This window comes from Litorilituus lipolyticus (assembly GCF_006439335.1).
Lineage (GTDB): Bacteria > Pseudomonadota > Gammaproteobacteria > Enterobacterales > Alteromonadaceae > Colwellia > Colwellia lipolytica.
In genome coordinates, this window is sequence record NZ_SAWY01000011.1 from 1 (window position 1) to 57,671 (window position 57,671).

The following is a 57,671-nucleotide window of genomic DNA, read 5'->3' on the forward strand; positions in this document are numbered from 1 at the left end:
TCTTTGAGTTCGTTTAGTGATTGATTTCATAACACTCTCCAATTTAATCGTGGAAAAGTGTCAACCTTATTTAGGACGGGTCAAAGAAAACAAAAAAGGCGAACAATTTATTGTTCGCCTTTTTTGTGTCCATCATTTCGCTTCAGCTTTGTAATTATCTTAACTAAATTGATTATAAATTAAGATAATGATTAACTTGGTCGATAATTCCCTGAGCATTTAGCTGATGTTCGTGATGCATTTCTTGTTGTGTGCCATGCTTAATAAACTGGTCTGGAATACCTATATTTAAAATTTTAACTGCTTTGCCTTTGGCAAGTAGATATTCATTCACTCCTGAGCCTGCACCACCGGCAATAGCGTTATCTTCAATAGTGACTAAGACATCATAATGCTGATATAAGTCATCAATTGTGCTGGTATCTAATGGCTTAACAAAGCGCATATCAACAAGAGTAGCGTTTAAGTTGGTTGCGGCTAACTTAGCTTCTTCTAACATAGTACCAAAACTTAACAAAGCTATTCGCTCACCTTGTTGAATAGTTTTAGCTTTACCTATGTCAATAACTTCATCAACAGCAGGTAACTCCTCTCCTATGCCATTGCCTCTAGGGTATCTAACGGCAGCAGGTTTATCTGCTTTAAAGCCCGTATTTAGCATTAATTGGCATTCGCGTTCGTTAGCTGGTGCCATAATGATCATATTAGGAATACAGCGTAAATAACTTAAATCAAATGAGCCCTGATGCGTTGCTCCATCTGCCCCAACAATACCTGCACGGTCAATAGCAAATAATACCGGGAGGTTTTGAATGGCGACATCATGAATAAGCTGATCATAACCACGCTGCAAAAAGCTTGAATAAATCGCGACAACAGGTTTTTGTCCGCCAATGGCAAGACCCGCAGCATATGTTACAGCGTGCTGTTCGGCAATCGCAACATCATAATACTGATTTGGAAAACGTTGGCTAAACTCTACCATGCCAGAGCCTTCACGCATGGCAGGAGTTATTGCCACAAGTTTTTTGTCAGCTTCAGCTGTTTTACATAGCCAATCACCAAATATTTGTGAGTAAGTTGGTAAAGTTGGTGCACTTTTAGGCAAATTTTTATCGCTTGGGTTGAATTTAGGAACAGCGTGATACTTTATTGGATCTTGCTCAGCTGCTTGATAGCCTTTACCTTTTTTAGTCGCTATATGTAGCAGTTGAGGGCCCTTTAAACCACGCATATTCTTAATGGTTTCAACAAGACTATTAACATCATGTCCATCAATAGGGCCAATATAATTAAAACCTAGCTCCTCAAAGAAAGTACTAGGGACAACCATACCTTTTAGGTGTTCTTCAGCACGACTAGCTAGTTCTTTAATGGGTGGAATATTTTTTAATATACGCTTACTGCCTTCACGTAATCCCGTATATAAACTGCCTGATAGCATTTTTGCTAAGTGGTTATTTAACGCGCCAACATTTTCAGAAATAGACATCTCGTTATCATTTAAAATAACAAGCATGTCTTTGTTAATATCGCCAGCATGATTCAGTGCTTCAAATGCCATACCTGCGGTCATAGCACCATCACCTATTACGGCAACCGTTTTACGGTTCTTGCCTTCTTTTTCAGCAGCAACAGCTAAGCCTAAAGCGGCAGAGATTGACGTGCTAGAGTGGCCAACACTTAATGTGTCGTATTCGCTTTCTTCACGCCATGGGAAAGGATGTAGACCTTCTTTTTGGCGAATTGTGTGAAGTTTATCTCGTCTACCCGTTAATATTTTATGTGGATAGGCTTGATGGCCAACATCCCAAATCAAATGATCAAAAGGGGTGTCAAATACATAGTGTAAAGCAACAGTTAGTTCGATAGTGCCGAGCCCTGAGGCAAAATGGCCACTACTTTTACTGACTGAGTTTAACAAGTAGCTACGTAACTCATTGCTGATACGAGTTAATTGCTCTTGCGGAAAGTTTCTTAAATCTTTCGGTGAATCAATTTGAGCGAGTAGAGGATAATCAGCAAGATTTGTTGTCATATTTGTGTACAGTGTATTAATTAAGATAAATTTGTTGAATTGTTGTGATAAACATTATCGCATAATTTAATGGCTGCGTTTGATAATAAACGTGGCAAATTCAACTAATGATTCACTATTGTAAGGTAAAGTGCGCAAAGCTTGAAGTGCTTGTTGATATAACTGCTGCGCTTTTTCTTGTGCGCCTTGTAAACCAAGGAGTGCAGGGTAGGTACTTTTATTAGCAGCCAAGTCAGAACCGGCAGGTTTACCTAGCTCTTCTTCACTTGAAGTAATATCAATTATATCGTCTTGTACTTGATAGGCTAAGCCGACAAGTTGTGCAAATTCTTTTAAAGCTTGTTTATCTTTATCGTTCACATTACTTGAGCATTGAGCCGCCATGAGTACCGAGGCTTGTAATAAAGCCCCAGTTTTAAGTGAATGTAAATGCTCTAATTGTTCTAGGGAAATTTGCTGGTTTGTTGCAGCAAGATCTAGTGCTTGACCGCCACACATGCCTTGATACCCTGATGCGTCAACTAATTGTTTAAATAAGCTAACTTGCTTGGGAATAACTGTTTCTGAAAAGGGATGATTAGCTAAAATATCAAAAGCTAAAGTTTGCAAACTATCTCCTGCTAGGATTGCTGTAGCTTCATCAAAAGCTTTATGACAAGTGGGTTGACCACGTCTTAAATCATCATCATCCATAGCAGGAAGATCGTCATGTAACAGTGAGTAGGCATGAATACATTCTAACGCGCCTGCAACAGCATCAATGTCATTAAGGTCTGCGCCGACTGCCTCACCAGTAATGTAGGCAAGATAAGGTCGCATACGCTTTCCGCCTATTAACAAGCCATATCGCATTGCTGCTAATAACTTGTCATCGCTGACAGAAAGCTCGTTTAGTTTGTCAGCTAAAAAATCGTTTATCCGCTGTTGAAAAACATCAAGCTTTTTTAGTTGAGCCATTATTCTTGTCCTGACTCTTTATCAAAATCAAGTAATTGAGATTGACCGTCTTTTTCTAATAGAATTTGAACTTTTTGTTCGGCCGCGTGTAATTTTTCTTGGCTTATTTTGCTTAAACTTAACCCACGCTCAAATAGCGCCATGGATTCTTCAAGACCAAGGTCACCTTGTTCAAGATTATTCACTATAGTGTCTAATTCATTTAAAGATTCTTCAAATGTGAGGTTTTCTAGTTTCTTTTTAGCCATGATTTTTACTTGTAAGGGTAGGATTTTTTTATCTTGGCGCAAACTTACCTTAGCTAGCTGCAATGGTCAAATATCACTGCAATTATTGTTCAATAAAAGCTTTTTTGTTGTTTTGTGTTAAGTTATTGACTACATGGGCGATAATAACTTTATATAGCGATTTAAGTATTAGCGAATAGCCTTCGCATAATGTACTATTATTTTAATGGTCGTCGATATTTTTGTGGTTTAGGAGAGTTTTGTGGATTTAGCAACCCTTATAGGTATTCTCGGAGCAATTGCCTTATTGGCCATGGCAATGGTGTTATCTGGCGACATTATGATGTTTGCCGACACACAATCAGTCTTGATTGTATTTTGTGGCTCTATTTTTATCGTGTTATCTAATTATTCGCTTGGGCAATTTTTTGGTATTGGTAAAGTTATTGTCAAAGCCTTTATGTTTAAGATTGAAAAGCCTGAAGAACTCATTGAAAAAGCAGTTGATATGGCTGATGCAGCAAGAAAGGGCGGCTTTCTTGCATTGGAAGAGGCTGAGATAACGAATCCCTTTATGCAAAAGGGTGTTGATATGCTTGTTGATGGTCACGATGCCGATGTAGTGCGCGCAACCTTGCAAAAGGATATTAACTTAACCACAGAACGACATGAGCGTGGCGCCGGCATGTTAATGGCGCTGGCTGATGTTGCCCCAGCAATGGGCATGATAGGTACGCTTATTGGTCTTGTTGCTATGCTTTCTAACATGGATGATCCTAAGTCCATCGGCCCTGCAATGGCGGTGGCCTTATTAACGACTTTATATGGTGCTTTCTTAGCTAACGTTATTGCTATTCCACTAGCCTCAAAATTAAAGTTACGCCTTGAAGAAGAAAAAATGAATCAGGAATTAGTGCTTGATGCTGTGTTAGGCATTCAAGACGGTCAAAACCCTCGTGTTATTGAAGGCTTATTGAGAAACTACTTAGCTGAAGGTAAACGTCAAATTGATACCACAGAAGAGTAGAAGCGGTGATACTAGGAGTTAGTTATGGCTGAAGAAAAGTGTAAATGTCCACCTCCCGGGTTACCTGCTTGGATGGGTACTTTTGCTGATTTAATGTCGTTATTGATGTGCTTCTTCGTATTACTTTTATCGTTTTCTGAAATGGATGTGTTGAAGTTTAAGCAAATAGCAGGCTCTATGAAGTTTGCTTTTGGTGTTCAGAATAAGATTGAAGTAAAGGATATTCCTAAAGGGACGAGTATCATTGCCCAAGAGTTTAGGCCGGGAAAACCTGAGCCAACTCCTATTGAGGTTATCCAGCAGCAAACCATGGAAATGACTCAGCAAATGCTTGAGTTTCAGGCCGGTGATGAAACCTCAGCAGGTGGGCGTCAAGAGCAGCGTGGAACAGAGCGTGGCGGTCAAGCACAAAATACTGAGGACGCTATGTCTGCTCAAGCACTTGAACAAGCTATGGAGCAAATGGAGAGCGCAGCTCAAGAACAAGTGAATGATTTAGTAAAGAAAATTGCTGAGCAACTTGAGCAGCAAATTCAAGATGGAGCCGTTGAGTTAGAGTCATTGGGACAACAAGTAATCATTAGGATCCGTGAGAATGGTTCATTTCCGTCAGGATCTGCATTTTTACAGCCCAAATTTAAGCCAATTATGAGAGAGATTGGTGAGTTACTAAATACTGTACCTGGCGAAATTATGGTGTCAGGTAATACGGATAACCAAGGGGTAGATTCTGAGTTATTTAGTTCTAATTGGGATTTATCAAGTAAACGGGCGGTGGCTATTGCACATGAATTGATCAAAGTACCTGGGTTTGATCCTACGCGCCTAATAGTTGCAGGCCATGCAGATACACGACCTTTAGTTCCTAATACCAATGCTTTAAACCGTCGGAGAAACCGTCGTGTTGAAATTGCCATTAATCAAGGTAAAGCAAAAGAAACTGAATTAATCGATGTGATTGAGTAAGTATGTACCACTATTGCTTTGACTATAGAGTTCTATAGTCAAAGTTCCTTCAATGATACCTAACCATATTTAATGCATTCTTTGTATTAGTTCTGCTATAATGCGCGCCATTATTTTTGCCTGCTAGGTCTGTTCACGATGAAATTTATCGTAAAATTACAAGCTGAGATCACCATAAAGTCTCGTCCTGTTCGTAAGCGTTTTACCAAAATATTAGAATCTAATATAAAAAATGTATTACGCCGTGTTGACGAACAAGTGACTACCCGTATGAACTGGGATAATGTGGAAGTTAACACTAAAGATAACAGCCCGGAAAATAGAGCTAAATTAGTTGAGGCATTAAAATGCATTCCAGGTGTACCCATGTTTTTAGAGGTTCAGCAAACCGAGTTTACTGATCTTCATGATATTTTTGAAAAAACACTCGCGGTACACAGTAAAACTATTGAAAACAAAACATTTTGTGTTCGAGTAAAGCGCACAGGTAGCCACGAATTTAATTCTTTAAAAATAGAGCAATACGTGGGTGGTGGTTTAAATCAACAAGTAGAAAATGCCAAGGTTCAATTACGCAAGCCAGATGTAACGATTCGATTAGAAGTAAAAAATAAAGACTTATTTATTGTTACTGAGCGTCACCAAGGCTTAGGTGGATTTCCAATAGCTACACAAGAAGATGTTTTATCATTAATGTCTGGTGGTTTTGATTCAGGTGTTGCCAGTTACCAAATGATCAAAAAAGGCTCAAGAACACACTATTGCTTCTTTAATTTGGGCGGATCTGCGCATGAAGTCGGTGTTAAACAAGTGAGCTATTATTTGTGGAACAAATTTGGTGCATCACACCGCGTTAAATTTTTTGCGGTAGACTTTGAACCTGTTGTGGCTGAGATTCTTGAAAAAATTGAAAATGGTCAAATGGGCGTAGTACTCAAACGTATGATGGTGCGTGCTGCGACGAAAGTGGCTGAGAAAGCAAATATTCAAGCACTAGTTACCGGCGAAAGTTTAGGGCAAGTCTCAAGTCAAACCTTAACCAATTTAAACGTGATTAATCGTGTCACTGATACCTTAATCCTCCGTCCTTTGGCAGCTTACGATAAACAAGATATTATTGATATTGCAAGAAACATTGGTACCGAAGATTTTGCTAAAACCATCCCAGAGTACTGTGGCGTTATTTCTAAAAAACCAACAGTTAAAGCTGTGCTTTCAAAAGTAGAAGCAGAAGAAGATAATTTTGATTTCTCAATTCTAGATAAGGTTGTTGATGAAACGCGTGTACTAGATATTCGCGATATTGGCAAAGAAACAGAAGCAGAAGTTAAAGCGGTAGAACTTGTTGAAGAAATTACCCATGATGCGGTTGTTGTAGACATCAGAAGTCCTGAAGAAGAAGATGAAAATCCTTTGGACATTGAGAATGTTGATGTTATTCATATTCCTTTTTATAAACTTGCAACGCGATTTGGTGATTTAGACATGAGTAAAGAATACTTACTTTATTGCGATCAAGGCGTAATGAGCAAGCTACAAGCATTATACTTACAAGATAATGGCTTTAGTAATGTTAAGGTTTACCGACCTTAATTCTCCTTAATGATAAAGATGAGTTATTCTGGGACAGTTTTCTTAGTGTCTCCTCTAAAAATATAAACCTAGTTAAGTGATTTAATTGCCTTAACTAGGTTTTTGTTTTCTGGTGTTGCAATATGATGTTTTTCACCTAGTGAGCAAATATAACCATTAATATAATCGATTTCCGTTGCTCTTTTGGCTTGGATATCACAGCGCATTGAAGAGCTATTCTTGGCAGTTGATTTAGCAACTAGTATCACTTTTTCTAGCAATTTACTTGCATCAAGTTGCACTGATTCTTTTTGTGCTACGGCTACAATTTCAGAAATGATTGCTTTGATTTTTGTTAAGTGTGCTTCGTCAGCTATGTCACCATTTCTGACATTGAGTATTGCTGTCAACGGGTTGATAACGCAGTTTATCGCTAGTTTATGCCATTGAGCGGTTCGAATATCTTCCTCCCAAGTAACACTTGGTAGTACTTTATCGAGTTGCTCAGTAAAGTCCATAAGCAGATTGATTTGATTATCATCAGTCGAGTTATTTGACATTAATCCCAATTGACTTAAACCTTGCCCAGTATGGGTGATGGCATACTTTTCTGTTTTAAGGCTACCATGTGTGGTTAACATGGCAGCAATCGTATGTTGATGAATAATATCTTTGGTTAGCTGCTCAACGGTACCCATACCATTATGAGCAAGAATAATAACTGCTTTAGTGTTTAATTTATTAGCAATTGTCTTAATAGCAGTGCTCACATGATATGACTTAACACAACACAGTACTATATCGGCTTGCTGTAAGTGTTTATCTTGCGTGAAGAGAACATCGCCCTGAATTTGTTGTTGGGTTATATCAGTAAATTGATAAGACCTTTGGCTTTTGTCATGTTGATCTGTTGCTAATAAGGTTGTACAGATAAAGTTTTTGTTGCCTCGCTCCTGCTGCAAGGGCTCAAATTGCTTTAAGTAATGGTAAAATAATAGGCCAATAGCACCTTGACCTATAATCACAACATTGAGTGACCTTGAATCATGCTTCATTTGCTTGTTTCTGTTTAGCATTTGCTTGTTTAAGTAGGTAAGCCTTAGACACTTTCTTCTTCAATAAGGTATAAAGTAATTTAACGAATGCGAAGAATAAAATACCACAAACATCAGCCAGATAGTCGATAAAGTCTGCTTGTCTATAGGCCAGAAAATGTTGGCCAAATTCAGTTAATCCACCATAAACCAGTAAAGTGAGTATTGTCCGACCCAATTCCACTTTAAGTAGTGAATGAACAAACCAAGTTAATAAGAAAAAGCTGGTGAAATGCCCTATGGTATCTATTTGGGGGAAACGAATTTTATGATTACTAAAGCCAAAAAGATTAGGCGAAAAGAATATGACTAAGCCTACTAAAGTGATAGCTATTAGGCTGATGATGGTGATAAAGGAAAGACGAAATTTCACTGTTATTAAATTGAAATAAGCATTTATAAATTGATAGGTTCAGTCATTGTATAGTGATAAGTGACTGAATGCTCGTTTAACTTTAAAAAACATCAATACAGTTAATTAAAGTCGATAGCGGTTGTTGCTTGGATAAACACCATGAGTATAATAGCTAACAACAATTATATTGAGTACTAGAGAGTTATTATGCCGTCAATGGATGTAGTTTCAGAAATTAATTTAGAAGAAGTTCGCAATGCAGTTGAAAATGCGAGCAAAGAATTAAGTAGACGCTATGACTTTAACAATGTTGAAGCAAGCTTCGAATGGAAAAAACCAAATGTAGTGATTAAAGCTGAAGGTGATTTTCATATAAAACAAATGTGTGACATGTTGCGTAGCCAATTAACTAAGCGAAAAGTTGATGCTAAAGCCATGACCATGGGGAGCACCGACCACAGCGGTAAAACGTTTACTCAGAACGTGACATTCCAAGAGGGTATTGAGCAAGATGTTGCTAAAAAAGTGGTGAAACTAATTAAAGCAGAGAAGCTTAAAGTACAAGCAGCGATTCAAGGTGATAAACTACGTGTAACTGGTAAAAAGCGTGATGAATTACAAGCAGTTATGAGATTGATACGTGAAGCTGACCTAGAGCAGTCATTTCAATTTAATAACTTTAAAGATTAATCGCTTTTCATTTTTAGTGAAATCTTACCGTTATGAGTATCAAAAAGGCGTTTATCTTAAGAAGATAAACGCCTTTTTTATTAACACGATTAATAGTGATTAGTGGTTATGACCACAACCACCCTCACCATGCACATGGCCATGAGCAAGCTCATCTTCAGTGGCTTCACGCACTTCGAGTATTTCTACATCAAAACTCAAGTCAATACCTGCTAAAGGGTGGTTACCATCAACAGTTACTTCATCTTCAGTAACATCAATTACGATAACCGTTTGCTCACCTTCATCTGTTGTTGCTCTAAGCTGCGTACCTACGGCAAGATCTTCAACACCTTGCATAACTGCTTTAGGTACTGTTTGTACATACTCGTCATGACGTGGTCCATATGCTTGCTCACTGGCAACATTGACTTCGAATTTGTCTCCAACTTCATGATCAATAAGAGCGTCTTCTAACCCTGGGATTAAATATCCTGTTCCTTGTATGATGGCCATTGGTTTATCGTCATAAGAACTATCAATAAGAGTACCTTCGCTGTCTGATACTGCGTAATGCATTACTACGACTGAATTTTTGCTAATTTTCATTTGTTGTTCCAATAAATTGAGTGTTAATAAGGTTTAATCCGATTCAGTGGTTAATGAGTAAGGAAGCTCTTTAAGCTCAAAAATAGAATTAGGTTGTAATTTTAATCGCAAAATAGAGGCTTCTTCATCGTTTGATAAAACCGCCTGTAAGTAACAGCTGCCATTATCTGCCTGATAATAAGCGATGATGTCTCCTGCTTTACGCCAATTTTCACCTAGCTGTTTTTCTAGCGTATCCTCAGGGCTAATCGGTGAACTGCTTTTACCCTCAAGGGTAAATAAAGCACGTTTATTTTTGCCCAAGTATTGCATTCTCGCCACGGTTTCCTGTCCTAAATAACAGCCTTTCGTGAAACTAATACCATTGAGCGCTTGTAGGTTCAACATTTGCGGTACATAGTGGTTTAATGCTTCTTTAGATAGTAGTGGAAAACCTTGGTTAATTTCTAATAAATTCCACACCGCATTGTGATAAATAGGCAATTGAAATTGTGCAGCTAGAGTGGCTATACTTTGTTTTTCATCAAGGATCAAATAGCAGCCTTGATTACTACTTAGATAAACTAAGGTTGTTGAATTGTGCTGCACAACTTGATTGAGGCTATCAGGTATTTGTGGAAAATGTTGACTTAATAGCTCGCTTGCATCACTTCCGACAAGTGCCATGAAAGCTAAATGGTCTGTCGCTTCAATGGTAACTTTGGAAAATACACCAAATTTTTTCAACTCTTTAAGTGAAACTTCAAGGCTATCTTTGGGCTGAAGTAATAAATGAGTAGATAAGCGATTAATTAACCTAAAGACACTAAATACTTTACCTTTGGCATCACAATGGGCACCAATTTGTAAGCTATTGTCAGTGGTTTGTGTGGCATCACAAGTAACTTGCCCTTGCAAATATTTAGTTTGCTCTTCGCCACTGAGGGAGATAGCAGAATAATTATCTAAACTAATTAAGTAGTTGTTAGGTAATTGATCCAATGAAGGCAGTTCTGAAATGGTGGCTAGTGGCATAATAATTTAGCTCTACGCTGTGAAGTGTTGATTATTAACTGATTAGTTGGGGCAAAGTTGAGAAATGCAAGAGATGTCATGTTAAAAAATACAATAAAGAAAACGCTTTTTTTGAAAATTAACTAAGCTTAACTATTCAAGGTGTTGTTGTTATTGCTAGAATACTGCTAATCAAAATTTATTTCGGTGCTTTATGTCAACAACTACTAACCAAACGAACAGCAAACAGCCTAGTGAAGGTGTTAATAAAGCTCGCTTAAAATGGGCGTGTCGTCGAGGTATGCTTGAACTTGATGTGTTATTCATCCCTTTTGTTGATGAAGCTTATGATGATTTAACAGATGAAAAGCAACGAGTTTTTGAGCGCTTATTAACTTGCCAAGATCCTGAGTTATTTGCTTGGTTTATGGGGCATGAAACTTGTGAAGACACGGAACTTAACGCCATGGTGCAACATATATTACAGCGCGTTAAAGTATAATATCTCAATAACACACTCTCGATATAAAACTGCGCTAATTGCTTTTGTCGCCTTAGTATTTATTTCATTGCTCGCAATCCAACTTACAACGCATTATTCGTTGGTGCTTGTGGTTAATGTACTATTTTGGTTGGTTTTGGGTACTCACCTAAGACCAGACAAAAAGCAACAGGGTGAATATTTGCAACATTTTCAATTGAGTCATCATGGGCTAATTGAATACAAAGGCGAGACTCAGGACGAGTGCAGTTACCAATTATTACCGCAAAGTCGCTGTAGTTTTTTAGGGGCTTGGTTAGTGATGCAAGGGGTTAACCAGTCATTAGACGATAATTCGACTTGTAGCAGTAACAATCGTTTAGCTTTAACGAAAAAGCAACAAGGTTTTGGTAAAAAGCACAACCTATTTCTTTTTAGAGATAGCTTTACTCAACAAGGCTTTTCTCACCTTGCTCGAGTAATAAAATCACTCTCTTGATTTTAAAATGGTGGCCTTAGCTTCAGGAAACTTATCTGGATAATCTAAAGTGTAATGTAAGCCTCGACTTTCTTTACGCTCCATAGCACAACGAATGATAAGTTCTGCTACTTGCACTAAGTTTCTTAGTTCAAGTAAATTGTTGCTCACTTTATAGTTTTGATAATATTCGGCAATTTCACTTTGTAGTAATTCAACCCGATGTAAAGCGCGCTCTAAGCGCTTAGTTGTTCTTACAATGCCAACATAATCCCACATAAATAGTCTTAACTCATGCCAGTTATGTTGAATAACGACGTCTTCATCAGAGTCGGTGACGCGACTTTCATCCCATTGGGGGAGTTGAATATATTCATTTTCTTGTTTTAAAGAGTCACTAATCTCTAATGCAGCAGCTCTAGCGAAGACCAAACACTCAAGCAAAGAGTTACTGGCTAATCGATTGGCACCATGAAGACCCGTATAAGACATTTCACCAATAGCATAGAGCTGTTCTATATCGGTTTTACCATGATGATTGACCATAACACCACCACAGGTATAGTGAGCTGCGGGGACAACAGGAATAGGTTGTTTGGTTATATCGATACCTAATGATAATGTTCTTTCGTAAATAGTTGGAAAGTGCTCTTTAATAAAGCCACTCGGTTTGTGGCTAATATCTAAATACATGCAATCAGCACCAAGTCGCTTCATTTCAAAATCAATTGCGCGGGCGACAATATCTCTAGGGGCTAATTCGGCTCTTTTATCAAAACTAGGCATAAAGCGACTACCATCTGGTCGCCTTAATATTGCCCCTTCACCGCGTAAAGCTTCCGTGAGTAAAAATGTTCCAGCGTCAGGATGAAATAAGCAAGTAGGATGAAATTGATTAAACTCCATATTTGCCACTCGACAACCAGCACGCCAAGCCATAGCTATACCGTCACCGCTAGCTACATCAGGATTTGAAGTATATTGATAAACTTTACTTGCACCACCTGTCGCTAAAATGGTTTTTTGTGCATAAATACTTTCAACTTTTTCTGTGTTTCGATTCCAAATATAGGCGCCGATACATTGTTTTGAATTGGCACTTTCTGATGATTGCTCTTGGCAAATAAGGTCTATGGCGTTGTATCTTTCAAAAATGCGAATGCGAGAGTGTTGTTTAACACGACTTGCTAATGTGGTTTGAATTTCTTGGCCTGTTGCATCAGCTGCGTGCAATATTCGTCTATGGCTATGACCGCCTTCACGAGTTAAGTGATACCTTGCTTCACCGTCGTTATCTTTTTCTTTATCAAAAGCTACGCCTTGCTCGATTAACCACTCTAAACAAGGCTTAGCATTTTCGGCCGTGAATTCTACGGTTTCTTTATCACATAGACCAGCACCTGCTATCAGTGTGTCTTCTACATGTGCAGCAACACTGTCATGTTCATCAAACACTGCCGCGATACCACCTTGGGCATAATATGTTGAGCCTTCATTTAAGGGGCCCTTACTTAAAATCACGACATCGGCATTTTTCGCTAAATGCAAGGCAAGTGTTAATCCTGCTGCTCCGCTGCCAATGATAAGTACATCACAATTATTTTGTTGAGTCATAGTTATTGCCGAATGCTAAAAAGATTACTTTGTTGATTTATAAGTAAAGTGCTTTTAGGTATTCTATAATTAAGCTTTGATAAGAGGGCAATATTACCTTTTGTTAAGACTTGGGAATAGTGTTTTTGCCACTTTAAGGTGAAAATACGCTTTAATTTGAAAAAAAATTAAAAAAAAGAGAACTTTTATGCAAACGTATAGTCTTATCTTGTGCGTTTGTTATGAGCCAATTGGAAAATATGAGTTTAAAAGAACTGCCAGTCATAGAAGGTACGGCTCGAATGAGCGAACAAAACGTCGACCAAAAATTGGTTGAACGGGTTCAGCGTGGTGATAAAAACGCGTTTAACCTGCTAGTAACTAAATACCAACATAAAGTTGCCAATTTAGTAGGACGCTATGTCAGTAATCAAAGTGATGTACCTGATATAGTGCAAGAAGCGTTTATTAAAGCATATCGTGCTTTACCTAATTTTAGAGGTGAGAGTGCGTTTTACACTTGGCTTTATCGCATTGCAGTTAATTGCGCTAAAAATCATAGTGTAGCGTTGGGGCGTAAACCGCCTAGCACAGATGTTGAAGTAGAAGATGCTGAGTTTTATGAAGGAGGAGAGGCGCTACGTGAAAATGCTTCTCCTGAAAAAGTACTACTGACTGAAGAAATTAAAAAAGTTATTTTTAGTACGATCGAATCTTTACCTGATGATTTACGTATAGCAATAAATTTTCGGGAGTTAGAAGGGTTAAGCTATGAAGAAATAGCTACCATTATGGACTGTCCAGTAGGGACGGTGAGGTCACGTATTTTTAGAGCACGTGACGCCATAGATAAGAAAATTCAACCATTGTTGAAACAGAAATAGTAATACGCTTAAAATAGCGTGCAGCTATTTTGAAAACCATTTTTTAGGTGTTTTAAGGTAATAGTATATGAGTGAAAGTAAATTTGAGACTATATCGTCATTAGTCGATAATTATCGTGCTACTTCAGATAAAAGCTCTGTTGATAAAGCGTTAGATGATATTCTCAAGGATGAACACCTTACGTCGGTCTGGCAAAACTATCACCTTATTGGTGATGTCATGCGAGAAGAAGTTGCAGACACATTAGAGTTCGATATTTCACAACAAATCAGTGATGCAATTGCCCAAGAAGCTACAATATTATCACCGAATAATTCAACCACACCAAATGAGCTTATTACTGAAACATATTCTAAAACTTCAGACGTAACTTCAGAACAACAAGCACTTCCTCAATCTAGCAATGTCATTTCAGCACAAGAGCGTTTCAAAGCGAAAGTTGTCAAACTACTTAGACCTATCGGGCAAGTTGCAATCGCAGCTTCGGCCGCGGGCTTAATGATTGTAGGTGTACAACAAAATAGTGCTGATAATAACTTAGTTGAGCCATTAATACCTAGCCAAGTCGTGCAAACTGTTCCGTTAAGTGGCTTTGCAAATCCTGTGAGCTTTAATGTTAATGCAGATAGCAATCAACAAACTCAACAAATGACAGCTAAGCAGAAAAATGCGCAGCGTATTGCTCAGCAACGTCGCTTTCAAGCTTTGTTATTAGATCACCAACAACAAGTTAAACTTCAACAAGCACCAACGATTGAGAAAGCAAAATAATAGTTGCTAAGATTTTTTATTAGTTGATAATTATTAATTTTTGCGATCGAGTGCATATGAAACTTTTCTCAGCCTTTGTGCTGTTTGTTAGCGTCAATTTTTCTGCTGTGGCGGTGGAAAATGACGATGCAAAGGTGTGGCTAGAGCGCCTATCTCAGTCGCTTCGTCAACTAAACTTTAATACCTCTTTCGTTGTGGTTAAGAATAACCAAGCAGAGCCTTATCGTTGGGTTCATGGTGTAGACGATGATAACTTTGAACTTGAGATTCTAGCTCGGTTAAATGGACCAAGGCGTGATATTTTACGTAAAGGGACAGTGGTCAGCTATATTGAACCAGAGCAAGATGTTTACTCTGTTGCCTCTAATGCACTTAATGGACCTATTCCTGCAATTTTCAGTGCAGATATCAGTGAGCTGGAAGAAAACTATCGGTTCATTTCTGTCGGTCGCAGTCGAGTACTGGGACGAGCAGCTCAATTAGTTAGAATTGTTGCCAAAGACAATCACCGTTACGGCTATTGGTTATGGTTAGACCAACAAAGCGCCTTATTGCTAAAAATGGCGGTCATTACACGACAAGGGCAATTATTAGAGCAAATACAGTTCACTCATTTAGATATTTCAGAGAAAATGTCAGAAGGATTATTGCAACTACAGGGTACAGATTTACCTATCCCGCTTGATTTAAGCCATAATAACCAAGAAAGAAATTTCTTGTGGCAAGTTAATTGGCTACCTGACGGATTTACCGCAATTAAAGCGAATCGACATCGAATGTTAAGTAATCGAAAAGCGGTTGAATTTATGCTTTTTAGCGATGGTTTAGTCGATGTTTCTGTTTATGTGAATCCGGCTAAAGAAAAACTGCGAGCCACTGAGTTTGCTCATGACGGTGCAACCTTAGTGTTAAATCAAGTGAATAATGGCTTAGAAGTTAGTGTCGTGGGTAAAATTCCATTGACTAGTGCCAAAAAAATAGCTGACTCTATTGGGGCTGCTCCAATACAAACTAACGTAAAGCAATAACTAATGACTGAAGAATTAGCAACAGTGACATCAGTTGATGGTGATAAAGTGACTTTATCTAGCCAAATAAAGTCAACTTGCAGTGGCTGTTCACAAGTGGATAGTTGCGCTAACGGCCAGATTTCAAAGGCGCTACCGAAGCAACAATTAAAAATAACCATTGATATACCTAATGACTGCCAATTGAAAGTTGGAGATTGCGTTGTTTTAGGCATTCCTGATGGAGAGTTGTTGGCTAGTGCTGGTCAAGTCTATTTATTTCCGTTACTGGGTTTGATTATTTTCTCTGGTCTTGGTCAGTGGTTATTACACGCAAATATACTAAATCAGGAAATTATTTCGTTAGTCATCGGTATTTCAGGCGGCTATTTAGGCTATGTGTTTGCTAAGTATTTACAACAAAGTCGTAAACACACTGAAAAACTACAGCCAAAAATACTTCGGGTTTTAGCAAAAACTAGTGAGCAAACTTGCTAAGTGTTCTCAACTTGGCAAACTTTTTTACAAAAGATATCTGAACAAAAGATAGCCCCAAGGCAGTAAATTCGTTAAAATCACGCCATTATATTAATTAACGCTTTTTTATTTGACTCTCCTTTATGAAAAATATTCGAAATTTCTCTATCATTGCCCATATTGATCATGGTAAATCGACCCTTTCTGATCGTTTAATTCAGCATTGCGGTGGTTTACAAGACCGAGAAATGGAAGCGCAAGTTCTTGATTCTATGGATATTGAACGTGAGCGTGGCATTACTATTAAGGCACAAAGTGTCACTTTAGACTATAAAGCTAAAGATGGTGAAACCTATCAGCTTAACTTTATCGATACTCCAGGGCATGTTGATTTCTCTTATGAGGTTTCTCGCTCTTTAGCTTCTTGTGAAGGTGCTCTATTGGTCGTTGATGCTGGACAGGGTGTTGAAGCTCAAACCGTTGCCAACTGTTACACAGCAATTGAAATGGATTTAGAAGTTCGTGCTATTTTAAATAAAATTGATTTACCTCAGGCCGACCCAGATCGCGTTTCTGAAGAAATAGAAGATATTATTGGGATAGATGCTACTGGTGCTGTGCAGTGTTCAGCTAAAACAGGTATTGGAATTGAAGATGTACTGGAAGATATAGTGCAACATATTCCTGCTCCTGAAGGCGATCCAGAGGCCAACTTACAAGCATTAATCATTGATTCGTGGTTTGATAACTATCAAGGGGTTGTTTCACTGGTTCGTGTTATGAACGGTGAAGTGAAAAAAGGCGATAAAATGGTGGTTATGTCGACAGGGCAAACCCATATCATCGATAAAGTCGGAATATTTACCCCTAAGCAAACAGATACAGGCGTTTTAAAAACTGGAGAGGTTGGTTTTATTATTGCTGGTATTAAAGAAATTCATGGTGCACCAGTAGGTGATACTATTACCATCGCTAAAAAAGAAGCTGAAGAACCCCTCGGCGGCTTTAAGAAAGTACAACCGCAAGTTTATGCCGGTATATTCCCGATTAGTTCAGATGATTATGAAAGCTTTCGTGATGCGTTAAATAAACTTAGCCTTAACGATGCCTCATTATTTTTCGAACCAGAGAATTCATCGGCTTTAGGTTTTGGTTTCCGTATTGGTTTCCTTGGAATGCTTCATATGGAGATCATTCAGGAGCGTTTAGCACGTGAATATGATCTTGACTTAATAACTACAGCCCCAACAGTAAACTATGAAATTGCATGTACAAATGGTGAAGTTTTATCAATTGATAACCCGAGCGATATGCCAGCGATTAATAATATTGACGAAATAAGAGAACCAATAGTTCAAGCCAATATTTTAGTACCTCAAGAACACTTAGGTAATGTAATTACCTTATGTATTGAAAAACGCGGCGTACAAAAAGACATCATATATCACGGAAACCAAGTTGCAGTCACTTATGAGTTACCTATGGCTGAAGTTGTGATGGATTTCTTTGATAAGCTTAAATCAACTAGCCGAGGCTATGCTTCACTTGATTATCATTTTGTTCGCTTTCAGGCGGCAGATATGGTTAGAGCTGATGTCATGATTAATGGCGATCGCGTCGATGCGTTAGCCATGATTACTCACCGTAGTAATTCAGTAGCTCGTGGTCGGATGCTTGTAGAGAAATTGAAAGAGCTTATTCACCGTCAAATGTTTGATATTGCCATTCAAGCCGCTATTGGTAATAACGTTATTGCTCGTACAACGGTTAAGCAGTTACGTAAAAATGTAACCGCAAAATGTTATGGCGGTGATGTTAGTCGTAAGAAAAAGTTATTACAAAAACAAAAAGAAGGTAAAAAACGTATGAAGCAAGTAGGTAATGTTGAAGTACCTCAAGAAGCGTTTTTAGCCGTATTAAAATTAGACAAGTAGGACGTTATGGCTGCGTATTTTTCAATTATCTTAGTCGCAATCACCTTAATAACAGGTATTGTATGGTTAATGGATAAGTTTTATTTAGCTCCGCAAAGAAAGGTCAATTTAGCTGATGCTAAAAGTCAATGTAACGGTGAATTGGCTGCTGATGTTGTTGAGAAAATTTCTGAACCGTCTCCCTTAGTGGAAACATCCGTTCAAATATTCCCTGTTATTGCTTTTGTTTTGATTTTGCGTTCATTTTTATATGAGCCATTTCAAATCCCATCAGGTTCTATGATGCCAACATTGCTTGATGGAGACTTTATCTTAGTTAATAAATATAACTACGGTTTAAAAGATCCGGTAACTCGCACTAAGTTCTATGAAAATGGCGCACCTGAGCGAGGTGATGTTGTAGTATTCAAATATCCAGAAGATCCACGTATTGATTATATTAAGCGTGTAATTGGCTTACCTGGTGATCGTGTTATTTATCGAAATAAGCAGTTATTTATTAAGCCTGCCTGTAAAGAAAGCGATGAAAAATGCCCTGAATTCACTCCCGTTGTTCAAACATTAACAGGCAAATATGAAGGGCCTGATGCAGAAGCTGATATGAAGCAGTTTGTTTCGGCAATGCCAAATAGATCTCATGACATATTAAATAACAGTCAAACATTGCCTAGAACTAGGCACTATTACCCTCAAGCAGGAACTGGACAAGATGAATTTTTAGTACCAGAGAATAGTTATTTTGTCATGGGTGATAATCGTGATAATAGTTTAGATGGTCGTTTCTGGGGCTTTGTTCCTGATGAAAACCTTGTCGGTGAAGCTGTGGCTATATGGATGAGCTTTGATTTCGAACGTGGTGAAGATAGCTTTTTACCAACTTGGATACCTACAGGCGTTCGTTTTGAACGTTTGGGTGCAATTAATTAAATTGGCTACTTACATTGACAAAATTATCCTTAAAAAAGTCGAGCCAGTCTGTGAAAGCTAATCCGCATGACCTAGCAAGGTTAACGAAGAAAATTGGTTATCAATTTAAAGACTCTTCGTTGTTGTTACAAGCTTTAACGCACCGAAGCGCTAAAGGGCAACATAACGAACGTTTAGAGTTCCTGGGGGACTCCATCCTTGGTTTTGTTATTGCAGAAGCATTGTTTGAAAAGTTCCCAAAGCACGATGAAGGTGATTTAACGCGTATGCGCTCTAGCTTAGTAAAGGGCGTGACCTTAGCTGAAATTGCTCGAGATTTTAATTTGGGTGAATGCTTAATATTAGGTCCTGGAGAACTTAAAAGTGGTGGTCATCGTAGAGAGTCGATTTTAGAAGATGCAATTGAAGCTATCATAGGTGCAATCTATTTAGATTCAGATATCCAAAATTGCAAAAAATTAATATTGCATTGGTTCTCGAAACGTTTAAGTGTAATTAAACCTGGCAATGAGCAGAAAGATCCTAAAACTCGCTTACAAGAATATTTACAGGGAAGAAAGATAGCCTTACCAAGCTATGAAGTGATTGATACCACAGGTCAGTCGCACAATCAGCAATTTACAGTGCGTTGTGTCGCTGATGTTATTGAGCAAGAAGTGATAGCGAAAGGAACAAGCCGAAGAAAAGCTGAGCAAGCAGCGGCAGAACAAATTCTTAATCTAATAACACAAGCAAAAATAGAAAAGCCAAAAGCAGCAAAGCCATCAAAGCGTGCCGGCTCTCCCAAAACTAAGTAACTAATAGGAAGATATATGACAAAGTTAAATGAGCACGAGAGTGACAGCTTTGCTGGTTTAGTTGCTATTGTTGGTCGCCCTAATGTGGGTAAGTCAACCTTGCTCAATGCCTTGCTTGGCCAAAAGATTAGTATAACTTCACGTAAACCACAAACCACACGTCATCGAATCTTGGGTATTCTAACTGAAGGTAATCGACAAGGTATTTTAGTCGACACTCCTGGATTACATAGTGATGAAAAGCGTGCGATCAATCGTTTGATGAATCGCGCAGCAAGTAGTTCAATTAGTGAGGTTGAGCTGATTGTCTTTTTGGTCGAAGGAACATTATGGACTGCTGATGATGATTTGGTGCTAAATAAAGTGAAGCAAAGCGGCGCGCCATGCATATTAGTGGTGAACAAAACAGATAATATTTCTGATAAAGATGAGCTATTACCCCACTTACAAAAGTTGGGTGCAATGCATGACTTTAAAGATATTGTGCCAATTTCAGCGAGCAAAGGTCATGGTGTGGATACCATTAAAGAACTTTGTCTGAAGGCGCTACCTGAAGGGGGTTTTTGGTTTCCTGAAGATCATATTACTGACAGATCGAGTCGCTTTATGGCGTCAGAAATCATTAGAGAAAAGCTTATTCGCTTTACGGGTGATGAATTGCCATATTCGACTACCGTAGAAATTGAACAATTTAAAATGGATGAAAAGGGCGTTATTCATATCAATGCCCTTGTTTTAGTTGAGCGCGAAAGTCAAAAACGCATGGTTATTGGCAATAAAGGTGAGCGACTAAAGACTATTGGCCAAGAAGCAAGAAGAGATATGGAAAACCTTTTTGAAAGCAAAGTTTTTCTAGAAACTTGGGTTAAAGTTAAGTCAGGCTGGGCTGATGATGAAAGAGCTTTACGTAGTTTAGGTTACGGTGATGATTATTCAGGCTAATGGCAATGGCTGACCAGCAAGCCTTTGTATTACATAGTAGGCCTTACCGAGATAATCAGCACTTGGTTGATTTACTTACGGTTAATCAGGGGAAATTGTCAGCGTTAGTGTATATTGGTCAATCTAAACGTTCTATTAAAAAAGCGCTAATACAACCTTTTCTGCCTTTAAACATAACGGTGAAAGATTTAGGAGCGATTAAAAAAATCACCTCTATTGAAACCGCGAGTAAATCTTATCAACTTCAGAAGAATTACCTCTATAGTGCTTTTTACTTGAATGAACTACTGATACGTCTTTTAAGTCAAGATATTCCTTGTGAATCTTTATACCACCAATACCATCAAACCATTCAATTATTAGCCGAGCAACAAAAGATTGCACCATTGTTAAGGCGATTTGAGTTAAGTTTACTAGCAGAATTGGGGATGTCATTCGATTTTGAACCCATCTTTGAGTATGATGCTTATTGTTTTTCGTATATGCCAGAGCAAGGCTTTGTCGTTTGTGAAAATCAGTACCTTAAAGCATTAAATCAAACACAGTTAACGAATACTTTTTTAACGCAACATTTGAAAGAAGTTGCGCAGCATATAGAAAATAGTAAGGTGGCTTTATCTGATGCCGCAGCAAAGACTTATAAGCAGTTAATGCGCCAAGTTATAAATCAATTGCTTGGTAATAAGCCATTGAATAGCAGAAAACTATTTAGCTCAGTACGCTAAAATACCCAACATCATTGAGTTGAAAGAGAAAGGAAATGAAAGAAATATTATTAGGTGTGAATGTTGATCATATTGCAACATTAAGACAAGCAAGAGGCACAAACTATCCTGATCCTGTTTACGCAGCAAGTGTTGCTGAGCATGCAGGTGCTGACGGTATTACCGTGCATTTACGTGAGGATAGAAGGCATATACAAGATAGAGATATCTATGTGTTAAAGCAAACATTACATAGTCGTATGAATTTTGAAATGGCTGTAACTGATGAAATGATTGATATCGCCTGTGAAGTAAAGCCTGAATTCTGCTGTTTAGTTCCTGAGAAAAGAGAAGAGCTAACAACAGAAGGAGGTCTTGATGTGGTGGGGCAACTTGAGAAAGTTGCCTCTGCTGTGGCTAAGCTAAGCCAAGCTGGTATTAAGGTAAGTTTGTTTATTGATGCTGATAAAGCACAAATTGACGCGGCCTTAGCTAGCAAAGCTCCTTACATAGAAATACATACAGGCCATTATGCTGACTTAACCAATGAAGAAGAGCAATTAGCTGAACTTGAACGGTTAACACAAGGTATTAAATATGCACATGGCTTAGGCATTAAGGTTAATGCAGGGCACGGCCTGAACTACTTTAATGTGAAACCTATTGCAGCAATTGAAGAAATTATTGAACTGAATATTGGTCACGCAATTATTGCTAGAGCGGCTATAGACGGTTTAGATAAAGCGGTAAGAGATATGAAAAACCTTATGCTTGAAGCACGAAGCTAGCAGTTTCTCTGATTTTTAGGAGTTCTTCATGTCTGTAGTAGGCCTTGGTACCGATATAATAGAAGTAAACCGTATTGCAGACATGAAAGATGCTATGAGAGAGCGCCTTGCCAAAAGAGTACTCACGCCATGTGAGTACAAAAGGTATGAAGAAGCCTCAACTACAATTGCTAATGCCTTTTTAGCAAAACGTTGGGCAGGCAAAGAAGCGGCAGCTAAGGCCTTAGGTACCGGAATAGCAGATGGTGTTTCATTTCAGCATTTCACTATTGTTTCATTAGACAATGGCAAACCTGTTTTAGAATTAACCGATCGTGCGTTAACGATTGCACAATCGTTAGGGGCTACTCACTGGCATATTTCTCTCGCTGATGAAACTCACTATGCGACAGCAACGGTTATTTTGTCAAAATAGTAAAAAAATCCACATTTATTAACTTGATTCGTACTGGTTGAAATTTAATCGTTTTTTCCTGCACTGTACGTAGCGATGACGTGAAAGTCTTTAAAATTCACTATTTCAACTTTTTCTTTCTTAAATATCTGGTCTACACTTAGTTTGATTAGGTGCCGGTTAATTATACACCCAAGTTGGAGAAAGAAATGCAATCACAGACAAAACCTATGATTGAAAGGAGAACGGAAGCTCCTGAACAATCAGTATGGTGGAATAAACTTTCGCTTGCGCAAAAGTTTTCTGCCAGTAGTTTGGGGAAGTTTGGATACGAATTATCCTTTGTAAGGAATGAGCAAGGTCGCAGTTTAGCTGTGTTAACTTGTAGTGGTGGTGTTGCCGTCATCACTGAAGATGGAGAAATTAATACTTCGCCAAATATTAAAATCAGATAAGTTAGCTTTGTTTAGGCAGAACTAGCTATTTACACGGACCCAGAGTTAACTTATCTGCCTTATCTATTGTTACGTTTCCTGTTCAGTGAAGGTTTTAAAAGCAGAAGGTGCTGCAGAAATAACTTGCTCAATGTGTTCAAAAAACTCCATAAATTCAGGCTCTAACTCCGTTAAGCTAATCCCCATTTTTAATTGTGTTTCTATCTGACTGGTTATGGTTGATAGATTGGGAGTACCAGTATAACAACATGCTCCATTTAGCTTGTGAATTAAACTTTTCACTTGTTCGGTATCTTTCATTGCAATAGCCTCGCTGATGCTATTATGAGTAGCCGGTAAACTTTCAACCAAGCCCTCGAGCATCTCTTTAGCTAAATCAGTTTTATTTGCTGCTCGTTTTAAGGCTAATGGCCAATCAATGACGCCTTTGCTATTAAGCGAGGGTATTGTCGATGCCTCAGGGGATGTAATAGCCATTGAAGATTTTTCTATTGAACTTTTAACGTCATCTTCATTATTGTTAATAAAATGAGAAAAATCACAATATTCATAAATAATATGTCGAAGCATGGTTTCATCAATAGGCTTAGTCATATATGCATTAAAGCCTTGCTGATACATTTTTTCTTTTTCGCCACTTAATGCATGTGCGGTGACAGCGATAATAGGAGTTTCAATATTTAAGCTGTCTTCTCTTATGGATTTTAAAGTACTAATTCCATCCATAACAGGCATCTGAATATCCATAAATATTAAGGCAAAGTGCTCATTTTTGCATAGAGCTAGTGCGTCTTGGCCATTATCTGCGAGGATTACTTCTGCGACTTGTTCATGTAGTAGTGCTTTGATCAGTTTTAAATTTGCTTCATTATCATCAACAGCCAAGACTTTAATAGGCAGTATTTTCTGTTCCGTAGTCGTCGCCATCACTATATCATCATGACTCAACGGCTGTAGGGCTTTGCTCAGCCGAGATGCATTGATTGGTTTACTGAGGCAATTCATAGCGCCATTAGCGATTAATGCTTCATGTAAGCTTGGGGAGTTACTATTGAGCGTTAAATAGATTGCCGGAGAGACGGGTGTCACAAGGGCAATTAGTTTTTTTAGTTCACTTAATGCCGTTGAAGTATTGCTGTGACCTATTAGTGCATAGTCATAAGTTAAACCAACTTGTTTTGCGTGTGTAACGACTTGCTCTAATTGATGATTATTGACAATTGACGTCACATTCATTTGCCAATTATTTAGAATGGCGAGTGTTGCATTGCGGCTGTGATCGTTTTCTTCGAAAAATAAGATACTCTTATTTGATAAGTGATGATTATCTAGCTCGAGAATTAAAGGCATAGGGTTAATTTCACATTGGAAAGTAAACCAAAAACTTGAGCCTTGGTTTTTCTCACTGGTGAATCCAATATTGCCTGACATTTCTCTTGCTAAACGCTGGCAGATGACTAAACCTAAGCCTGTTCCTCCGTATAAACGTGTAATACTCTGATCTGCCTGAGTAAAAGCGTCAAAAATTGTGCGCTGCTGTTTTTCCGTCATACCTATACCGGTATCTTTGACGGTAAGTTTCAACAATACATGTTTTTGATTTATTTGTTCACTGGTGACATCAATTTCAATACTGCCTTGTGGAGTAAACTTAATAGCATTACTGATTAGGTTAGTGGCAATCTGCTTAATACGCATAACATCGCCTACGAGAGAGTCGGGTAGGTTTTGTTTGATATTAATTGACATTTCAAGTTCTTTTTTATGTGCTGAAGGAGCTAATAATGCCAGTGTTTCCTCAAGAGACTCATGTAACAAGAAAGGGATATTCTCTATTACCATTTTGCCTGCATCAAGTTTAGAGAAATCTAAAATGTCGTTAATTATTGTCAACAAGTTATTAGCTGAGCGATCAATAGTTTGCAGGTAATCTCGCTGGCTATCTGTTAAAGGTGTTTTTAATACTTGTCGGGTAAAGCCAATTACGCCATTAAGTGGCGTTCTTAGCTCATGGCTCATATTAGCTAAAAATTCAGATTTAACTTTATTGGCTTCTTGGGCTTTTCGTTTAGCTATGCTGAGTTCAACGTTTTGAATCTCGAATTGCTCAAGGCTTTCCCGTAAATCTATGGTTGCTTGGTCAATGCTTGCTTGCATTTCATTTTGATAACCATGTATAGATTGCGCCATGGCATTGATACCAGTTTTAAGCAGGTTAAGCTCTCCCATTAACAGCCCACTGACTCGACTTTCTAACTTACCTTCTCTCACTCTATCAATTGCTTGCACCATAGAATTAATAGGCTTGGTCACTTGCCTTATCAATTTTATTGCAAACAATGCACTGAGTAATGTGCCAAAGAGTGCAACGGTAAAGGCGATCAGTGTTTGGCTTTGCTGCTCAAATTTGAGTCTATTCTTATTGACTTGAATAGCAACATAACCAAGTTGTGTCGGTTGGCTAAGTTGATCTTTATTTTCCGATGAAATCAATGTGATGCTATTAAAACTAAATGCTTTTTTACTTGGTGTTGAAGTGGGATGATTGATTAGTGTTTCTTCGAGAATAGCTGCTCTATAGATAATATAATCGTTAGTTTCTTCAAGCTGAGTGTAATTATTTAAGGGAGCTTCTTGTTTAATCCTCATTAATTCAGTATTGCCATTATAGGCACTAGTGACAAAGACTTGGTTGTCACGGGTAAAGATAATAATACTGTCAATAATACTTGACTGAGTACGATGCGTGAAACCGATTAATTGTCGTAATTTCTCTCTATCTTTGTTGATAAGAGGATCTTTACTCATGATAGCCAAAGGTTCAATGATGCTAAAAGCTCTTTGATTGATAAAGTTATCTAACTCAACATGACGACTGTAAGAAAAATATCCAGCTAAGCCAAAGGCAATAATACCTGTAGGAATAATGGTTATTAATATTACCCAGTCTTTTAAACTTTTTTTATGCATTTCTTTTGAACTTTTCTATTTGACTTAGTGTAAAATAAGCACCGAAAAACACCGTTGCTGTAGCATGAACACAGTAACCTTTTAGACATAATGTCATAAGCTTGCATCAAATTATAGCGCCAAGCAATGAGATAAGGTAAAGATGGCAAACTTTTTTAAAGCGTCAAAGAAAAATAAAGCCGCAGGACAAATATTAACTCTAACAATAGAGCGGTTAGATTTGAATGGCTGTGGCGTAGCTAGGTATAACAAAAAGCCACTTTTTGTTGCTGAGGCGTTAGCTGGTGAGTTGGTTGAAGTAAGGTTAATCGAGCAAAAAAATAAATTTGCTAAAGCTAAATTATTGAAGGTTATAACGCCAAGTCCTGCACGTAAGCAAGTTAAGTGTCAGCACTTTTCTGTATGTGGAGGTTGTGACATTCAGCCGTTAAGTTATGAACAGCAGCTCTCTTTTAAGCAAGCTAAAGTTGCGGAGTTATTTGCTCGGCAAGATTTCAAAGAGACTTTACCTTGGCAGCCAACAATTAAAGGCTCACCATGGCATTATCGTCGCAAGGCAAGAATTGGAGTGCAGTTTAATAAGCATGGTCAACCTATTGTGGGTTTTAGAGAAAAAGCGAGTAGCCATTTAACGGCCATTAAAAACTGTCCAGTTTTAGTTGAACCGCTAGCCCCTATTTTTGTGGAATTAAAGTCGCTTATTGAAAAACTATCAGTAAAACAAGCTATTGGTCATGTAGATGTTATATGGGCAGCAGTCTCACAGTGTGGTATTCCGCAAGGGATTGTCAATATAAGACAGCTTAAAGTGATGAATGAGCATGATGTTGCATTGTGGCAGCAATTTGGTGACAAGTTTAACTATGCGCTGTTTGTCGATAATGGCATACAAACTGTAGCTATTGATGAGTATTTAACTGCATCAAGTGAACCTTCTGACAATATGCCTTTCTCATATCCTTTGGCAAATAAGGTAAATATAGCTTTTGGGATAAAAGATTTTATTCAAATCAATCATGAGGTGAATACCCAAATGATAGCTCAAGCCATTGACTGGCTTGAGCTTAAACAGAGCGATAATGTACTTGATCTCTTTTGCGGCTTAGGTAATTTTAGTTTAGCCATCGCAAAACACGTTGCTAACGTGGTTGGGGTTGAAGGCGTGCAAAGTATGGTTGATAAGGCATTAAAAAATGCGAAACGAAATGGCATTGAAAACTGTCAATTTTATCAAGCAAACATTAATGAAAGCTGGCAAGCGCAACCTTGGTTTAATGAGTATACAAACACGAATGAACATCAGTTTAATAAAGTGTTATTAGATCCAGCAAGAGCTGGTGCAGAAGAAGCGATGCCCTATATTGCTATGGTCAAGCCAAGTTCTATACTCTACGTCAGTTGTGACCCGGCGACACTGGCAAGAGATAGTGAAATTCTAGTGGGACATGGTTATAAATTGAATAAAATTTCAATTATAGACATGTTTTCTCAAACCAAACATGTTGAGTCTATGGTATTGTTTACACGTGCTTAGTCCAAGTTATTACCCGAAGGAAAACCTATGGTTTCGGTTAGAAAATCTCATCAAATATCGGTAAATAGTTTTCAACAATGGCTTAATTCCCTTGAATTAACGGATAGCAAGAAAGAAGCTATTTCAGCAATGTGGACGTTAGTCGCTGATTTTTACGCGGCAGAAACACAAGAGCCCAAAATTGAACTAACCAAGTCAATGGAAATGGTAGAGATACTTGCATCACTTAATTTAGATGGTGATTCACTCATTGCCGCCTTTTTAACGCCACTACTCGAGAGTAAGTTGATTGAAATGGCATATGTTGAAGAGCATTTCTCTTCTTCTATTTTGTCATTGTGTCAAGGCGTTGAGCAAATGGCCGCAATCAAGGCGTTGAGGCAGCAACAGTCAGCAAATAATGTCGATAATATTAGGCGCATGTTACTTGCCATGGTTGAAGATGTTCGAGCGGTTGTGATTAAGCTGGCTGAGCGTTTATGTGATTTGCGTGAGAAGAAAAATAGCGATGAAGAAAGTAGGGTGCTTGCAGCCAAAGAAAGTGCCAATATCTATGCGCCTTTAGCAAACAGACTTGGTATTGGGCAATTAAAATGGGAGCTTGAAGATATATCTTTTAGGTATTTGCACCCAAAAGTCTATAAGAAAATTGCCAAATTGCTCGACGAAACAAGGCTTGAGCGTGAAGGTTATATGGCAGACTTTGTTGGAAACATTAATCAACAATTGATTGAATTGAACATTCGAGGTGAAGTCTATGGTCGTCCAAAACATATTTATAGTATTTGGAAGAAAATGCAGCAAAAGTCACTCGATTTTGAGCAATTGTTTGATGTTAGGGCGGTACGTATTGTTGTTGAAAAAATTCAAGATTGCTACTCAGCATTAGGTATAGTGCATACCCAATGGAAACATTTAGCTAAAGAGTTTTCAGATTATGTTGCGACGCCAAAGCCAAATGGTTATCAGTCTATTCATACGGTAGTGCTTGGGCCAGAAGGTAAGTCAATAGAAGTGCAGATCCGCACAAAACAAATGCATGATGATGCTGAGTTAGGTGTTGCTGCGCATTGGCGTTATAAAGAAGGAAATGCCAGCGGAAAAGCCAACAGCTTTGACGATAAAATTAGCTGGTTAAGAAAAATATTGCAATGGCAAGATGATGTTGCTGAGAGTGGAGAACTCCTTGAAGAGCTCCGTAGTCAAGTCTTTGAAGACCGTATCTATGTGTTTACTCCTGGTGGTGATGTTATTGATTTACCCATGGGTTCAACGCCATTAGATTTTGCTTATTATATTCACTCAAATGTAGGGCACTGCTGTATAGGCGCGAAAGTTTTTGGAAAAATAGTGCCATTTACTTATCAATTGCAAACGGGTGATCAGGTTGAGATTTTAACGAGCAAAAAGCCCAACCCAAGTCGAGATTGGCTAAACCCAAACTTGAATTACATTCATTCTAGTCGTGCTAGAGCAAAGGTTCAGAGCTTCTTTAAATTACTCGATAGAGATAAGCATATTGTTCAAGGTAAGGAGTTATTTGAAGCTGAAATTGCAAAATATAATTTTGCTCATGTTGACTTATTGGCCGCAGCAAAACGCTTCAATATGAATACTGCTGAAGATTTATTTGCAGCATTGGGTTCGGGTAACGCTCGCTTACAACAAGTGGTTAATTTCTTTAGCCACGAAGAGAGTAAACTAAAGCCAAAAGAAGAAATCGACCCGCAAAGTCTAGTAAGGCAAAGTTCGTCACAAAAAAAACTTGCAGCCGATAGTAATGGTATCACTGTCTCTGGGGTGGGTAATTTGTTAACCCATATGGCGAAATGTTGTCAGCCAGTACCAGGTGATAATATCGCAGGTTTTATAACGCAAGGTCGAGGCATATCAGTACACCGCAAAGATTGTGAGCAATTAGCAAGTTCTTTGAACCAACAACCCGAACGAGAAGTCGAAGTACAATGGGGCGATGAGAATAAACAAAGCTATCAAGCATCAGCACATATCATTGGCAGTGAACGCCAAGGCTTGCTAAGGGATATTTCTACCATCATTGCCAATGAGCGTGTCAGTATTATTGGTATGGAGAGTAATACTGATCATATCAAACAAACGGTGAGTATGACGGTAAAAATGGAAGTACCTAGTAGTGAACTACTGATGAGAATCCTAGAAAAATTGCGTCAACTTGATGATATTATTGAAGTTAAGCGCCTTTAACTAGTTCGTATATGAATTTTAGTCTTCTCAATAAAAAGCCAGTTAAAATCAGTAAAAGTAAGTGAAAGTATAATTATGCTAAATGATGCCCCATCAATTAATAAATTACGTTGGATAATGTCTCAATTGCGAGATCCACAAGCAGGTTGTCCATGGGATATAAAGCAAGACTTTGCTTCAATTACCCGGCATACCTTGGAAGAAGCGTATGAAGTTGTTGATGCTATTGAGCAACAAGATTTTGTTGAACTAGAAAAAGAGTTAGGCGACTTATTATTTCAAGTTGTTTTTTACAGCCAACTAGGTGATGAACAGCAGTTATTTAACTTAGACAGTGTAATAGCAGCAATATGTGAAAAGTTAATTCGTCGACATCCTCATGTTTTTGCTAGTACAGATTTACAAACCGACGAAGAAATTAAAGCGAACTGGGAAAATGAAAAACGTCTTGAACGCGAATTGAAATACCAAAGTGAAAACGATAAAACGGATGGTTCAGCTACTATTTTAGCCGACATCCCTAAAAGTCTACCTGCACTGTCACAAGCGGCTAAAATTCAAAAACGTTGCGCACACGTGGGTTTTGATTGGCATAATATTGAAGATGTTTTTCAGAAAATAAAAGAAGAAGTGCAAGAAGTTGAAGAAGAACTATATGCCAAGCCTATGAATCAAGAGGCCTTAGCGGAAGAGCTAGGTGATTTAATGTTCGCCGTTGTAAATCTATGTCGCCATGCGAAAGAAGACCCAGAAACATTGTTAAGAAAGGCAAATCAAAAATTTACTAAGCGCTTTAATGCAGTGGAACAACTCGCTAATCAATCAGGAAAAGCGTTTGAAAGTCATGATTTAGAAGAACTAGAACAATACTGGAGCCAAGTGAAAACATTAGAGAAAGCCCAATCATGATAGTTGATGAAAAAGTCAGTGCTGCTCAGCATAATGAATCTGATAATAATATTGCCCAAGTAACCATTGGCTTAACGAATCCTAAAAGCCCAAGTAATGTGGGTGCTGTAATGCGAGCCGCAGGTTGTTATCACGTATCGCAAGTCCTTTATACGGGGAAACGATATGAACAAGCAGCAAAACATAACAGTAATAAACTCGCAACTGATACCAAAAAAGCAAGGCAAAACATCCCGTTAAAAGCTGTAGACTCTTTCACTGATCTAATGGACACACTGGATAATCTTAGTAATACGACTAAAATTATATGTGTAGATTTAGTTGAAGGAGCAACGCCATTACCTCATTTTCAACATCCTGAACATGCGGTTTATATCTTTGGTCCAGAAGATGGCACCATAAGCCAGCAAGTTATAGATTGTGCTGATGAAGTGGTTTATGTACCTACCAAAGGGTGTATGAATTTAGCTGCCTCAGTGAATGTACTTTTATATGATAGGTTAGCCAAACTTGAATTGGAGAAGGGAAAGAGTCATAGGGCAGATAATGACTTGATTCGTCGAAGTAGAGATACTAATAACAAAGTAAAAGTTAAGAGTTAAAGCAGTCGACATTTTATCACTTTTAATAAGCAGGATTTAATATGGAACAAACAGTAAACCATGGTGTAGCAAAAAAAAGTAAAGCCTTACTACTTAAGGCTGTCGGTATTTTGTTTGTTGGTTTAGCTGTGCTCGGTGTAGTATTACCCATATTGCCGACAACCCCATTTTTATTAGTTGCCGCGGCGTGTTTCGCTAAATCATCACCACGACTTCAGCGCAAACTTATGGCGAATAAAACCTTTGGGCCATTAATTCATGATTGGCAAACCCATCGCAGTATTCCACGCAAAGCGAAACGAATTGCATTGTTAACCATAATACTTTCAGTTGTTTGGTCGGCCTTTTTGTTAAAAAGTTGGCCATTAACCTTGCTAGTGATTGCATTAGTAACAGGGCCTTTTATTTTCTTATGGCGTTTACCCTTAAGTAAATAATCTTAATTCTGCTAAAGATTTAATTTTAAGTATTGGTATTGGTATTGGTATTTTAATATTCCGTTGATTAGAAAAAAGCCCATTAACTAGACAGTTAATGGGCTTTTTATAGTCTTGCTTGCTCTACTAATTAAGCGAGTGCTTTTGCAACTATGGCAGCTAGGTGATCTGGTAAGGTTAATGATAATGCTATTTCATGACCTTTAGCAGACATTTTATGCCATGTTTTTTGTACGATACGTACTATTTTCTCTTCAGTGTATTTGGCAGCAAACTCGTCAAAGTAATGCTGAAGAAATACTAAACAGGCGACATCCTCAAGGGTTTGTGTATCGCTGTTTGTTTTAAGCTTTTCTTTACGTAAAGTACTGGCTGTTTGGTTAATCTCATCTTCTGAATAACCATGCTCTTTCATGATTTCTGAAGTAAGTTGCGCATGAAACTTCCCTTGTGCAATACGCCATGCATAATATCCTGCTTTACCTTCTGCAAACTCAGCACGTTTTAAATGCCAACGTTTAATATGTTGCGCACGCACTGCTATTTGCAATAATTCATTAGCTTCAGGCCAATATTTATCAAGGCACGCTGTCATTTGATGGCCATAGACGAGTTCTTTAGGTTTTTGTTCACCGTCTATATCAATGAGGTTTGGATCTTGGCTGTTGATATCGTCAATAGCGTTAAGTACTTGTGATAATGGTTGTTTCTTATTCACAGTGTCTACAGTCATTCAGTTAAATCTCTTTTTAAATGAGCTACAAAGTAGCATTTTAAATTGTTTTGTTAAGAGTAACAGTTAATAATTTTTATCTGAAAGTTTTTTTATAACTATTTTGTCATCATGGCATGGTTCTTATTGTCGTTGACGTGGCTTTTCAGTATAATACTTTCCCGTCCTGCTGGTTTGACTATACTCTTCTTTGAACTGAACTATTTAGCGATAGTGGTATAAGCAATTACAGCGCAAAATTTCTGTTTTTCCTGACTTCTGGGTAGCACATGACAACTAGATATATTTTTGTAACTGGCGGTGTTGTATCGTCTCTTGGTAAAGGTATTGCAGCGGCTTCATTAGCAGCAATTCTTGAAGCACGTGGTTTAAAAGTTACCATGTTAAAATTGGATCCTTATATTAATGTTGATCCAGGTACCATGAGTCCTATTCAACATGGTGAGGTTTTTGTGACAGAAGATGGCGCAGAAACTGATCTCGATTTAGGTCATTATGAACGATTTATTCGTACCAAAATGACTAAAGGTAATAACTTTACTTCGGGTCGAATTTACCAAGATATTTTAGCGCGAGAGCGAAAAGGTGAGTTTTTAGGTGCAACGATTCAAGTTATTCCACATATTACTAATGATATTAAGCGTCGCGTCGTAGAAGGTGCTGAAGGTTACGATATCGCTATGGTTGAAGTGGGCGGTACTGTGGGTGATATGGAATCACAACCATTCCTAGAAGCGATTCGTCAATTAGCATTAGAAGTTGGCCGTGATCGCGCTATGTTTATGCACCTTACGCTAGTCCCTTACCTTGCAGCTTCAGGTGAAATCAAAACTAAACCAACTCAGCATTCTGTAAAAGATTTACGTTCAATCGGTATTTTGCCTGATCTATTAGTTTGTCGTTCAGATAGAGCTATCCCCAACTCTGAGCGAGCAAAAATAGCATTATTCACTAACGTTGAAGAAAGAGCTGTTGTATCAATGCGTGATGTTGACAGTATTTATAAGATTCCAGCGTTGTTAAAAGCACAAGGAACGGATGAAATTGTAGTTAATCGTTTCGGCCTTGATGTACCAGAAGCTGATTTAACTGAGTGGGAGCAAGTGCTTTATCAAGAAGCAAACCCTAAAGGTGAATTAACTGTAGGTATGGTTGGTAAATATATCGAATTACCCGATGCATATAAGTCAGTGAATGAAGCGCTTAAACATGCTGGTTTGAAAAACCAAGTGAATGTAAATATCAAATATATTGATTCGCAAGATGTTGAAGTTAAAGGTGTAGAGATACTGCAAGAGCTAGATGCGATTTTAGTTCCAGGTGGTTTTGGCGAGCGCGGTGTTGAAGGGAAAATTCTAGCGGCACAATATGCACGTGAAAATAAAGTACCTTACTTAGGTATTTGTTTAGGTATGCAAGTTGCTCTAATTGAATATGCTCGAAATGTAGCAGGCCTTGAAGGCGCACACAGCACAGAGTTTGATACTGAGACTGCCCATCCAGTCATTGGTTTAATCAGCGAATGGTTAGATGAAGAAGGTCAAGTTGAATACCGTAATGAACAGTCCGACTTAGGTGGAACGATGCGCTTAGGTTCGCAATTGTGTCACTTGGTGAAAGGTACCAAGGTATGCGACGTATATGGTAGTGAAACCATTAATGAAAGACACCGTCATCGTTTTGAGGTAAATAATAACTACCGTGAACAATTAAGCAAAGCAGGTTTAATTTTCTCGGGGCTATCGTCAGATAAGAAATTAGTCGAGGTGATCGAAATTGCCGATCATCCATGGTTTGTGGCGGGTCAATTCCATCCTGAGTTCAATTCAACTCCTCGTGATGGGCACCCACTATTTGAAGGCTTTATTGCTGCTTCTTTTGAGTTGCAAAAACAGCAAACAAACTAAAAAGATTGATAATTTAAAACCGTAGCTATTGCTGCGGTTTTTGCTTTAAAAACTAAAGTAATGTTTAACCCATTTATATTTTTCGTTCGTAACTTGTAGAACGCCATATTAAGTAAAACTTAGGAAAGACAATGTCAAAAATTAGTAAAATTTTAGCTCGTGAGATCATGGACTCTCGTGGTAACCCAACTATTGAAGTTGATGTTTACCTTGAATCTGGTGCTTGGGGGCGTGCAGCGGCACCATCTGGTGCATCTACCGGTTCACGTGAAGCATTAGAATTACGTGATGGTGATAAAGCTCGTTATTTGGGTAAAGGTGTATTAAATGCCGTTGCTGCTGTGAAAAACTCAATTACACCTGCACTTGTTGGACAAAATGCACTTGAACAAGCTGCCATTGATAAACTAATGATTGATTTAGATGGCACAGAAAACAAAGAAAACTTTGGTGCAAACGCAATTTTAGCAGTATCACTTGCTGTGGCTAAAGCTGCTGCAGCAGACAAAGGTGTTCAATTGTTTGAACATATTGCTGATTTAAATGGCACTCCTGGCGTTTACAGCTTACCTGTTCCTATGATGAACATCATCAACGGTGGTGAACATGCTGATAATAACGTAGATATTCAAGAGTTTATGGTTCAGCCTGTAGGCGCTAAAAACTTTAGTGAAGCATTACGTATGGGCGCTGAAATTTTTCATGCATTGAAGAAAGTATTATCAAGCAAAGGGTTAAATACTGCCGTAGGTGATGAAGGTGGTTTTGCTCCTGATTTAGCATCAAATGCTGATGCATTAGCAGTTATCAAAGAAGCGATTGCTGCTGCAGGTTACACTTTAGGTACTGATATTACGTTAGCACTTGATTGTGCTGCTTCAGAGTTCTTTGATAGTGAAAAAGGTATTTATGATCTTAAAGGTGAAGGTAAGCAATATAGCTCAAATGAGTTTTCAGACTTCTTAGGTACCTTATGTGAGCAATATCCGATTGTTTCAATTGAAGATGGTTTAGATGAGTCTGATTGGGATGGTTTCAAATACCAAACAGAATTACTAGGTGATAAAGTGCAAATCGTTGGTGATGATTTATTTGTAACTAACACTAAGATTTTAAAAGAGGGTATTGATAAAAACATCGCTAACTCTATTTTAATCAAATTCAACCAAATTGGTTCACTTACTGAAACCTTAGCAGCCATTAAAATGGCTAAAGATGCTGGTTATACGGCTGTTATTTCGCACCGTAGTGGTGAAACTGAAGATGCAACCATTGCGGATTTAGCTGTAGGTACAGCTGCAGGCCAAATTAAGACTGGCTCATTATGTCGTTCTGATCGTGTTTCTAAATACAATCAATTACTAAGAATTGAAGAGTTTTTAGGTGATAAAGCAATTTACAATGGTCTTTCTGAAATCAAAGGCCAATAGCAATCAATACGTTTGCTATATAGCAAATATTACGTCGTTATTTGTACTCATTGACTAGCGTCAACTCCGTGCAAATGCCTTGTACTATTGCTATATAGCTGCAGTATTCATTATTATTTTGTTTTGATAAAAGCAATTAATAAAAAACGCAGCTAACGCTGCGTTTTTTATGCTCGCTAGTTTGCATTGACAATGCGCTTTAAGAAAACTCTTTAAGTGTTTCCATGATTAACTGGGCGGTTTCTTTGGGTCTTTCAAGGGGGAACATATGCCCTCCAGGTACACTACTTAATTGCATTAACTTGTTTAATTTAGTGAATTTTTTGAAAAAATGGGTGGGGCAAACATCTGTTTGCTCGGCAAATATGAGTTTCGCGGGCACAGTAAGTTTATTTTTATATGAGTTTAAATTTGTGGGTAATTCTCGAAAAATAGCCGCTTCAATGTCAGCGCGAAAAGCGAGTTCTAGCTGATCATTTTTTTCAATAATGCCATGTTTAACGTAATCATTTAAGCATCGAGGATCAAAGTTTTTAAATAAACTTCGTCGAGAAAATAACTCAACAACATTACTATTTATTGGCCAGTGAGAGCGTCTTTTTTTGGCTCTGCCTGCGGGGCTAAATTTATCAATTAATTTGGTTTTTTTTAATATTCTGGCAATCATTGCAGCTGAACCTGTGAAAACAGGTGGATCAATCATAATTAATCCCTTAAATAAATCGGGACGTTGACATACTGCAAGAAAAGAAAGTACACCACCAAATGAATGCCCTACGGCAACAACAGGCTCTCCAAATTGATGCTGTTCTTCAACATATTGAATTAACTGTTCAACTAAGGGCTGCCAGTTATCTTTAACTGGATATTTGGGATCATGACCGTATTTGTCTAATGCAATTACATTTATATTACTGGGAAAGCTGTCAAATAGCGCTTGGTAACTTCCTGAAGGAAAGCCATTTGCGTGTACAAAGTTTAGAGTTGTTTGAGTCATTGAGAAAAGTTTTAGCTGACATAAAGGTGAACGCTAAATTTAAACACCTGTTTGAAAAAAGTCAACAAGTTGTTAATCTTACCGATAAGCCATGAATTAATACAAAATAGGCGGCTCAGTTACTTTGAGATTGAAGGCATTAAAAAACCCAGTAAAGGTACTGGGTTTTTATTATGTTATATGTAGCGGTTTAAAATTCATCTAGCATATATTCTAAAGAGTCTTCATATATCCTTAGCTCTTTTTCTAGTTGGAACTTATCTCTTAGTAACTCAATTTCACGCCACTTTCTTTTTTTTGTTGACGTTGCTCGGTTGGTGGTTGGTTGGTTTCTTGATTCTAACATTTGGTTATTGTTATCCATAAAGCGCCCCTTATTTCCTAAAAAATAAAATCAACTGCACCTATTTAATATCATAATTTTTTACGCTTTAAAACGAAAAAACGCATATTTTTTATAAAATATGCGTTTTTATTCATCATTATGTGATGATGATTTAAGCTAATTGCATGCGTTATAGCATTTCAGCTAATTGCTTCTCAAGTTTTACTTGGTCAATAGCGAAGTTACGAATACCTTCAGCGAGCTTTTCAGTTGCCATTGCATCTTGATTCATTTCCCAGCGAAATTGTGCTTCAGTTAAAGCTTCGTCATTAGCTGGATTTGGCGCTATAGCTTGAAGTTTTTGCACTACAGTGTCGCTATTACTATCAAGTTCATCCATTAGTTGAGGACTGATTGTTAAACGATCACAACCTGCTAGTTCAAGTATTTCACCTATGTTTCTAAAGCTAGCTCCCATTACTACGGTATTATAGCCTTGCGCTTTGTAGTAGTTGTAAATACTGGTAACAGAAATAACACCTGGATCTTCATCACTGGCATAATCCCTGCGACCAGTATCCTTTTTATACCAATCTAAAATGCGACCAACAAATGGAGAGATCAAATATGCGCCAGCTTCAGCACAAGCTCTTGCTTGAGCAAAACTAAATAACAACGTTAAATTACAATTGATGCCTTGCTTTTCAAGTTCTTCGGCAGCTTTAATACCTTCCCAAGTTGAAGCTAATTTAATGAGAATTCTATCATTACTAATACCAGCTTCATTATACATGGCCATTAGTTTATGGGCTTTTTCGATAGAGGCATCGGTATCAAAAGATAAACGTGCATCAACTTCAGTAGAAATTCTACCAGGAATAATTTTTAATATTTCTAAGCCTATCAATACAGATAACTTATCTGCGGCATCAATTACTTGTTGCTCAGCATCATTAGACTGTTCTTTTGCCCAGGCGACAGAATCGTTAAGTAATTGTTGATAGCTTTCTAACGCTGCAGCTTTTAACACCAAAGATGGGTTAGTGGTAGCATCTTGAGGCTGAAATTTAGCAATGGCTTCGATATCGCCTGTATCGGCAACAACCGTGGTCATTTTCTTTAGCTGTGCTAGTTGTGAAGAAGGGTTTGTCATGATGATACCTTTTGCTTTTGGAAATTATTTAATAACCATTGTGGTTGTTTGTAATTCATTGTGAATGTAGCTGTTGAAATATTACAACATAATTTAGTGAATGTACTATTTAAAAAGCACTTTGTCTTAGTTTTAAATGAAAAAGTTGGTGAAATTACTATTTTTGATAATAAATATTGTTTTTATGACAAGTTAGTGAAGCTGTTCTAACTTGATTTGCTTATGTTATAGTTACTATTCCTACGAATTGATAAGGCGATAGCCAGAATAATCTTGTTATGTTACTAGTTGTTTCTCCAGCCAAAAAATTAGATTTTGAATCCCCCTTAGCTACAAATAAATTTAGCCAGCCGACTTTACTAGAGCAGAGTCAATTATTGATTAATGACTGTGTTAAATTAACACCAGATGAAATCGCAAGTTTAATGAAGTTAAGTGATAAATTAGCCGGATTAAATGCAGCGAGGTTTGGCGAATGGTCTCAACCATTTACTACTGAAAATGCACGACAAGCAGTACTGAGTTTTAATGGTGATGTTTATGCAGGGTTAGATGCTAGCAGCTTTTCTGAGCAGGATTTTGATTTTTCCCAGAAGCACTTGCGCATTTTGTCGGGCTTATATGGTTTGTTAAGGCCACTTGATTTAATGCAAGCTTACCGTTTAGAAATGGGGTGTAAGCTTGCTAATGTTCGTGGGGATAATTTGTACCAATTTTGGGGCGAAATTATTACAGATGAACTCAATAAAGTCCTTGCAGAGCAAAGTGGTAATACGTTGCTAAATTTAGCTTCAACCGAATATTTTAAATCAGTTAAGAAAAAGACCTTAAACGCTAATATTATCACGCCAGCATTTAAAGACTGGAAAAATGGTCAATATAAAATGATCAGCTTTTATGCCAAAAAGGCGCGTGGCTTGATGGCTAGGTATATTATTCAAAACCAAATCACCGATGTTGAACAAGTGAAAAATTTTGATTTAGCGGGCTATGAATATAATGAAAGCTTCTCTAAGGGAAATGACTGGGTATTTACACGAAAAGAAGTTGGCTAGCAGCTATACTTTGTTTAGTTATTTTTTTAGTTAATCAGTAGTCAATCGGGTTAGTAAAAATACTTTTTATAACATTTTCATGGAGGCAATATGTTAACTTTGCTTGCTAAATTATTTCATGCACTTAATAGTGACAGTTCAATTAGGCAAATTGCATTAGCCATTGCGCTGGGATTTTTCTTTGCTTTAGCCCCTTTCTTTAGTTTGCATAACTGGGTGATCTTCTTCTTTGTACTTTTGATAAAAGTTCACTTAGGTAGCTTTATTCTTTCGGTAGGTTTTTTCTCAGCGTTAAGTTACCTATTATCACCTTTGATTGTTTGGCTCGGTGAGTCATTATTAACTGCTCCAGTTTTAACTTCATTCTTTACAACGATGTATCAATTGACTTGGTTTAAACTAGCGCATTGGCATCATACCTATACCTTTGGAGCCTTTGTACTTGGTTTGGTACTGTCAGTCCCTATTTACTTCTTAGCCAAGGTTTTTGTAGAAAAGTATCGAGTGCACATTATGGCGTTTTTTCAGAAGTTTAAAATTGTTCAAGCATTGAAAGCTTCGAAATTTTATAAAATTTACTTAAGCATCTCGGGTAACAATATGGGAGCAAGCTTATGAATCGATATATTCGATGGCAAGGACTCGCAGTTTTTATCGCCTTAATTGGTTTGATGTGTGCTTTTGTCTACTTTTTTGCCGGTACACTTGCTAAGAGCGGTATTATCGCTGCAGCAGAAAGCTCTTTTGGTGCCGAAGTAAATATTGATAAGGTTGAAGTTAATTTTTCTCCCGCAAGTATTACCATTAAAAGTATGCAAGTAACCGATAAAGCGGAACCAATGCATAATTTATTTAGCTTTGCACAAGCAAAAGCCAGTGTAGATATTTGGCAGTATTTGTTTGGTAAAGTGGTGATTGATACTTTTGATGTGGAGCAGCTTCAGTTTAACGATAAAAGAACAACTGCAGGCGCTGTTTATGTCACTGTGGCTAATGAAGAAGGTGAAGGGGCTAAAGGGTTAACAGATAAATTACCTGATTTTGATTTAACCTTGCCAGATACTAAGACTTTATTAGAAAACAGTAATTTACATACAGTTAAAGCTGCTGAGCAGTTAGAGCTGACTTACCAGCAAGAGCAAGAAAAACTTAAATCATTACAAGATACCTTACCATCTAAAGCTAAATTGAAGGCATATCAAGCGCGGGTGAAGGCGTTAGCTGATAGAAAAATTAAATCCCTTGAAGATTTAGAGCAATTAAAAGCCGACTTTAATAAAGTTAAAGCCTCTTTCAAAGAAGATCAACTTGCCGTTAAACAGGCTAAAGAACAACTAAAACTGAGTAAAAGTAAAATTTCAAAGCAGTTAAATGAGCTGAAATTAGCGCCTGAAAAAGACTGGCAAGAAATTGAAAGTAAGTATCAATTAGCGAGCTTAGATGCTGAAGATTTTGCACATATTCTATTTGGCGATAAGGCAAGAGATTATTATCAAAGCCTAGAACAAGTTTACAATTTGTTAAGCCCTTATATTAAAGGGAGTGCATCAAAAGAGGCTCATGATAAAAAGCAGTTTACTACAGGGCGCTTTATCTCTTTTGAAGAGCAGGATCCATACCCCGAGTTTTTGTTAAAACAAGGAACATTATCGTTGGTGCTACCACAGGGGGATTTTTCAATAGCACTGAATGAGATCACTCATCAACATTGGTATCGAAATAAAGCCAGTGAACTTTCATTAAGGTCAAAGACTCAAGGGCAAGTGCAATTAGATAGCGAGTTCACCTTAAATCAACAAGGCACTTTTAATAGCGATGGTAAATGGTCTGTAAACAATTTAACGCTTCCTCACAGTGAGATTGCAAATACAAAAGCCTTAACGTTAAATTTAACTTCAGGTTTATTAGCCGGAGTTGGTAGTTATAGTCTAGAAAATAGAGAACTTCTATCTGATGCAAAACTGCAACTTACCAAAGCTGGTTATGATGGACAAGCGGCAACTAAACTAACATCAGTGATTCTGGAAACGTTAAATTCGCTGGATAGTTTAGATCTAACGGTTAATGCAAGTGGAGATCTTTTAGAGCCTATCCTGTCTATGTCATCATCTCTTGATAAAGCACTTTCAGGTGCGGTTAAACAGCAAATAGCTAACAAGTTATCAGGCTTTAAAGGAGATCTTTCGACAGGGCTTAATGGCAAGGTTACAGACACGCTAGAATTAAATAGCGGTAATGCTGACGAAATTATTAATTTTGAAAGCATATTAACTGATACTGATCAGTCACTTGAAGATCTAAAAAATTCTGATGTGGTAAAACAACAGCAAGATAGATTAAAAAATAAAGCTGAAGATAAATTGAAGAAAAAATTGGGTAAATTGTTCGGTTAGTAATATTATCCAAATTGCTTAACAAAGGGGTGGTATGCGTTGAAATGCCACCTTACTGTTTGTGAATTGATTTTATAAATTAAAATATCTTCCTCAAAATTCTATTACCCCCTCATATCTAATTAAGGACGAGCATTGTGGTTTTACTTAGGCAATTTAACTTGTCAGATATTCCATTATTAGTGAAGTATCTAAATAACACCTTAGTAACTCAATATATCACTGATGCGATTCCAAAGCCTTACACTCAAGATGATGCCAAGTGGTGGGTTAGTCAGTGCCAAGAAGATAGCCTTTTTAAAGCTATTGAATTTAATGGTAAATTTGTTGGCTGTATTTCAGCGCAATTAGGTCAATTTGAATACAATCAAAGTGCAGAGCTAGGTTATTGGTTAGGTGAAGAACACTGGAGTAAAGGCATAGCCACGAAAGCTGTAGAGCTCTTCTCTCAAAGTTTACTTGAACAACATGCTTTAGTTAGGCTGTTTGTTTCGGTAGTCTCAACAAATACTGCTTCAATTAGAGTACTAGAAAAGAATAACTTTGTTTTAGAAGGCAAGCTTAGTAAAGCTTCTTATAAAAATGGCCAATACTTTGATGAATTATTATTTGCTAAAGTGATTGAGGAAAAGTAAGGAGAAAGTAAATGCAGCAAGGGTTATGGAAAAAGCTAAACCTGAAAGAGCAATCAACTATCGCAATAATTAATGCACCTGAAGAGTTTTCTCCATTTTACTCTGAGCTGAAAAATGTGAGTGTTGAAGATTCATTAATCACTGCTAAGCAGCTTAATTTTTTTATGATTTTTACTAAATCAAAAGCAGATGTTCAACACTATACTGATGCTGTTATTGCCCATACTCTAGGCGATTGTGTGGTATGGTTTGCATACCCTAAAGCTAGCTCCAAGCGTTATAGTTGTGATTTCAATCGAGACAATGGCTGGGACCCTTTAAAAAATATTGGCTTTTCTGGGGTTAGGCAAGTAGCAATAGATGAAGACTGGTCTGCGTTGCGTTTTCGCAGAACTGAATTTATTAAGTCAAAAAGTAGCTCGTAGTCGCTAATTAACTAGGTGTTATATGAATATTTTAATTGAAACCGAACGATTACAAATGCGTCAATTTACCCTTGACGATGTTGATGCGGTGTATGAATTTGGCCATAGCGAAGAGGTCACCCGCTATACCGGTGATGCAGGCGCAATAAAAAATAAAGCAGATGCTCAAAGTATTATTGAGAATGTTTGGCTAGCAGAATATGAAAAATATGGTTACGCACGTTATGCGCTAATTCATAAAGCTGATAATAAAGTCATTGGTTTTTGTGGCGTTAAATACGAGCCTGAATTAGGTTGTCCAGATATTGGTTATCGAATGTTAAAACAATATTGGGGGCAGGGACTCGGTTTTGAAGCTGCAGAGGCTGCGCTTAATTACGCGCGTAATGAGCTTAAATTAGCACGTGTTGTTGCTGAGGTGGTTGATGAAAATACCGCTTCAGCGAAAATCCTGCAAAAACTAGGTTTTACTCATACAAAAACCTATCAAGAGGACGGTTTTACCGTTCATTTTTATGAGTAAGGTAGTGATAAGCGGTACAAGTTAAGGTTCGTATTTTTACTACTAGTTTGATAATTGATTGGACATAAGGAAATATAATGACAGCTCATGATGTAATTCACTTTTGGTTTGAAGAAGTTTCACAAGAGAATTGGTGGATAAAGGATAATGCCTTTGATAAGGAAATAACTGAACGTTTTTTAACTTTACATCAGCAAGCTATTCAAGGAGAGTTGTTTGCTTGGCGAGATAGTGCTTTAGGCTGTTTAGCTGAAATTATCATACTCGATCAGTTCTCTCGTAATATTTATCGAGACTTACCTCAAGCTTTTTCAGCAGATTCAATGGCGCTAACGTTAGCCCAGCAAGCGATTTCATCAAGCAAAGATAAAGAATTAAATACAACACAACGTGCTTTCTTATATATGCCATTTATGCATAGTGAATCCTTACTTATTCATGATGTGGCGGTTAAGTTGTTTACTGATTTAGGTGTGTCATCAAACTTAGCATTTGAAATCAAGCATCGTGATATTATTGCTCAGTTTGGCCGTTATCCGCATCGTAATATAATACTAAACAGACAATCTAGCGCAGAAGAGATTGAATTTTTGCAGCAACCAGGTTCATCATTTTAGTGAATCATCATATTGTTTGAACAGTCTCTTTGAAATGCAACGTTTAAACTTTTAAATAAATGTCAGTTAAAAGTCAGTTAAAAGTCAGTTAAATGTCAGTTAAACATTAGCTCAAGGATAGATAATGAGTCAAAAATGGAAATATACACTGCTTATTTTGATATTAAGTGTATGTCTGGGCTATATATTTCAAAGCAGTTTTACATCAAATACTAATACGCCTGAATTGAAAAGTCACCATCAGCAGGTGTCTGCTCTTGTATCACAAGAACACGTTATTAACAGTGAAAGTTCATTAGAAACAGTGCAAGTCGGTCTCTCGCCTAATGATGAAAAAGTAGAACCTGACTTTATCTATAATTGTGCAGGACAAAATACCCCTTACATAGAAAATGCCGAGCAAATTCAGGCAGAGTTTATCACGCAGTTACAAGCATCATCTTCGTCAGAGCATCAATTTGCTGCAATATTATTTAACCATAACATTGATGAACAAAAGCGGTTTGATTTACTCATCAATTATAAAGAGCGTTACCCAGATAACCCTATGCTAATGTTTGATATTATTGGTAGATGCTCAGATAAAAAGAACAGCTGTGACAAGGCGTTAATCGAGCAAGCTGTAGAGTTAGATAGAAATAACGCTGCACTCTGGTTATTACTTGCTAATTACTATTTGGGCAACAGTATGAAACCTTTAGCCTTTGAGGCTATGGAACTAGCCATTAAAGCCACTAGTTTTAAAGACTATTATTTTAATGAAATAGCACTTTTTATGGAAAGTGCTGAAGGGGGCTTAAATGTAGAGTTTCCTCATAAAGCTGCTTGGGCCATAGGGATTTGGGCAGCAAAACCATTGTGGACTTCAGAGTTAACAAACCTCTGCATGGAAAATGAAGAATTAACTCCAGAGCAAAATCAGTTATGTGTAGGTGTAGGTAAGCTGATGGAGCAAAACTCAAGCTCCACTATTGAAAGCCTCATTGGAAATAAGATACAACAAAAAGGGTACCAGCGAGAAGGCAATGAAGAATTAGTGGCTTCATTACAAAAGCAGGCTGATATAAATGAAAAACTCTACGCGTTTTCTGAAAAACAATGGAGTGCATCGACCTTAATGTTATTTGATGAAAAACTGTTTCAATATTGGTTAGATGCAGCAATTAATTATGGTGAGCATAAAGCGCAACAGTTGCTTTATAAAGAAGCAATTACCTTATCAAAGAATGAATACTACAATCCTTGCCCTAACGATAAAAATTAACATTTAAGACTACTTAACTTGTAGTCTTAAATGTTAGAGGGTAATGTTCAGGAGAATAATGCTTTTTAAAAAATACAGTGTTTAGCAAAATCTTTCGACTCTGTCGCTGTCCAATCACCTTTAGGTTTTTCTTTCATTTGTTCACACCATTCATCACTGCCTATTGCTGGAGAGCAGGCGCTGAGTACAAAAAGAGTTAATGCTAATGAAGCGATAGTTTTCATAAAGTATCCTAAGTTGGGCTGACTTTATCAGCTTAAGTGACAGTTAAAATCAGAGAGTAAGTTATTTGAATGCATCATAGGGTGAGTGGCTAGAAAAGGCAAGGTTCTCTATCAACCTTGCCAGTATTTGTTCTGCTATTGATTACCAGTACGTTCTTAGGGCTAAGTTAACGCCCCAACCCGCATATTCACCACCATCATTGGCTTTATCATCCATAGTGGAATATTGCACGCCTGCTTGAATTTTAAACTTATGGCCATTTGCAAGCCAATTAACGCCTGCGTAAATTTCTTGATAATTATCACCACGCCCTGAGGTTACACTGCTTTCATAACGCGCTAAGCGAAGACCATTTTCATCTTTACTATTAATGTAAGTATATCTGCCTACCCATTGAATCGATTTACTTTGTTGGTAATAAGGCATAACAACAAAACCGGCGACATCACTTTGTCCTAAATCGCCTTTACCATAAGAAAAGTCACTATCAAGATGCCATTTTTTATGCTGAAACTTTGATGAAAAACTCACTACTTGAGAAAAGTCACGGGTATTACCGTCTTCGTGGGTGTCGTTATAAACATAATCTAGGCTGACTTGGCCTTTATCCCATAAGGTAGATTTTTTAAGTGTTTTACTGGCTGAAAATAAAGCGAAATAGCTTGCATCACTTAGGCCTATTTCATCTGAGTCATCACTTGAAAATACACCCGTATTGTACGACCAGCCATCATTTAGTTTTCCTTTAACACTCACACCGGTGAAATACTCTGCTGTGAACCATAAATTATTGGTGAGGTTATTTCGCTGTGGTGTTAACAACTTTTTAGAGGATGTTTTGCCGTCCATAGTAAAGCCTGCAGAGTGCTTTAAGAAAGTCAGTTTAGTTTTATCATCCATTGCCCAACTCAGGTTGGCATCAGTCAAACGGTTATAACCATCAGAGAGTGATTCATTCAGGTTAATATCCGCCTCTAAAGCACCTGATAATTCGCCTACTTTGCCTTTAAAACCAAAACGAAAGCGACGCCAGCTGGTATCAGTAAATTCTCCCTGATCAGCGTCATTCCATGTTGAATCAAGTTGTAAGCGACCTGAAAGTTTAAGGTAGTCGCCTTGCTCATTCTCATATAAATCGGCGTATTGCCAAGCGTCTTCAAAGTTTGAACTTTCTGCCTGAGCGATAAACGATGTAGAAAGCAAGCTAGCAACAATCGCTGTTGAGGCAAGATTTCGTGTAAGGCCGTACTTGAATGAATGTGTAATTGTACGTTTTTGAAATTGAATAATATTTAATTGCATAATATGACTGTCATAAAGTTAAAAATGGCAAAAGCCGCCAACTTCATCCATAAAGCGTTGTCCACATGATTCATTAAATCACTATGTGAATTTCATCATTGCTCTATGACAGTTATATTACACAGTACGTTTCTTTTGTCATAAAAGTGTAACGCTAAAGCTTTGCGAGCAGGTTAGTTAGCCTTTTTGGCTTTTTTCAGTGCCTTTTTAGCTTGTTTCTTCGCTTTTGCCTTCTTTTGTGCAGGAGTTAATTTTGCTTTAGCCTTTTTATTAGCCACTCTTGCTTCTTTATGTTTAGGGCGTAATTCTTCAATCACTCGGCGAGCTAATCGCTCTTTCATGTAACGTTCGACTTTACCAATAACAGGCATGTCGTGTGCTTCTACTAATGAAATCGCTGTACCTTTGTTACCTGCACGACCTGTACGACCAATACGGTGTAAGTAAATATCTGCCTTTCTAGGCATATCAAAGTTAATAACATGGGTAATATCGTCAATATCAAGACCACGTGCGGCTACATCGGTAGCAACTAATACGCTAATTTCACCACTTTTTAAACGCTCAATAGCTTTATTGCGCTTGTCTTGAGGCATTTTTCCTTCAAGCCAAACACAAGGTAATTCTTCTGCGTACAATTTGCCTGATAAGTATTGAACGGTTTCGCGTTTATTGGCAAAAACAACTGCTCGGGTTACGCCTTCTTGTTTTAATGTATGAAGGAGCAATTGCAGTTTATGATGTGAATTATCAGCTAAATGCATCCACTGGTGAATGACGGCTTTTTCTTTTCTTGACGGGTTAGATTCAAGAAAAACTGGTTCATCAAGGACTTCTTTTGCAAACCTAAGTACACCAGCGCCTTCAAGCGTGGCTGAAAATAACATGGTTTGCTTACGCCAGCGAGCTTCAGCGACGATTCTATTGATGGTTTCGCTAAACCCCATGTCGAGCATTCTGTCTGCTTCATCAAGAATTAATATCTCAATGTCACGCATATCAAATTGTTCATTTTCTATGTATTCAAGCAAACGTCCAGGCGTAGCAACTAGTATGTCAGTGGTGCTGTTTAATATATCGTGATGACTTCCATAGTTCACGCCTCCGGTAATTACACCGGTTTTAACATTACATAACTCAGTCAGTTTTTCGCTATCTTCACCAATTTGAATAGCCAGCTCTCTCGTTGGCGTTAGAATGAGTACACGAGGAAAGCCAGGCTTTGACCGTGGATAATCTAATAAATGTTGAGCAACAGGCAATAAAAAAGCAGCTGTTTTACCTGTGCCGGTTGGTGCTGATGCAAGTACATCTTTACCTGTCATTGCTTGTGGAATGACTAATTCTTGGATGGAAGTAGGCTTTTTGTAACCGATTTTTTTAATACTGGCTAATAGCTCAGAATCGAGTTCGAACTGCTCAAACATAAGGTTTATTTCACTGATTATTTAACTAATTGTTAAGATGGGCTGATTATAGTGCTTTGTTGATGCTTTTACTAAAACTTTGTCACTTTTACGTTATTATTAGTGCGTAAATCGATTAACCACTATAGTAGTTCACTGTACTCTACTAATATTTGCTCACACCAGGTTGCTATGCGATCGTCTGTTAACTGGTATTGGCTATCTTCATCAAGGGCTAAGCCAACAAATTGACTCTTATCATCTGTTAGTGCTTTTGACTCGGCAAACTCATATCCTGAATTTGGCCAATAACCAATGAGGGTAGCGCCTTGAGCAATAACTTGCTCATGTAGCATACCTAAAGCATCTTGAAACCAATCAGTATAACCAATTTGATCTCCCATACCGTAAAGCGCGATTGTTTTGTTGGTTAAATCAAGTTGATTAATGTCTTGCCAAACAGAGTACCAGTCTTCTTGAAGTTCACCATAATCCCAAGTAGAAATACCTAGAATAATGAAGTCGTAATCTAAGCAAAGTGATAGCGGATTATCTTTAATATTAAATAACTCAACAATATCTTCGCCAATAGCTGCTTGGATTTTTTCGGCAACGATTTCGGTGTAACAGGTAGTAGAGCCATAAAACAAGCCAATTTTCATTATCTAAAACTCATGATGGTAAATCAGTCGTGGATTCTACCAGAAGAGAATGAATTTGTGCTGCTCTTTATCGGATAAATTGGTCGTTTATCATAAATAAATTGCATTATGGCGGTGATAGTTGTAATTTCCATTGCCTATGTTCGGTCTAAATGTAAAGGCTTACCTTATTTTATAGTGTAGGTGCTTTGTATGTTTAAAGGTACTTCGTCTATTGACCGTATCATTTGAGAAGTAATCACTCGGGAATTATTATGAATAAGACATTTATTACGCATGCGATAACAAAAACAGCATGTGTATTAGTAGCAGCGTTATCAACTTTAAGTATCACGCCTTCAGCACTTGCTTTTGATAGCATAGATAAGCCAGTTGAAATGGTTAAGGCGGGCACTGATCCAACACAACTAGATAAAGACGCCCTAAAAGGTAAAATTAAACGTACATTAGGTTTAACCGTTATTGATGTAGAGGCTACACCTGTTCCCGGTATTGCGATGCTAATTACTAATCAAGGTGTATATTACGCCAGTTACAGTGGTGATTATTTTATTCAGGGTAAGGTCTATAGTTTAGGGGCTACAGTAACAGATTTAAGTGAAAAGAGTTTAGCCAAAATCCGCTTAGAAGGGGTTGAGCGCTTTAAAGACGATATGATTGTTTATAAAGCGAAAGATGAAAAGCATGTTGTAACCGTTTTTACTGATATTACTTGTGGTTATTGTCGTAAAATGCATGCAGAAATGGATGAATATAATGCTAAAGGAATTACCTTTAAGTATTTAGCTTACCCAAGATCTGGTATTAGTGACCGTTTAGGCAATCCAACTCAAGGCTTTAAAGATTTGCGCTCTGTATGGTGTAACGAAGATCCAGCTGAAGCGCTAACTAAAGCGAAAACAGGTGGCAAAGTTGCCTATCGTATTTGTGATAAGCCGATAGAAGCTGAGTTTAATTTTGGCCGTCAAATTGGTGTATCAGGAACGCCTGCTATTATCTTAGAAAATGGTATGATGTTGCCTGGTTATCAGCCTCCAGCTCAGTTAGAAGAGATCTTAAAAAATATTTAATATCGAATAGACTGAAACACTCGTTCTCGCTTAGGACCCTCAATGCCAAAGCAAATAACTCGTCGTGCCCATGTTGACGATGAACATTTACCTGCTCAATTACACCCAGTAATTAAGCAGGTTTATGCATCTCGTGGAGTACGCTCTTCTGAAGATTTAAATCTGGTTGTTAATCAACTTACTGGCGTTAAAACACTGCATCAAGCATTAAAGGGCCTAGATAAAGCCTGTCAAATACTACAACAAGCTATTGTCACTAAAGAGTCGATTGTAATTGTGGGGGATTTTGATGCTGATGGTGCCACCAGTACTGCGCTAATGATGGAGGGCCTTGCGATAATGGGCTGTAACCATCATAGCTTTTTAGTGCCAAATCGATTTGAATATGGCTATGGCCTTACCCCTGAAATTGTCGATATTGCGGCGGCAAAAGGTGCCAAGATTATTGTGACTGTTGATAATGGCATTTCTTGTATTGCGGGGGTAGCTAAGGCTAAAGCTTATGGCATGAAAGTGATCGTTACTGATCACCACTTACCTGGGCATACTTTGCCTGATGCTGATGCCATAGTAAATCCAAACCAAAATGATTGTGACTTTGAAAGTAAATCTCTTGCTGGAGTTGGTGTGGCTTTTTACTTGATGATGGCATTAAGGAAAACCTTACGAGAAGCGGATTATTTTAGTCAGCATGGACTTGTAGAACCAAATATTGCGCAATTACTTGATTTAGTCGCCTTAGGTACGGTTGCAGATGTTGTGCCACTCGATAAGAACAATCGCATTCTTGTTGCTCAAGGACTTAAACGCATTCGAGCAGGGCAAACGCGTCCCGGCATTCAAGCCCTTATTGAAGTAGCAGGCCGAAACCAACAACAACTGGTTGCAAGTGATTTTGGCTTTGCGTTAGGACCTAGAATTAATGCGGCGGGTCGTCTAGATGATATGTCTTTGGGCATAGATTGTTTGTTAGCCCCTGATCTAGGTAGCGCAAGAGCAATGGCTGCTGATCTTGATGATTTAAATAAAGCTCGCCGAGAAATTGAGCAGGGTATTCAAGTTGAAGCAGAACGTGTTATGGCGTCGTTAAACTTAGATGCTGTTGAGCAGGGGAGTTTACCCAACGCTATTGCGCTTTATCAAAGTGATTGGCATCAAGGGGTTATTGGTATCGTTGCTGGTCGTTTGAAAGAAAAGTTTCATAGGCCAAGTATCGTGTTTGCTAATGCCAGTGATGATATAGCTGAACAAAGTGACTCTGAATTATTAATTAAGGGCTCTGCACGTTCAATCCCCGGTTTGCATATACGGGATTTATTAGAGCGTATTGATACTTTATACCCTGATTTAATCGATAAATTTGGTGGCCATGCAATGGCTGCTGGGCTTTCTATTAAACAAGCCGATTTTAACCAATTTCAAACCGTATTTAACGAACAAGCTACCTTGGCATTGAAGCCTGAAGACCTTCAACAAATTATACTCTCTGATGGTGAATTATCCGTATCAGATATGACGCTATCGTTTGCTGAGTTGCTTCGCGATTCTGGCCCATGGGGACAACATTTTCCAGAGCCTTTATTTGATGATGAGTTCATTTTGGTACAGCAAAAGATTGTCGGAGAAAAACATTTAAAGCTTGTGGTAGAAAAACAAAATCAGGTATTTGATGCCATCGCTTTTAATATTGATGTCAAAGCTTGGCCAAATCCAACCGCGAAGCATGTTAGGTTGGTGTACCGATTAGATGTTAATGAGTTTAGAGGCAAACGTACGGTTCAGTTAATGGTTGATGACCTAAGCTGTGCTGAGTAAAAAATTAACAAAATAATACTTTGCATAGCGCTTTGTTCTGCTGATATTTATATGGTGATTTTTACTCTATCTTAGTTGTGTTTTATCTAATTTGTCTCGTTTATTTACCGTACTATTTACGCTACAATGCGCCTTTATTTTAGCTATTTAGGCCTTTTTCATCTCTGTAGTTTGTTTTACAGTGACATTTATAGCTATTTTCCCGTTTAATATCATACGTTTTCTTGCTATAAGCTTTTTATCTTATAGTTTGAACAACATTATGAAGTGCTTTGTGTTTGAAGGTTTATGTTTGAAGTTAATCCGATAATTAATAAAATAAAAGAAATCCGTGAACGCGCTGATTTGCTTCGGGGGTATCTTTGACTACGATGTTAAAGCTGAACGTTTAGTTGAAGTAAGCCGTGAATTAGAGCTACCTGATGTATGGAATGAACCTGAGCGCGCCCAAGCACTAGGTAAAGAACGTAGTGCATTGGAAGAAGTCGTCAATACCATTGTTGAATTAGAAACAGGTTGTGATGATATTGAAGGTCTAGTTGAATTAGCTGTTGAAGAAGAAGACGAAGACACCTTCAATGATGCCCAAGAAGAAGCTGATAGTTTAGATGCTATTTTGGTTAAGCTTGAGTTTCGCCGCATGTTTAGTGGCGACCAAGATGCAAATAACTGCTATTTAGATATTCAATCTGGCTCTGGTGGTACAGAAGCACAAGATTGGGCTGAAATATTAATGCGCATGTATTTGCGTTGGGGTGAAGCACACGGCTTTAAAACAGAAGTTATTGAAGTCACTGATGGTGATGTAGCCGGTATTAAAGGCTGTACTATTAAATACACCGGTGAATATGCTTTTGGTTGGTTACGTACCGAGACGGGGGTTCATCGCTTAGTGAGAAAGTCACCATTTGATTCAAGTGGTCGTCGTCATACGTCTTTCGCTTCCGCTTTTATTTACCCTGAGATTGATGACAATATAGAAATAGATATTAATCCTGCTGATTTACGTACCGATACTTTCAGAGCATCTGGAGCTGGTGGTCAGCACGTTAACAAAACCGACTCTGCCATTCGAATTACCCATATACCAACAGGTGCTGTGGTCGCTTGTCAGGCAGATCGCTCGCAGCATAAAAACCGTGCTACGGCGATGAAGCTTTTGAAAGCTAAGTTATATGAAATGGAAATTCAAAAGCAAAATGAAGGTAAGCAAGAATTAGAAGATGGTAAGTCTGATATTGGCTGGGGTAGTCAAATTCGCTCTTATGTATTAGATGATAGCCGTATTAAAGATTTAAGAACGGGTGTGGAAAACCGAAACACTCAAGCCGTACTTGACGGTGATTTAGATAAATTTATTGAAGCCAGTTTAAAGTCTGGTTTATAAACCAATTACAAGTAAGTTTAAGTAAAGAGAAATCAACATGACTAACAAGGTTCAAGACAACCAAAGTGCACAAGACGAAAACAAGCTCATCGCTGAACGTCGTGGTAAATTAGATAAGATCCGCGAAAATTGTTCAGCGAATGGTCATCCAAATGACTTTACTCGTGAGCATTATGCTGCAGATCTTCAAGCTGACCATGGCGAAAAAGATAAAGAAACCCTTGAAACTGAAACTGAAAAGTACAGTGTTGCTGGTCGTGTTATGGCTAAACGTGGCCCTTTCTTAGTTCTTCAAGATATGACTGGTCGCATCCAAGCGTACGCGGCGAAAGACGTGCAAAAAGATATTAAAGCGCGTTGGGGCTTATTAGATATCGGTGACATCATTGGTGTGACGGGTACTTTGCATAAATCAGGTAAAGGTGATTTATACGTAAACATGGATGAGTACCAGTTATTAACTAAATCATTACGTCCATTACCAGAAAAATTCCACGGTTTATCAGATCAAGAAACCAAATATCGTCAACGTTATGTTGATTTGATCACTAATGAAGATACGCGTAATACTTTTAAGATGCGCTCTCAAATCGTAAATGGAATTCGTAACTTTTTAACAAGTCGTGACTTTGTTGAAGTTGAAACACCAATGCTGCAAGTGATCCCAGGTGGCGCTACGGCTAAGCCATTTATGACTTACCATAACGCGTTAGATATTGATATGTATCTGCGTATAGCACCTGAACTTTACTTAAAACGTTTAGTCGTTGGTGGTTTTGAGCGTGTGTTCGAAATAAACCGTAACTTCCGTAACGAAGGCTTATCAACGCGCCATAATCCAGAATTCACTATGATTGAATTCTATCAAGCCTATGCTGACTATAAAGACTTAATGAACTTAACTGAAGATATGCTACGTACTATCGCTGAAGATGTACTTGGCTCTTCAACGATTCGTAACACAGTTAAAAATGCTGATGGTGAAGTCGTTGAAGAAATTTTCTATGACTTTGGTAAAGCTTTTGAACGTTTATCAATGGTTGATGCCATTCTTAAGTACGGTAAAGATAAACATGGTGAAGTACTTGATGAAGCTGTGTTACGTGATCCTGAGAATAGCTTTGAAGCATTAAAAGCAATGGCTAAGAAAGTTGGCGTTAAAGAAGGCGATGCAGCTAAAGTCTGGGGTCCTGGTAAATATATCTGTGAAATTTTTGAAGAAGTGGCAGAGCACTTACTTATTCAACCAACATTTATTACTGAGTATCCATGGGAAGTTTCTCCATTAGCTCGTCGTAATGATGATAACCCATTTATCACTGATAGATTTGAATTCTTTGTTGGTGGTCGTGAGTTAGCTAATGGCTTCTCAGAGCTTAACGATGCAGAAGATCAAGCAGCACGCTTCAAACGTCAAGTGGAAGAAAAAGATGCTGGTGATGATGAAGCGATGCACTTTGATGATGACTATATTCGTGCTCTTGAGCATGGCTTACCGCCAACAGCGGGCGAAGGGATTGGTATAGACCGTTTAGTGATGTTATTTACCGATTCACCAACGATTAAAGATGTTATTTTATTCCCGCATATGCGTCCAGAAGTAGAATAACAATATAGCGTTATTGATTAGTTAACTGTAACTAATACAAAACCCATCGATATCTATTATCGATGGGTTTTTTTATTGTCTGCTTTTTATATTTTAATCGTTGATAATCAGACGAAGTTATGTGGTGCAATATGCGAGCTAACTAAGATGTTTTTCGTAGTTTACACAGTTGCTTACAGTTATCCAGAGTGAATAATTTACATGATTTTAACAATGCAGTAATCTAGTCTTGTATAAAAATAATAAAGTAATTAACGCAAGGAATAATAATGTTAACTATAAAAGACTTATCAAAAACCTATGATAATGGGGTCAAAGCACTAGATAACGTAAACCTAGAAATTCCAAAAGGAATGTTTGGTTTATTAGGGCCAAATGGGGCGGGTAAATCCTCTTTAATGCGCACTATAGCAACGCTGCAAGATGCTGATAGCGGTAGTATTGAATTTAATGGCATCGATGTATTAAATGATCCTCAAGCATTGCGTCAACGTTTAGGTTATTTGCCACAAGATTTTGGTGTTTACCCAAGGATCAGTGCTTATGAATTGCTTGATCATTTAGCCATTTTAAAAGGCTTGAAAAATTCGGCTGAGCGTAAAGAAGCTGTTGAAGGTTTGTTAGCGCAAACTAACTTATATCAGCATAGAAAAAATGCGGTTAGCGGCTTTTCTGGTGGTATGAGACAGCGTTTTGGTATTGCACAAGCACTGTTAGGCGATCCCGATTTACTGATTGTTGATGAGCCTACTGCTGGTTTAGATCCAGAAGAGCGAAATCGCTTTCATAATTTATTAGTGGGATTAGGCGAAGAGAAAGCCATTATCTTATCAACACATATCGTTGATGATGTCAGTGAGTTATGCCCAAATATGGCAGTACTTGCTGCAGGAAAAATTGTACTGCAAGGTAACCCAATTGAACTAACTAACAACCTTAATGGGCAAATTTGGCGTAAAGCGATTTCTCAAAGTGAAGTCGAAGCGGTTGAGCAAGAATTTAATGTTATCTCTAAGCGTTTATTTGCCGGTCAAACCATTGTTCATGTCATAGCCGACAGCGCCCCGTTTGGTTTTGAGCAAGCTCCTGCCAATTTAGAAGATGTTTATTTCTCAACCCTTAACCAATATCGCCAAACTTCATCAGAAACAACTGATGTAAATAAAGTTGCTTAATTTAATTCAAAGGACGAGGAACCTCTCATGTTAATGAAAATGTTCGCCTTTGAATGGCGCTATTTTACGCGACAACCGTCGTTTTATGTCACCAGTTTAATCTTCTTTTTACTGACTTTTTTTGCCACTGTGAGTGAAAATGTGCAAATTGGTGGTGGTGGAAATGTTTTATACAATGGACCATTTTCCATTGCGCAAACGCTGCTAATTATGGGCTTATTTGCCATGTTCTTAGTAGTGAACTTTGTTGCTAGTACTGCAACACGTAATGAGACATCTATGATGTCTGAATTATTGTATAGCAAGCCTATTAACCCCGTTAGCTATCAGTTAGGCCGTTTTTTAGGTTCGTTTGCTGTGGTTGCTACGGTATTTCTTACAGTACCATTGGGCATTTTAATTGGTACCTTACTTGGTGGACTTGTTGGTTGGGTTGACCCAGAAAGACTGGGTCCTACAGAGTTAAGTCATTATTTTACTGCTTACTTTTATTTATCATTGCCAACCTTATTTGTATTGTCATGTTTCTTTTATGCTATCGCGATTAAATTTCGCTCAATGATGGCTGTATACTTGTCGGCTGTGGGTTTATTCATTTTGTACTCTATATCAGGGCAATTTTTAAATGAACCAGAATATAGAGCAATGGCAGCACTACTTGATCCATTTGCCTTTAATACTTTTGGTGAAGTAACTCGCTACTGGACTATGTTTGATAAGAATAATAGCCCGATAGTATTAACAGGCATATTACTTGAAAACAGATTACTTTGGGTTGTTGTTGCGGCAGTAATTATGGTGCTATTTGGTGGTTTTAGATCAAAAGTTCGCTTACCCAACAAAGTGAAAAAACAAAGTAAAAAAGCGATGAAGAAAGCGGCAAAAGAGTCAGAACTGTTTGCCAGCAAAATTCCTCAATTATTAAAAAATACTATTTCAACAAAAAGCTCAGGAGTACAAACTCCAGCACATTTACGTATGAGAATTTTGTTTGAAATAAAACAAGTTATATTTAGTGCGCCATTTATGGTGTTAGCGGTACTGACAATATTTATGTTGGTGGCGCCGTTAGTGGATCCGCAAGCTATGTTTGGTACACCAGATTGGCCATTTACCCAAGCGATGGTGTCATTAATTGCTAACTCCACAGGCTTGTTAATGATGATAGTGCTGGCTTATTACAGTGCTGAAATTGTTTGGCGTGAACGTAACTCAGGTATGGGTGATATTGTTGACTCTATGCCAGTAAACAATATTACTTTTTGGTTATCAAAAATTATCGCCATAAGTTTAGTGTTAGCGCTATTGTATGTCTTTGGTATTGCAGTTACAGCGATTAACCAAGTTATTCGTGGTCATGAACATATTGAGTTCTCACAATATATAATTCGTTTGGGTTACATTAACTTGTTACCACTTGTGTTAACGGCTGTACTGGCCTTTTTCTTACAAGTGATTAGCCCTAATAAATACGTTGGTATGTTGTTATTCGTGCTTTACATTATAAGTACCATTACCTTAAGTAATTTTGGCTTTAGCCATAATATGTTCCAGTTTGCTGGCGCACCGCAAGTTTTCTACTCTGACATCAATGGCTACGGTACGTTCTTAACCAGTCATCATTGGTATATGCTTTATTGGACTGGCTTGACGATTGTTTTGGCAAGCTTAGCCTATGCTTTATGGCATCGTGGACCAGCGCAACCATTAAAAGCACGTTTTCGAAAAGTTGGATACTATTTAGGCAC

The 57,671-nt window shown here is 37.9% G+C and carries 56 protein-coding genes (1 of these 56 running past the window's edge); 39 read left to right on the forward strand and 17 right to left on the reverse strand.

Annotated features, from left to right (window positions below; translation table 11 throughout):
* Positions 1 to 172: 172 nt before the first annotated feature.
* From dxs to EPA86_RS06135, 3 genes are all read right to left on the reverse strand, one after another.
* Positions 173 to 2,038: a 1-deoxy-D-xylulose-5-phosphate synthase gene (gene dxs / locus EPA86_RS06125; protein WP_140602546.1), complete on the reverse strand. Its 1,866-nt coding sequence runs from the start codon at positions 2,036 to 2,038 to the stop codon at positions 173 to 175.
* Between the two features lie 66 nt (positions 2,039 to 2,104).
* Positions 2,105 to 2,995: a (2E,6E)-farnesyl diphosphate synthase gene (gene ispA / locus EPA86_RS06130; RefSeq protein ID WP_140602547.1), complete on the reverse strand. Its 891-nt coding sequence runs from the start codon at positions 2,993 to 2,995 to the stop codon at positions 2,105 to 2,107.
* A complete protein-coding gene (locus EPA86_RS06135) occupies positions 2,995 to 3,243 on the reverse strand; it encodes an exodeoxyribonuclease VII small subunit (protein ID WP_140602548.1) in 249 nt (82 codons plus the stop codon). Before EPA86_RS06135 ends, ispA begins: the two co-directional genes overlap by 1 nt.
* 241 nt (positions 3,244 to 3,484) lie before the next feature.
* Between EPA86_RS06135 and pomA the strand changes: the two genes are divergently transcribed.
* From pomA to thiI, 3 genes are all read left to right on the forward strand, one after another.
* Positions 3,485 to 4,249, forward strand: a complete 765-nt coding sequence (gene pomA, locus EPA86_RS06140; protein WP_140602549.1) for a flagellar motor protein PomA — start codon at positions 3,485 to 3,487, stop codon at positions 4,247 to 4,249.
* A gap of 24 nt (positions 4,250 to 4,273) precedes the next feature.
* Positions 4,274 to 5,215, forward strand: coding sequence for a flagellar motor protein MotB (locus EPA86_RS06145; RefSeq protein WP_140602550.1), 942 nt, complete (start codon positions 4,274 to 4,276; stop codon positions 5,213 to 5,215).
* Between the two features lie 138 nt (positions 5,216 to 5,353).
* Positions 5,354 to 6,808 (forward strand): tRNA uracil 4-sulfurtransferase ThiI, encoded by a 1,455-nt coding sequence (thiI, locus tag EPA86_RS06150; protein ID WP_140602551.1) that lies wholly within the window; start codon positions 5,354 to 5,356, stop codon positions 6,806 to 6,808.
* A gap of 68 nt (positions 6,809 to 6,876) precedes the next feature.
* Here thiI and EPA86_RS06155 read toward each other — a convergent pair whose 3' ends face one another.
* Positions 6,877 to 7,842, reverse strand: coding sequence for a ketopantoate reductase family protein (locus EPA86_RS06155; RefSeq protein ID WP_170309581.1), 966 nt, complete (start codon positions 7,840 to 7,842; stop codon positions 6,877 to 6,879).
* The gene (locus tag EPA86_RS06160; protein WP_140602553.1) at positions 7,832 to 8,254 is read right to left on the reverse strand and encodes a VanZ family protein; all 423 of its coding nucleotides are present in this window, start codon (positions 8,252 to 8,254) and stop codon (positions 7,832 to 7,834) included. The genes EPA86_RS06155 and EPA86_RS06160 overlap by 11 nt, the downstream gene beginning before the upstream one ends.
* A 189-nt stretch (positions 8,255 to 8,443) precedes the next feature.
* Between EPA86_RS06160 and EPA86_RS06165 the strand changes: the two genes are divergently transcribed.
* Positions 8,444 to 8,926 (forward strand): YajQ family cyclic di-GMP-binding protein, encoded by a 483-nt coding sequence (locus EPA86_RS06165; protein WP_140602554.1) that lies wholly within the window; start codon positions 8,444 to 8,446, stop codon positions 8,924 to 8,926.
* Between the two features lie 99 nt (positions 8,927 to 9,025).
* On the opposite strand, the gene EPA86_RS06170 is transcribed toward EPA86_RS06165, so the two are convergent.
* Both EPA86_RS06170 and ygfZ read right to left on the reverse strand, forming a co-directional pair.
* Positions 9,026 to 9,514, reverse strand: a complete 489-nt coding sequence (locus EPA86_RS06170) for an FKBP-type peptidyl-prolyl cis-trans isomerase (RefSeq protein WP_140602555.1) — start codon at positions 9,512 to 9,514, stop codon at positions 9,026 to 9,028.
* 33 nt (positions 9,515 to 9,547) lie between these two features.
* Complete coding sequence (gene ygfZ, locus EPA86_RS06175; RefSeq protein WP_140602556.1) at positions 9,548 to 10,528, reverse strand: tRNA-modifying protein YgfZ; 981 nt, start codon at positions 10,526 to 10,528, stop codon at positions 9,548 to 9,550.
* Positions 10,529 to 10,721: 193 nt separating this feature from the next.
* Between ygfZ and EPA86_RS06180 the strand changes: the two genes are divergently transcribed.
* The gene (locus EPA86_RS06180) at positions 10,722 to 11,009 is read left to right on the forward strand and encodes an FAD assembly factor SdhE (RefSeq protein WP_140602557.1); all 288 of its coding nucleotides are present in this window, start codon (positions 10,722 to 10,724) and stop codon (positions 11,007 to 11,009) included.
* On the forward strand, positions 10,951 to 11,487 hold the full coding sequence (locus EPA86_RS06185) for a protein YgfX (RefSeq protein WP_140602558.1): 537 nt from the start codon (positions 10,951 to 10,953) through the stop codon (positions 11,485 to 11,487). The genes EPA86_RS06180 and EPA86_RS06185 overlap by 59 nt, the downstream gene beginning before the upstream one ends.
* Here the strand turns inward: EPA86_RS06185 and nadB are convergent.
* Positions 11,476 to 13,080 carry an L-aspartate oxidase gene (gene nadB / locus EPA86_RS06190; RefSeq protein ID WP_170309582.1) on the reverse strand — a complete coding sequence of 535 codons (1,605 nt, stop codon included), beginning with the start codon at positions 13,078 to 13,080 and terminating at the stop codon, positions 11,476 to 11,478. The genes EPA86_RS06185 and nadB overlap by 12 nt on opposite strands.
* Before the next feature lie 281 nt (positions 13,081 to 13,361).
* Here nadB and rpoE point away from each other — a divergent pair, with 281 nt between their 5' ends.
* From rpoE to EPA86_RS06250, 12 genes are all read left to right on the forward strand, one after another.
* Positions 13,362 to 13,943 carry an RNA polymerase sigma factor RpoE gene (rpoE, locus tag EPA86_RS06195; RefSeq protein WP_140602603.1) on the forward strand — a complete coding sequence of 194 codons (582 nt, stop codon included), beginning with the start codon at positions 13,362 to 13,364 and terminating at the stop codon, positions 13,941 to 13,943.
* Positions 13,944 to 14,010: 67 nt separating this feature from the next.
* Positions 14,011 to 14,715, forward strand: coding sequence for a sigma-E factor negative regulatory protein (locus tag EPA86_RS06200; protein ID WP_140602560.1), 705 nt, complete (start codon positions 14,011 to 14,013; stop codon positions 14,713 to 14,715).
* Between the two features lie 56 nt (positions 14,716 to 14,771).
* Entirely contained in the window at positions 14,772 to 15,743 is a 972-nt protein-coding gene (locus EPA86_RS06205) for a MucB/RseB C-terminal domain-containing protein (RefSeq protein ID WP_140602561.1), read from the forward strand.
* Between the two features lie 3 nt (positions 15,744 to 15,746).
* Positions 15,747 to 16,220, forward strand: a complete 474-nt coding sequence (locus EPA86_RS06210; RefSeq protein ID WP_140602562.1) for a SoxR reducing system RseC family protein — start codon at positions 15,747 to 15,749, stop codon at positions 16,218 to 16,220.
* Between the two features lie 122 nt (positions 16,221 to 16,342).
* A complete protein-coding gene (gene lepA / locus EPA86_RS06215; protein WP_140602563.1) occupies positions 16,343 to 18,133 on the forward strand; it encodes a translation elongation factor 4 in 1,791 nt (596 codons plus the stop codon).
* A 6-nt stretch (positions 18,134 to 18,139) separates the two neighbouring features.
* Positions 18,140 to 19,060: a signal peptidase I gene (gene lepB / locus EPA86_RS06220; RefSeq protein WP_140602564.1), complete on the forward strand. Its 921-nt coding sequence runs from the start codon at positions 18,140 to 18,142 to the stop codon at positions 19,058 to 19,060.
* 50 nt (positions 19,061 to 19,110) lie between these two features.
* The gene (gene rnc / locus EPA86_RS06225; protein WP_140602604.1) at positions 19,111 to 19,857 is read left to right on the forward strand and encodes a ribonuclease III; all 747 of its coding nucleotides are present in this window, start codon (positions 19,111 to 19,113) and stop codon (positions 19,855 to 19,857) included.
* 15 nt (positions 19,858 to 19,872) lie between these two features.
* The gene (era, locus tag EPA86_RS06230) at positions 19,873 to 20,799 is read left to right on the forward strand and encodes a GTPase Era (RefSeq protein WP_140602565.1); all 927 of its coding nucleotides are present in this window, start codon (positions 19,873 to 19,875) and stop codon (positions 20,797 to 20,799) included.
* A gap of 5 nt (positions 20,800 to 20,804) precedes the next feature.
* On the forward strand, positions 20,805 to 21,524 hold the full coding sequence (gene recO / locus EPA86_RS06235) for a DNA repair protein RecO (RefSeq protein WP_140602566.1): 720 nt from the start codon (positions 20,805 to 20,807) through the stop codon (positions 21,522 to 21,524).
* Between the two features lie 35 nt (positions 21,525 to 21,559).
* Positions 21,560 to 22,291: a pyridoxine 5'-phosphate synthase gene (gene pdxJ / locus EPA86_RS06240; RefSeq protein WP_140602567.1), complete on the forward strand. Its 732-nt coding sequence runs from the start codon at positions 21,560 to 21,562 to the stop codon at positions 22,289 to 22,291.
* Between the two features lie 28 nt (positions 22,292 to 22,319).
* Positions 22,320 to 22,706 (forward strand): holo-ACP synthase, encoded by a 387-nt coding sequence (gene acpS / locus EPA86_RS06245; RefSeq protein ID WP_140602568.1) that lies wholly within the window; start codon positions 22,320 to 22,322, stop codon positions 22,704 to 22,706.
* 188 nt (positions 22,707 to 22,894) lie between these two features.
* Entirely contained in the window at positions 22,895 to 23,140 is a 246-nt protein-coding gene (locus EPA86_RS06250; RefSeq protein ID WP_140602569.1) for a hypothetical protein, read from the forward strand.
* Between the two features lie 69 nt (positions 23,141 to 23,209).
* Here EPA86_RS06250 and barA read toward each other — a convergent pair whose 3' ends face one another.
* Positions 23,210 to 26,110, reverse strand: a complete 2,901-nt coding sequence (barA, locus tag EPA86_RS06255; RefSeq protein WP_140602570.1) for a two-component sensor histidine kinase BarA — start codon at positions 26,108 to 26,110, stop codon at positions 23,210 to 23,212.
* Positions 26,111 to 26,252: 142 nt separating this feature from the next.
* On the opposite strand from barA, the gene rlmD reads away from it, so the two are divergent.
* The 5 genes from rlmD to EPA86_RS06280 all read left to right on the forward strand — a co-directional run bounded on the left by rlmD (position 26,253) and on the right by EPA86_RS06280 (position 31,815).
* Positions 26,253 to 27,644: a 23S rRNA (uracil(1939)-C(5))-methyltransferase RlmD gene (rlmD, locus tag EPA86_RS06260; protein WP_140602571.1), complete on the forward strand. Its 1,392-nt coding sequence runs from the start codon at positions 26,253 to 26,255 to the stop codon at positions 27,642 to 27,644.
* A gap of 27 nt (positions 27,645 to 27,671) precedes the next feature.
* On the forward strand, positions 27,672 to 29,867 hold the full coding sequence (gene relA / locus EPA86_RS06265) for a GTP diphosphokinase (RefSeq protein ID WP_140602572.1): 2,196 nt from the start codon (positions 27,672 to 27,674) through the stop codon (positions 29,865 to 29,867).
* Between the two features lie 75 nt (positions 29,868 to 29,942).
* Entirely contained in the window at positions 29,943 to 30,776 is an 834-nt protein-coding gene (gene mazG / locus EPA86_RS06270) for a nucleoside triphosphate pyrophosphohydrolase (protein WP_140602573.1), read from the forward strand.
* Positions 30,773 to 31,378, forward strand: a complete 606-nt coding sequence (locus EPA86_RS06275) for an RNA methyltransferase (protein WP_140602574.1) — start codon at positions 30,773 to 30,775, stop codon at positions 31,376 to 31,378. The genes mazG and EPA86_RS06275 overlap by 4 nt, the downstream gene beginning before the upstream one ends.
* A 41-nt stretch (positions 31,379 to 31,419) precedes the next feature.
* Positions 31,420 to 31,815 (forward strand): YbaN family protein, encoded by a 396-nt coding sequence (locus EPA86_RS06280; protein WP_140602575.1) that lies wholly within the window; start codon positions 31,420 to 31,422, stop codon positions 31,813 to 31,815.
* Between the two features lie 130 nt (positions 31,816 to 31,945).
* Here the strand turns inward: EPA86_RS06280 and EPA86_RS06285 are convergent, their stop codons facing one another.
* The gene (locus EPA86_RS06285; RefSeq protein WP_140602576.1) at positions 31,946 to 32,548 is read right to left on the reverse strand and encodes a DUF4202 domain-containing protein; all 603 of its coding nucleotides are present in this window, start codon (positions 32,546 to 32,548) and stop codon (positions 31,946 to 31,948) included.
* 269 nt (positions 32,549 to 32,817) lie between these two features.
* Between EPA86_RS06285 and EPA86_RS06290 the strand changes: the two genes are divergently transcribed.
* A complete protein-coding gene (locus EPA86_RS06290) occupies positions 32,818 to 34,455 on the forward strand; it encodes a CTP synthase (RefSeq protein ID WP_140602577.1) in 1,638 nt (545 codons plus the stop codon).
* A gap of 131 nt (positions 34,456 to 34,586) precedes the next feature.
* Complete coding sequence (gene eno / locus EPA86_RS06295; RefSeq protein WP_140602578.1) at positions 34,587 to 35,885, forward strand: phosphopyruvate hydratase; 1,299 nt, start codon at positions 34,587 to 34,589, stop codon at positions 35,883 to 35,885.
* Positions 35,886 to 36,084: 199 nt separating this feature from the next.
* Here the strand turns inward: eno and EPA86_RS06300 are convergent, their stop codons facing one another.
* The 3 genes from EPA86_RS06300 to tal form a co-directional block, all read right to left on the reverse strand.
* Positions 36,085 to 36,882, reverse strand: a complete 798-nt coding sequence (locus EPA86_RS06300; RefSeq protein ID WP_140602579.1) for an alpha/beta fold hydrolase — start codon at positions 36,880 to 36,882, stop codon at positions 36,085 to 36,087.
* Positions 36,883 to 37,072: 190 nt separating this feature from the next.
* Positions 37,073 to 37,246 carry a DUF3545 family protein gene (locus EPA86_RS06305; protein ID WP_140602580.1) on the reverse strand — a complete coding sequence of 58 codons (174 nt, stop codon included), beginning with the start codon at positions 37,244 to 37,246 and terminating at the stop codon, positions 37,073 to 37,075.
* Positions 37,247 to 37,397: 151 nt separating this feature from the next.
* A complete protein-coding gene (gene tal / locus EPA86_RS06310; RefSeq protein WP_140602581.1) occupies positions 37,398 to 38,360 on the reverse strand; it encodes a transaldolase in 963 nt (320 codons plus the stop codon).
* Positions 38,361 to 38,638: 278 nt separating this feature from the next.
* Between tal and yaaA the strand changes: the two genes are divergently transcribed.
* From yaaA to EPA86_RS06350, 8 genes are all read left to right on the forward strand, one after another.
* Positions 38,639 to 39,415, forward strand: a complete 777-nt coding sequence (gene yaaA, locus EPA86_RS06315) for a peroxide stress protein YaaA (protein WP_140602582.1) — start codon at positions 38,639 to 38,641, stop codon at positions 39,413 to 39,415.
* 90 nt (positions 39,416 to 39,505) lie between these two features.
* Positions 39,506 to 40,033 carry a TIGR03546 family protein gene (locus EPA86_RS06320; protein WP_140602583.1) on the forward strand — a complete coding sequence of 176 codons (528 nt, stop codon included), beginning with the start codon at positions 39,506 to 39,508 and terminating at the stop codon, positions 40,031 to 40,033.
* On the forward strand, positions 40,030 to 41,808 hold the full coding sequence (locus EPA86_RS06325; RefSeq protein WP_140602584.1) for a TIGR03545 family protein: 1,779 nt from the start codon (positions 40,030 to 40,032) through the stop codon (positions 41,806 to 41,808). The genes EPA86_RS06320 and EPA86_RS06325 overlap by 4 nt, the downstream gene beginning before the upstream one ends.
* Positions 41,809 to 41,945: 137 nt before the next feature.
* Entirely contained in the window at positions 41,946 to 42,443 is a 498-nt protein-coding gene (locus tag EPA86_RS06330; RefSeq protein ID WP_281284862.1) for a GNAT family N-acetyltransferase, read from the forward strand.
* 11 nt (positions 42,444 to 42,454) lie between these two features.
* On the forward strand, positions 42,455 to 42,868 hold the full coding sequence (locus EPA86_RS06335; RefSeq protein ID WP_140602586.1) for a hypothetical protein: 414 nt from the start codon (positions 42,455 to 42,457) through the stop codon (positions 42,866 to 42,868).
* Between the two features lie 22 nt (positions 42,869 to 42,890).
* Entirely contained in the window at positions 42,891 to 43,391 is a 501-nt protein-coding gene (locus EPA86_RS06340; protein ID WP_140602587.1) for a GNAT family N-acetyltransferase, read from the forward strand.
* Between the two features lie 77 nt (positions 43,392 to 43,468).
* Complete coding sequence (locus EPA86_RS06345) at positions 43,469 to 44,008, forward strand: DUF924 family protein (protein WP_140602588.1); 540 nt, start codon at positions 43,469 to 43,471, stop codon at positions 44,006 to 44,008.
* 124 nt (positions 44,009 to 44,132) lie between these two features.
* A complete protein-coding gene (locus EPA86_RS06350) occupies positions 44,133 to 45,272 on the forward strand; it encodes a hypothetical protein (RefSeq protein ID WP_140602589.1) in 1,140 nt (379 codons plus the stop codon).
* Between the two features lie 65 nt (positions 45,273 to 45,337).
* Here EPA86_RS06350 and EPA86_RS06355 read toward each other — a convergent pair whose 3' ends face one another.
* The 4 genes from EPA86_RS06355 to fldB all read right to left on the reverse strand — a co-directional run bounded on the left by EPA86_RS06355 (position 45,338) and on the right by fldB (position 48,867).
* Positions 45,338 to 45,496: a DUF3012 domain-containing protein gene (locus EPA86_RS06355; RefSeq protein ID WP_140602590.1), complete on the reverse strand. Its 159-nt coding sequence runs from the start codon at positions 45,494 to 45,496 to the stop codon at positions 45,338 to 45,340.
* Between the two features lie 142 nt (positions 45,497 to 45,638).
* A complete protein-coding gene (locus tag EPA86_RS06360; RefSeq protein ID WP_140602591.1) occupies positions 45,639 to 46,799 on the reverse strand; it encodes a porin in 1,161 nt (386 codons plus the stop codon).
* Positions 46,800 to 46,972: 173 nt separating this feature from the next.
* Positions 46,973 to 48,226, reverse strand: a complete 1,254-nt coding sequence (gene srmB, locus EPA86_RS06365) for an ATP-dependent RNA helicase SrmB (RefSeq protein ID WP_140602592.1) — start codon at positions 48,224 to 48,226, stop codon at positions 46,973 to 46,975.
* 122 nt (positions 48,227 to 48,348) lie between these two features.
* Positions 48,349 to 48,867, reverse strand: a complete 519-nt coding sequence (gene fldB, locus EPA86_RS06370) for a flavodoxin FldB (RefSeq protein ID WP_140602593.1) — start codon at positions 48,865 to 48,867, stop codon at positions 48,349 to 48,351.
* Between the two features lie 254 nt (positions 48,868 to 49,121).
* On the opposite strand from fldB, the gene dsbC reads away from it, so the two are divergent.
* The 6 genes from dsbC to EPA86_RS06400 all read left to right on the forward strand — a co-directional run.
* Positions 49,122 to 49,937 (forward strand): bifunctional protein-disulfide isomerase/oxidoreductase DsbC, encoded by an 816-nt coding sequence (gene dsbC / locus EPA86_RS06375; RefSeq protein ID WP_140602594.1) that lies wholly within the window; start codon positions 49,122 to 49,124, stop codon positions 49,935 to 49,937.
* A gap of 42 nt (positions 49,938 to 49,979) precedes the next feature.
* On the forward strand, positions 49,980 to 51,752 hold the full coding sequence (gene recJ, locus EPA86_RS06380; protein ID WP_140602595.1) for a single-stranded-DNA-specific exonuclease RecJ: 1,773 nt from the start codon (positions 49,980 to 49,982) through the stop codon (positions 51,750 to 51,752).
* Positions 51,753 to 52,040: 288 nt separating this feature from the next.
* Positions 52,041 to 53,139 (forward strand): peptide chain release factor 2 gene (prfB, locus tag EPA86_RS06385; protein ID WP_170309584.1). Its coding sequence is split into 2 segments (ribosomal slippage): positions 52,041 to 52,115 and positions 52,117 to 53,139, totalling 1,098 coding nucleotides; the frame shifts between segments, so codons are not numbered across the junction.
* A 37-nt stretch (positions 53,140 to 53,176) separates the two neighbouring features.
* On the forward strand, positions 53,177 to 54,748 hold the full coding sequence (lysS, locus tag EPA86_RS06390; protein ID WP_140602597.1) for a lysine--tRNA ligase: 1,572 nt from the start codon (positions 53,177 to 53,179) through the stop codon (positions 54,746 to 54,748).
* Between the two features lie 269 nt (positions 54,749 to 55,017).
* A complete protein-coding gene (locus EPA86_RS06395) occupies positions 55,018 to 55,923 on the forward strand; it encodes an ABC transporter ATP-binding protein (RefSeq protein WP_140602598.1) in 906 nt (301 codons plus the stop codon).
* Between the two features lie 27 nt (positions 55,924 to 55,950).
* A protein-coding gene (locus EPA86_RS06400; RefSeq protein ID WP_140602599.1) for an ABC transporter permease/M1 family aminopeptidase crosses the window boundary here: on the forward strand, positions 55,951 to 57,671 show its start. Its footprint extends 1,888 nt past the window's final position; the window shows 1,721 of its 3,609 coding nt (coding positions 1-1,721); the start codon lies at positions 55,951 to 55,953; its stop codon lies beyond the right edge, outside the window.

What these genes read in the sequence shown, in the direction of transcription:
- dxs (WP_140602546.1), bottom strand. Translation starts at nt 2,038, where the DNA reads ATGACAACAAATCTTGCTGATTATCCTCTACTCGCTCAAATTGATTCA.
- ispA (WP_140602547.1), bottom strand. Translation starts at nt 2,995, where the DNA reads ATGGCTCAACTAAAAAAGCTTGATGTTTTTCAACAGCGGATAAACGAT.
- EPA86_RS06135 (WP_140602548.1), bottom strand. Translation starts at nt 3,243, where the DNA reads ATGGCTAAAAAGAAACTAGAAAACCTCACATTTGAAGAATCTTTAAAT.
- EPA86_RS06145 (WP_140602550.1), top strand. Translation starts at nt 4,274, where the DNA reads ATGGCTGAAGAAAAGTGTAAATGTCCACCTCCCGGGTTACCTGCTTGG.
- thiI (WP_140602551.1), top strand. Translation starts at nt 5,354, where the DNA reads ATGAAATTTATCGTAAAATTACAAGCTGAGATCACCATAAAGTCTCGT.
- EPA86_RS06155 (WP_170309581.1), bottom strand. Translation starts at nt 7,842, where the DNA reads ATGAAGCATGATTCAAGGTCACTCAATGTTGTGATTATAGGTCAAGGT.
- EPA86_RS06165 (WP_140602554.1), top strand. Translation starts at nt 8,444, where the DNA reads ATGCCGTCAATGGATGTAGTTTCAGAAATTAATTTAGAAGAAGTTCGC.
- EPA86_RS06170 (WP_140602555.1), bottom strand. Translation starts at nt 9,514, where the DNA reads ATGAAAATTAGCAAAAATTCAGTCGTAGTAATGCATTACGCAGTATCA.
- ygfZ (WP_140602556.1), bottom strand. Translation starts at nt 10,528, where the DNA reads ATGCCACTAGCCACCATTTCAGAACTGCCTTCATTGGATCAATTACCT.
- EPA86_RS06180 (WP_140602557.1), top strand. Translation starts at nt 10,722, where the DNA reads ATGTCAACAACTACTAACCAAACGAACAGCAAACAGCCTAGTGAAGGT.
- nadB (WP_170309582.1), bottom strand. Translation starts at nt 13,080, where the DNA reads ATGACTCAACAAAATAATTGTGATGTACTTATCATTGGCAGCGGAGCA.
- rpoE (WP_140602603.1), top strand. Translation starts at nt 13,362, where the DNA reads ATGAGCGAACAAAACGTCGACCAAAAATTGGTTGAACGGGTTCAGCGT.
- EPA86_RS06200 (WP_140602560.1), top strand. Translation starts at nt 14,011, where the DNA reads ATGAGTGAAAGTAAATTTGAGACTATATCGTCATTAGTCGATAATTAT.
- EPA86_RS06205 (WP_140602561.1), top strand. Translation starts at nt 14,772, where the DNA reads ATGAAACTTTTCTCAGCCTTTGTGCTGTTTGTTAGCGTCAATTTTTCT.
- EPA86_RS06210 (WP_140602562.1), top strand. Translation starts at nt 15,747, where the DNA reads ATGACTGAAGAATTAGCAACAGTGACATCAGTTGATGGTGATAAAGTG.
- lepA (WP_140602563.1), top strand. Translation starts at nt 16,343, where the DNA reads ATGAAAAATATTCGAAATTTCTCTATCATTGCCCATATTGATCATGGT.
- lepB (WP_140602564.1), top strand. Translation starts at nt 18,140, where the DNA reads ATGGCTGCGTATTTTTCAATTATCTTAGTCGCAATCACCTTAATAACA.
- era (WP_140602565.1), top strand. Translation starts at nt 19,873, where the DNA reads ATGACAAAGTTAAATGAGCACGAGAGTGACAGCTTTGCTGGTTTAGTT.
- recO (WP_140602566.1), top strand. Translation starts at nt 20,805, where the DNA reads ATGGCTGACCAGCAAGCCTTTGTATTACATAGTAGGCCTTACCGAGAT.
- pdxJ (WP_140602567.1), top strand. Translation starts at nt 21,560, where the DNA reads ATGAAAGAAATATTATTAGGTGTGAATGTTGATCATATTGCAACATTA.
- acpS (WP_140602568.1), top strand. Translation starts at nt 22,320, where the DNA reads ATGTCTGTAGTAGGCCTTGGTACCGATATAATAGAAGTAAACCGTATT.
- EPA86_RS06250 (WP_140602569.1), top strand. Translation starts at nt 22,895, where the DNA reads ATGCAATCACAGACAAAACCTATGATTGAAAGGAGAACGGAAGCTCCT.
- barA (WP_140602570.1), bottom strand. Translation starts at nt 26,110, where the DNA reads ATGCATAAAAAAAGTTTAAAAGACTGGGTAATATTAATAACCATTATT.
- rlmD (WP_140602571.1), top strand. Translation starts at nt 26,253, where the DNA reads ATGGCAAACTTTTTTAAAGCGTCAAAGAAAAATAAAGCCGCAGGACAA.
- relA (WP_140602572.1), top strand. Translation starts at nt 27,672, where the DNA reads ATGGTTTCGGTTAGAAAATCTCATCAAATATCGGTAAATAGTTTTCAA.
- mazG (WP_140602573.1), top strand. Translation starts at nt 29,943, where the DNA reads ATGCTAAATGATGCCCCATCAATTAATAAATTACGTTGGATAATGTCT.
- EPA86_RS06275 (WP_140602574.1), top strand. Translation starts at nt 30,773, where the DNA reads ATGATAGTTGATGAAAAAGTCAGTGCTGCTCAGCATAATGAATCTGAT.
- EPA86_RS06280 (WP_140602575.1), top strand. Translation starts at nt 31,420, where the DNA reads ATGGAACAAACAGTAAACCATGGTGTAGCAAAAAAAAGTAAAGCCTTA.
- EPA86_RS06285 (WP_140602576.1), bottom strand. Translation starts at nt 32,548, where the DNA reads ATGACTGTAGACACTGTGAATAAGAAACAACCATTATCACAAGTACTT.
- EPA86_RS06290 (WP_140602577.1), top strand. Translation starts at nt 32,818, where the DNA reads ATGACAACTAGATATATTTTTGTAACTGGCGGTGTTGTATCGTCTCTT.
- eno (WP_140602578.1), top strand. Translation starts at nt 34,587, where the DNA reads ATGTCAAAAATTAGTAAAATTTTAGCTCGTGAGATCATGGACTCTCGT.
- EPA86_RS06300 (WP_140602579.1), bottom strand. Translation starts at nt 36,882, where the DNA reads ATGACTCAAACAACTCTAAACTTTGTACACGCAAATGGCTTTCCTTCA.
- EPA86_RS06305 (WP_140602580.1), bottom strand. Translation starts at nt 37,246, where the DNA reads ATGGATAACAATAACCAAATGTTAGAATCAAGAAACCAACCAACCACC.
- tal (WP_140602581.1), bottom strand. Translation starts at nt 38,360, where the DNA reads ATGACAAACCCTTCTTCACAACTAGCACAGCTAAAGAAAATGACCACG.
- yaaA (WP_140602582.1), top strand. Translation starts at nt 38,639, where the DNA reads ATGTTACTAGTTGTTTCTCCAGCCAAAAAATTAGATTTTGAATCCCCC.
- EPA86_RS06320 (WP_140602583.1), top strand. Translation starts at nt 39,506, where the DNA reads ATGTTAACTTTGCTTGCTAAATTATTTCATGCACTTAATAGTGACAGT.
- EPA86_RS06325 (WP_140602584.1), top strand. Translation starts at nt 40,030, where the DNA reads ATGAATCGATATATTCGATGGCAAGGACTCGCAGTTTTTATCGCCTTA.
- EPA86_RS06335 (WP_140602586.1), top strand. Translation starts at nt 42,455, where the DNA reads ATGCAGCAAGGGTTATGGAAAAAGCTAAACCTGAAAGAGCAATCAACT.
- EPA86_RS06340 (WP_140602587.1), top strand. Translation starts at nt 42,891, where the DNA reads ATGAATATTTTAATTGAAACCGAACGATTACAAATGCGTCAATTTACC.
- EPA86_RS06345 (WP_140602588.1), top strand. Translation starts at nt 43,469, where the DNA reads ATGACAGCTCATGATGTAATTCACTTTTGGTTTGAAGAAGTTTCACAA.
- EPA86_RS06350 (WP_140602589.1), top strand. Translation starts at nt 44,133, where the DNA reads ATGAGTCAAAAATGGAAATATACACTGCTTATTTTGATATTAAGTGTA.
- EPA86_RS06355 (WP_140602590.1), bottom strand. Translation starts at nt 45,496, where the DNA reads ATGAAAACTATCGCTTCATTAGCATTAACTCTTTTTGTACTCAGCGCC.
- EPA86_RS06360 (WP_140602591.1), bottom strand. Translation starts at nt 46,799, where the DNA reads ATGCAATTAAATATTATTCAATTTCAAAAACGTACAATTACACATTCA.
- srmB (WP_140602592.1), bottom strand. Translation starts at nt 48,226, where the DNA reads ATGTTTGAGCAGTTCGAACTCGATTCTGAGCTATTAGCCAGTATTAAA.
- fldB (WP_140602593.1), bottom strand. Translation starts at nt 48,867, where the DNA reads ATGAAAATTGGCTTGTTTTATGGCTCTACTACCTGTTACACCGAAATC.
- dsbC (WP_140602594.1), top strand. Translation starts at nt 49,122, where the DNA reads ATGAATAAGACATTTATTACGCATGCGATAACAAAAACAGCATGTGTA.
- recJ (WP_140602595.1), top strand. Translation starts at nt 49,980, where the DNA reads ATGCCAAAGCAAATAACTCGTCGTGCCCATGTTGACGATGAACATTTA.
- lysS (WP_140602597.1), top strand. Translation starts at nt 53,177, where the DNA reads ATGACTAACAAGGTTCAAGACAACCAAAGTGCACAAGACGAAAACAAG.
- EPA86_RS06395 (WP_140602598.1), top strand. Translation starts at nt 55,018, where the DNA reads ATGTTAACTATAAAAGACTTATCAAAAACCTATGATAATGGGGTCAAA.